Source organism: Epibacterium ulvae (assembly GCF_018678075.1).
Taxonomy (GTDB): domain Bacteria; phylum Pseudomonadota; class Alphaproteobacteria; order Rhodobacterales; family Rhodobacteraceae; genus Epibacterium; species Epibacterium ulvae_A.
The window spans coordinates 1-57,671 of sequence record NZ_JAHHIR010000028.1 but is presented as its reverse complement, the minus strand read 5'-3'; the positions used below and the strand labels follow the sequence as shown (position 1 = coordinate 57,671).

The 57,671-nt window shown below is 58.4% G+C and carries 44 protein-coding genes and 3 pseudogenes (1 of these 47 running past the window's edge); 23 read left to right on the top strand and 24 right to left on the bottom strand.

The window, feature by feature from the left end; genetic code table 11:
- From ftsZ to KMP13_RS07360, 5 genes are all read left to right on the top strand, one after another.
- On the top strand, positions 1 to 993 hold the 3' portion of the coding sequence (ftsZ, locus tag KMP13_RS07380; RefSeq protein WP_215265207.1) for a cell division protein FtsZ. Its footprint begins 672 nt before the window's first position; only the last 993 of its 1,665 coding nucleotides appear in the window; its start codon lies off the left edge, out of view; it ends in the stop codon at positions 991 to 993.
- A gap of 178 nt (positions 994 to 1,171) precedes the next feature.
- Complete coding sequence (gene lpxC, locus KMP13_RS07375; protein ID WP_215265206.1) at positions 1,172 to 2,137, top strand: UDP-3-O-acyl-N-acetylglucosamine deacetylase; 966 nt, start codon at positions 1,172 to 1,174, stop codon at positions 2,135 to 2,137.
- Positions 2,138 to 2,389: 252 nt separating this feature from the next.
- Positions 2,390 to 3,241 (top strand): outer membrane protein assembly factor BamD, encoded by an 852-nt coding sequence (locus KMP13_RS07370; RefSeq protein WP_215265205.1) that lies wholly within the window; start codon positions 2,390 to 2,392, stop codon positions 3,239 to 3,241.
- Between the two features lie 27 nt (positions 3,242 to 3,268).
- Positions 3,269 to 4,921: a DNA repair protein RecN gene (gene recN / locus KMP13_RS07365; protein ID WP_215265204.1), complete on the top strand. Its 1,653-nt coding sequence runs from the start codon at positions 3,269 to 3,271 to the stop codon at positions 4,919 to 4,921.
- A 168-nt stretch (positions 4,922 to 5,089) separates the two neighbouring features.
- On the top strand, positions 5,090 to 6,721 hold the full coding sequence (locus KMP13_RS07360; protein WP_435370345.1) for a chloride channel protein: 1,632 nt from the start codon (positions 5,090 to 5,092) through the stop codon (positions 6,719 to 6,721).
- A 537-nt stretch (positions 6,722 to 7,258) separates the two neighbouring features.
- On the opposite strand, the gene KMP13_RS07355 is transcribed toward KMP13_RS07360, so the two are convergent.
- From KMP13_RS07355 to KMP13_RS07325, 7 genes are all read right to left on the bottom strand, one after another.
- Positions 7,259 to 7,600 (bottom strand): DUF427 domain-containing protein, encoded by a 342-nt coding sequence (locus KMP13_RS07355; protein ID WP_215265202.1) that lies wholly within the window; start codon positions 7,598 to 7,600, stop codon positions 7,259 to 7,261.
- A 64-nt stretch (positions 7,601 to 7,664) separates the two neighbouring features.
- Positions 7,665 to 9,455, bottom strand: coding sequence for an aminopeptidase P family protein (locus tag KMP13_RS07350; RefSeq protein WP_215265201.1), 1,791 nt, complete (start codon positions 9,453 to 9,455; stop codon positions 7,665 to 7,667).
- Positions 9,456 to 9,801: 346 nt separating this feature from the next.
- A complete protein-coding gene (gene cobT, locus KMP13_RS07345) occupies positions 9,802 to 11,682 on the bottom strand; it encodes a cobaltochelatase subunit CobT (RefSeq protein ID WP_215265200.1) in 1,881 nt (626 codons plus the stop codon).
- Positions 11,679 to 12,380, bottom strand: a complete 702-nt coding sequence (locus KMP13_RS07340; protein ID WP_215265199.1) for an aspartate/glutamate racemase family protein — start codon at positions 12,378 to 12,380, stop codon at positions 11,679 to 11,681. Before KMP13_RS07340 ends, cobT begins: the two co-directional genes overlap by 4 nt.
- 19 nt (positions 12,381 to 12,399) lie before the next feature.
- On the bottom strand, positions 12,400 to 13,386 hold the full coding sequence (cobS, locus tag KMP13_RS07335; protein ID WP_215265198.1) for a cobaltochelatase subunit CobS: 987 nt from the start codon (positions 13,384 to 13,386) through the stop codon (positions 12,400 to 12,402).
- Positions 13,387 to 13,599: 213 nt separating this feature from the next.
- On the bottom strand, positions 13,600 to 14,211 hold the full coding sequence (locus tag KMP13_RS07330; RefSeq protein ID WP_215265197.1) for a methyltransferase family protein: 612 nt from the start codon (positions 14,209 to 14,211) through the stop codon (positions 13,600 to 13,602).
- A 276-nt stretch (positions 14,212 to 14,487) separates the two neighbouring features.
- Positions 14,488 to 15,114 carry a DnaJ domain-containing protein gene (locus KMP13_RS07325; RefSeq protein WP_215265196.1) on the bottom strand — a complete coding sequence of 209 codons (627 nt, stop codon included), beginning with the start codon at positions 15,112 to 15,114 and terminating at the stop codon, positions 14,488 to 14,490.
- 107 nt (positions 15,115 to 15,221) lie between these two features.
- On the opposite strand from KMP13_RS07325, the gene KMP13_RS07320 reads away from it, so the two are divergent.
- Positions 15,222 to 15,476 carry a BolA family protein gene (locus KMP13_RS07320; protein WP_215265195.1) on the top strand — a complete coding sequence of 85 codons (255 nt, stop codon included), beginning with the start codon at positions 15,222 to 15,224 and terminating at the stop codon, positions 15,474 to 15,476.
- Positions 15,477 to 15,516: 40 nt separating this feature from the next.
- Here the strand turns inward: KMP13_RS07320 and KMP13_RS07315 are convergent, their stop codons facing one another.
- Positions 15,517 to 16,047 (bottom strand): DUF4177 domain-containing protein, encoded by a 531-nt coding sequence (locus tag KMP13_RS07315; protein WP_215265193.1) that lies wholly within the window; start codon positions 16,045 to 16,047, stop codon positions 15,517 to 15,519.
- A gap of 391 nt (positions 16,048 to 16,438) precedes the next feature.
- Between KMP13_RS07315 and KMP13_RS07310 the strand changes: the two genes are divergently transcribed.
- Positions 16,439 to 18,775, top strand: a complete 2,337-nt coding sequence (locus KMP13_RS07310; protein WP_215265192.1) for a methyl-accepting chemotaxis protein — start codon at positions 16,439 to 16,441, stop codon at positions 18,773 to 18,775.
- Positions 18,776 to 18,903: 128 nt separating this feature from the next.
- Here the strand turns inward: KMP13_RS07310 and gatB are convergent, their stop codons facing one another.
- A complete protein-coding gene (gene gatB / locus KMP13_RS07305; RefSeq protein ID WP_215265190.1) occupies positions 18,904 to 20,418 on the bottom strand; it encodes an Asp-tRNA(Asn)/Glu-tRNA(Gln) amidotransferase subunit GatB in 1,515 nt (504 codons plus the stop codon).
- 228 nt (positions 20,419 to 20,646) lie between these two features.
- On the opposite strand from gatB, the gene KMP13_RS07300 reads away from it, so the two are divergent.
- Positions 20,647 to 23,001: a Tex family protein gene (locus tag KMP13_RS07300; RefSeq protein ID WP_215265188.1), complete on the top strand. Its 2,355-nt coding sequence runs from the start codon at positions 20,647 to 20,649 to the stop codon at positions 22,999 to 23,001.
- Positions 23,002 to 23,047: 46 nt separating this feature from the next.
- On the opposite strand, the gene KMP13_RS07295 is transcribed toward KMP13_RS07300, so the two are convergent.
- Complete coding sequence (locus KMP13_RS07295; protein WP_215265186.1) at positions 23,048 to 24,349, bottom strand: hypothetical protein; 1,302 nt, start codon at positions 24,347 to 24,349, stop codon at positions 23,048 to 23,050.
- Between the two features lie 197 nt (positions 24,350 to 24,546).
- On the bottom strand, positions 24,547 to 27,111 hold the full coding sequence (pepN, locus tag KMP13_RS07290; protein WP_215265184.1) for an aminopeptidase N: 2,565 nt from the start codon (positions 27,109 to 27,111) through the stop codon (positions 24,547 to 24,549).
- Positions 27,112 to 27,374: 263 nt separating this feature from the next.
- On the opposite strand from pepN, the gene KMP13_RS07285 reads away from it, so the two are divergent.
- The 5 genes from KMP13_RS07285 (at position 27,375) to KMP13_RS07260 (ending at position 34,984) form a co-directional block, all read left to right on the top strand.
- Entirely contained in the window at positions 27,375 to 29,477 is a 2,103-nt protein-coding gene (locus KMP13_RS07285) for a malate synthase G (RefSeq protein WP_215265182.1), read from the top strand.
- 70 nt (positions 29,478 to 29,547) lie between these two features.
- A complete protein-coding gene (locus KMP13_RS07280; RefSeq protein WP_215265180.1) occupies positions 29,548 to 29,973 on the top strand; it encodes a GlcG/HbpS family heme-binding protein in 426 nt (141 codons plus the stop codon).
- A gap of 229 nt (positions 29,974 to 30,202) precedes the next feature.
- The gene (locus tag KMP13_RS07275; protein WP_215265179.1) at positions 30,203 to 30,952 is read left to right on the top strand and encodes a gamma-glutamyl-gamma-aminobutyrate hydrolase family protein; all 750 of its coding nucleotides are present in this window, start codon (positions 30,203 to 30,205) and stop codon (positions 30,950 to 30,952) included.
- Between the two features lie 1,014 nt (positions 30,953 to 31,966).
- Positions 31,967 to 33,538, top strand: a complete 1,572-nt coding sequence (locus tag KMP13_RS07265; RefSeq protein WP_215265175.1) for a Re/Si-specific NAD(P)(+) transhydrogenase subunit alpha — start codon at positions 31,967 to 31,969, stop codon at positions 33,536 to 33,538.
- Between the two features lie 12 nt (positions 33,539 to 33,550).
- A complete protein-coding gene (locus tag KMP13_RS07260) occupies positions 33,551 to 34,984 on the top strand; it encodes an NAD(P)(+) transhydrogenase (Re/Si-specific) subunit beta (protein ID WP_215265173.1) in 1,434 nt (477 codons plus the stop codon).
- A 95-nt stretch (positions 34,985 to 35,079) separates the two neighbouring features.
- Here the strand turns inward: KMP13_RS07260 and KMP13_RS07255 are convergent, their stop codons facing one another.
- Complete coding sequence (locus tag KMP13_RS07255) at positions 35,080 to 35,460, bottom strand: winged helix-turn-helix transcriptional regulator (RefSeq protein WP_215265172.1); 381 nt, start codon at positions 35,458 to 35,460, stop codon at positions 35,080 to 35,082.
- A 101-nt stretch (positions 35,461 to 35,561) separates the two neighbouring features.
- On the opposite strand from KMP13_RS07255, the gene KMP13_RS07250 reads away from it, so the two are divergent.
- The 3 genes from KMP13_RS07250 (at position 35,562) to KMP13_RS07240 (ending at position 38,096) form a co-directional block, all read left to right on the top strand.
- Entirely contained in the window at positions 35,562 to 36,128 is a 567-nt protein-coding gene (locus KMP13_RS07250) for a flavodoxin family protein (RefSeq protein WP_215265170.1), read from the top strand.
- Positions 36,129 to 36,418: 290 nt separating this feature from the next.
- Positions 36,419 to 37,699 carry a DUF3422 family protein gene (locus tag KMP13_RS07245; RefSeq protein WP_215265168.1) on the top strand — a complete coding sequence of 427 codons (1,281 nt, stop codon included), beginning with the start codon at positions 36,419 to 36,421 and terminating at the stop codon, positions 37,697 to 37,699.
- Between the two features lie 85 nt (positions 37,700 to 37,784).
- Positions 37,785 to 38,096, top strand: a complete 312-nt coding sequence (locus tag KMP13_RS07240; RefSeq protein WP_215265166.1) for a helix-turn-helix transcriptional regulator — start codon at positions 37,785 to 37,787, stop codon at positions 38,094 to 38,096.
- Between the two features lie 26 nt (positions 38,097 to 38,122).
- Here the strand turns inward: KMP13_RS07240 and KMP13_RS07235 are convergent, their stop codons facing one another.
- From KMP13_RS07235 to KMP13_RS07225, 3 genes are all read right to left on the bottom strand, one after another.
- Positions 38,123 to 39,085, bottom strand: coding sequence for an ABC transporter permease (locus KMP13_RS07235; RefSeq protein ID WP_215265164.1), 963 nt, complete (start codon positions 39,083 to 39,085; stop codon positions 38,123 to 38,125).
- Complete coding sequence (locus KMP13_RS07230) at positions 39,078 to 40,085, bottom strand: ABC transporter permease (protein WP_215265163.1); 1,008 nt, start codon at positions 40,083 to 40,085, stop codon at positions 39,078 to 39,080. Before KMP13_RS07230 ends, KMP13_RS07235 begins: the two co-directional genes overlap by 8 nt.
- 125 nt (positions 40,086 to 40,210) lie before the next feature.
- Positions 40,211 to 41,908, bottom strand: coding sequence for a peptide ABC transporter substrate-binding protein (locus KMP13_RS07225; RefSeq protein WP_215265161.1), 1,698 nt, complete (start codon positions 41,906 to 41,908; stop codon positions 40,211 to 40,213).
- A 332-nt stretch (positions 41,909 to 42,240) separates the two neighbouring features.
- On the opposite strand from KMP13_RS07225, the gene KMP13_RS07220 reads away from it, so the two are divergent.
- On the top strand, positions 42,241 to 44,061 hold the full coding sequence (locus KMP13_RS07220; RefSeq protein WP_215265159.1) for an ABC transporter ATP-binding protein: 1,821 nt from the start codon (positions 42,241 to 42,243) through the stop codon (positions 44,059 to 44,061).
- A 258-nt stretch (positions 44,062 to 44,319) separates the two neighbouring features.
- Positions 44,320 to 45,483 (top strand): M20 aminoacylase family protein, encoded by a 1,164-nt coding sequence (locus tag KMP13_RS07215; protein ID WP_215265157.1) that lies wholly within the window; start codon positions 44,320 to 44,322, stop codon positions 45,481 to 45,483.
- A 114-nt stretch (positions 45,484 to 45,597) separates the two neighbouring features.
- Here the strand turns inward: KMP13_RS07215 and KMP13_RS07210 are convergent, their stop codons facing one another.
- The 3 genes from KMP13_RS07210 to moaA are packed head-to-tail and all read right to left on the bottom strand — an operon-like array spanning position 45,598 to position 48,988.
- Positions 45,598 to 46,656, bottom strand: coding sequence for a glycosyltransferase family 4 protein (locus tag KMP13_RS07210; RefSeq protein WP_215265155.1), 1,059 nt, complete (start codon positions 46,654 to 46,656; stop codon positions 45,598 to 45,600).
- Positions 46,657 to 46,671: 15 nt separating this feature from the next.
- A complete protein-coding gene (locus tag KMP13_RS07205; RefSeq protein ID WP_215265153.1) occupies positions 46,672 to 47,976 on the bottom strand; it encodes a 3-deoxy-D-manno-octulosonic acid transferase in 1,305 nt (434 codons plus the stop codon).
- Between the two features lie 4 nt (positions 47,977 to 47,980).
- Positions 47,981 to 48,988: a GTP 3',8-cyclase MoaA gene (moaA, locus tag KMP13_RS07200; RefSeq protein WP_215265151.1), complete on the bottom strand. Its 1,008-nt coding sequence runs from the start codon at positions 48,986 to 48,988 to the stop codon at positions 47,981 to 47,983.
- Positions 48,989 to 49,081: 93 nt separating this feature from the next.
- Here moaA and KMP13_RS07195 point away from each other — a divergent pair, with 93 nt between their 5' ends.
- Positions 49,082 to 49,558 (top strand): hypothetical protein, encoded by a 477-nt coding sequence (locus KMP13_RS07195; protein WP_215265149.1) that lies wholly within the window; start codon positions 49,082 to 49,084, stop codon positions 49,556 to 49,558.
- A 2-nt stretch (positions 49,559 to 49,560) separates the two neighbouring features.
- On the opposite strand, the gene KMP13_RS07190 is transcribed toward KMP13_RS07195, so the two are convergent.
- From KMP13_RS07190 to glmU, 4 genes are read right to left on the bottom strand one after another with little or no spacing between them, the layout of a single operon-like run.
- Complete coding sequence (locus KMP13_RS07190; RefSeq protein ID WP_215265147.1) at positions 49,561 to 50,238, bottom strand: DNA alkylation repair protein; 678 nt, start codon at positions 50,236 to 50,238, stop codon at positions 49,561 to 49,563.
- Entirely contained in the window at positions 50,235 to 50,780 is a 546-nt protein-coding gene (locus KMP13_RS07185; protein ID WP_215265145.1) for a pyridoxamine 5'-phosphate oxidase family protein, read from the bottom strand. The genes KMP13_RS07190 and KMP13_RS07185 overlap by 4 nt, the downstream gene beginning before the upstream one ends.
- Before the next feature lie 3 nt (positions 50,781 to 50,783).
- Positions 50,784 to 52,592 carry a glutamine--fructose-6-phosphate transaminase (isomerizing) gene (gene glmS, locus KMP13_RS07180; protein WP_215265143.1) on the bottom strand — a complete coding sequence of 603 codons (1,809 nt, stop codon included), beginning with the start codon at positions 52,590 to 52,592 and terminating at the stop codon, positions 50,784 to 50,786.
- An 18-nt stretch (positions 52,593 to 52,610) separates the two neighbouring features.
- Complete coding sequence (gene glmU, locus KMP13_RS07175) at positions 52,611 to 53,963, bottom strand: bifunctional UDP-N-acetylglucosamine diphosphorylase/glucosamine-1-phosphate N-acetyltransferase GlmU (RefSeq protein ID WP_215265142.1); 1,353 nt, start codon at positions 53,961 to 53,963, stop codon at positions 52,611 to 52,613.
- A gap of 130 nt (positions 53,964 to 54,093) precedes the next feature.
- On the opposite strand from glmU, the gene KMP13_RS07170 reads away from it, so the two are divergent.
- Both KMP13_RS07170 and KMP13_RS07165 read left to right on the top strand, forming a co-directional pair.
- The gene (locus tag KMP13_RS07170; protein WP_215265140.1) at positions 54,094 to 54,771 is read left to right on the top strand and encodes an HAD-IA family hydrolase; all 678 of its coding nucleotides are present in this window, start codon (positions 54,094 to 54,096) and stop codon (positions 54,769 to 54,771) included.
- A 17-nt stretch (positions 54,772 to 54,788) separates the two neighbouring features.
- Positions 54,789 to 55,985: a DegT/DnrJ/EryC1/StrS family aminotransferase gene (locus KMP13_RS07165; protein WP_215265138.1), complete on the top strand. Its 1,197-nt coding sequence runs from the start codon at positions 54,789 to 54,791 to the stop codon at positions 55,983 to 55,985.
- A gap of 386 nt (positions 55,986 to 56,371) precedes the next feature.
- Here the strand turns inward: KMP13_RS07165 and KMP13_RS20435 are convergent.
- Positions 56,372 to 56,500, bottom strand: a pseudogene (locus KMP13_RS20435) (IS30 family transposase); the annotation flags it as partial.
- Between the two features lie 55 nt (positions 56,501 to 56,555).
- A complete protein-coding gene (locus KMP13_RS07155) occupies positions 56,556 to 56,903 on the bottom strand; it encodes an IS66 family insertion sequence element accessory protein TnpB (protein ID WP_251363722.1) in 348 nt (115 codons plus the stop codon).
- A gap of 174 nt (positions 56,904 to 57,077) precedes the next feature.
- Between KMP13_RS07155 and KMP13_RS07150 the strand changes: the two are divergent.
- Both KMP13_RS07150 and KMP13_RS21070 read left to right on the top strand, forming a co-directional pair.
- A pseudogene (locus KMP13_RS07150) lies at positions 57,078 to 57,443 on the top strand (transposase); the annotation flags it as partial.
- A 62-nt stretch (positions 57,444 to 57,505) separates the two neighbouring features.
- Positions 57,506 to 57,671, top strand: a pseudogene (locus KMP13_RS21070) (IS30 family transposase); the annotation flags it as partial.

Sequence of the window (57,671 nt, the reverse complement as noted above, 5' to 3'; positions counted from 1 at the left end):
GGCAAAGCGATGATGGGCACCGGCGAGGGCGAAGGCGAAGATCGCGCGGTTCAGGCGGCCGAAAAGGCCATCGCGAACCCGCTGTTGGACGAGATTTCGCTGCGCGGTGCAAAAGGCGTTCTGATCAACATCACCGGCAGTCACGACCTTACCCTATTCGAACTGGACGAAGCCGCCAACCGCATCCGCGAGGAAGTGGACCCAGAGGCAAACATCATCGTCGGCTCTACTCTGGACACAGAGATGGACGGCAAGATGCGCGTCTCTGTCGTGGCAACCGGTATCGACGCCACGGATGTGAACACCGACATGCCGGTGCCGCGTCGCCCGATGTCAGCACCATTGACGCAAACCGTATCGGTCGAAGCCAAAGCTTCTGAAGCAGCGCCGCTTGAGCTGAACAACGTAGCAACCCGTGGCGAAGAGCCCGTCGCACAGCCGCAAGAGCCGTCCTTGTTTGAAGGCATGGAGCCCGCCGCAAGCGCAGAGCCCGAGCCGCAAGTGATCGAACATGCCGAACCCATGGGCGACGACGGCTTGCCGCCGCCTGCCTATCGTCCGGCTGTGTCCGACTTCCAGCCGCAGCCCGATACCATGCAAGAAACCACCCCTGGTTTTGTTGCGCCCAAGGCACCTGCGCCCGGCACCCCGTCGCCAGAAGCGTTGCAACGCCTTCAAGCCGCAGCAGCTGCCGCGCAGCCCCAACAGCGTATGACCCCGCAAGTGAAGCAGCCTGCTGCCGCGCCGCAGTCGGAGCCCGCGCCACAACAGGACGCCGCTGAACAGCGTCGTTTTGGGTTGAACTCGCTGATCCACCGGATGACCAACAATAGCCAGCCGGATCACGGTCAAAACGCCCCGATGCGCCAGCAACCGCCGGTGCAACAGGCAGCCGCACCGCAGGCCGCTCCGGCGCCGCAACCGCAGCGTCAAGGTGACCCGGATCAAGAACGCATCGAAATTCCAGCGTTTCTCCGCCGTCAGGCAAACTAAATATTTCAGATGTTACCGATTGAAAGGCCGCCGAAAGGCGGCTTTTCCGTTTTGAAACAAGTAATTAACTTAGCGTGAGCGGGGATCTGCCTATTTCTTTCACTCGTGTTTCAATCCGTTACAAAGATTGAATTGTGACTTTTCTGCGAAACTCTTAACTCTTTTGAACAGGCGATCTATGCGATCGTTGCAACGAACGAGGCACAGTGTGCAAAATACGCTTAAAGCATCGGTGACTTTCGACGGCGTTGGCCTTCATTCAGGTGAACCTGTTCGTATGAAACTCATCCCGGCACCTGCGGGGCATGGGATCGTTTTTAAACGCACTGATATCGCTTTGGGTAACACTGTTGTTCCGGCCATCTGGAACCTTGTTGAACGTTCGCCTCTGTGTACGCGCCTTGTCAATGCAGCACAGGTCTCCGTCTCCACCGTTGAACATATCATGGCCGCGCTTGCGGGCTGTGGGGTCCACAACGCTCTGATCGAGCTTGACGGTCCCGAAGTTCCGATCATGGACGGCTCGTCTGCGCATTTTGTACGCGGCATCATGCAACATGGTGTGGCACGTCAAACCCAGCCGATCACCGCCTATCGCGTGAAAAAAGAAGTCAGCGTCACCAACGCCGAAGGCGCGCGGGCCACGCTGAAACCTATGGATCGGTTGAAGATCGAATTCCATATCGATTTTGCAGATCGAGCCATCGGTCAACAAACCCGCAGCATGGACATGCGCAACGGGGCCTTTGCCCGTGAGCTTTGTGAATGTCGGACCTTCTGCCGTCGCTCTGACGTGGATGCGATGCAGGCCGCTGGTCTTGCTCTGGGTGGTGTGCCCGGTGAAAATGCCGTTGTCTTTGATGGCACGTCTGTCGAAAGCGGTGGTGGTCTGCGCCACTCTGATGAACCGGTGCGCCACAAGATGCTGGATGCCTTGGGCGATCTGGCGCTGGCGGGTGGTCCAATCTTTGGCCACTACATTGGCGATCGTGCGGGCCATTCGCTGACAAACACGCTTCTGCGAGCTCTGTTTGATACGCCCGGTGCAGTTGAGCAAGTTCTCTGCGATCCGATCATGATTGCACGCCTTCCGGGCCAAGGGCTGGTGTGGGACGAAATCCCGCAACAACGCCGCGTCGCCTGAAACGCGTGTCGTTCTAAGTACAATTGAAAAACCGATTGGCCCGCCACGCGGGCCTTTTTCTTGCGTCACATGTTTCGTATGACAAAAGGGGACAAAGGTCGCGTTCTCTTGACCAGCATACCCTTGACCAAACGGCATATTCCGGGCCAAGTGAACGGGATAGGGGCGAAAGGCATTTTGTCCCACAAATGATTGTGCTAGACCCTGCACGGTGGGGTGCGCCCCGGTTGGAATGACGACGAGGTTAGACATATGTTCGGCATCAGAGCGGCCACAAAATTCGCGGGTTCAGTTCTTCTGGTGGCGGTCCTAGCTGGCTGCGGCGGCGCAGACGGGGACGCGGCGGTACGTTCGGAAAACCTCGAAATCTTCACGCCTCAGCAGATCTTTGAGCGCGGTGAATTCGAGCTGGCGCGTAAGCGCAACAAGGATGCGGCTTACTTCTTTTCCGAGGTTGAGCGTCTCTATCCCTATTCCGATTGGGCCCGTCAGGCCCTGATTATGCAGGCCTTTACCTTTCACGGTGGGCAAGACTACGAAAGCAGCCGCGGTGCGGCGCAGCGGTTTATCGACTTCTATCCTGCCGATGACGACGCGGCCTATGCGCAATATTTGCTGGCGCTCAGCTATTATGACCAGATCGACGAGATCGGCCGCGACCAGGGTCTGACATTTCAGGCTTTGCAGGCATTGCGGACAGTGATCGAGGTTTATCCAGACAGCGAATACGCCAGCTCTGCGATTCTGAAATTCGACCTGGCCTTTGACCACCTCGCGGCCAAGGAAATGGAAATCGGACGCTACTATCTGCGCCAGGGGCACTTCACCTCGGCGATCAACCGCTTCCGCGTGGTTGTTGAAGATTTCCAAACCACATCCCACACCGCCGAAGCGCTGCACCGTCTGGTCGAGGCCTACCTTTCGCTCGGCCTGACTGATGAGGCGCAAACCGCCGGTGCGGTACTCGGTCATAACTACCAATCGACTGAGTGGTACGAGGACAGCTTCAAACTGCTCACCTCCAACGGGCTCAAGCTCAAAGACCGCGGTGGCAACTGGTTGAGCCAGATCTATCGCCAATCGGTCAAAGGGGAATGGTTGTAACCGCTGGTACAGGAATAGGGCGGGGCCATGCTTCGAGCACTTGAAATCCGAGACATGTTGATCATTGATCACCTGGAGCTGCAGTTTCAGCCCGGGCTCAATGTTTTGACCGGTGAAACGGGTGCAGGGAAGTCTATCCTTTTGGATTCGCTGGGTTTTGTTTTGGGCTGGCGCGGTCGGTCGGAACTGGTCCGGCAGGGTGCCAAACAGGGTGAAGTGCTCGCAGAATTTGATCTACCCGACAATCACCCAGCCCATGCGGTTCTGGAAGAAGCGGGCCTGCCGGTCAGTGACGAGCTGTTGCTGCGCCGCGTGAATACGGCCGATGGGCGCAAGACCGCTTGGGTCAATGATCGCCGCTGTTCTGGCGACGTTTTGCGCGCTTTGTCGGCGACACTTCTGGAACTTCATGGCCAACACGATGATCGGGGCCTGCTGAACCCGCGTGGCCACCGGGGTATGTTGGATGACTTTGCCAAGGCAGACACGCTGTTGGCCAAGACCCGCAAAACCTGGGCAGCGGCGTCATCCGCGCGCAAGGCCGTCGACGCCACACGCGCCACGCTGGAAGCCGCCCGCGCCGAAGAAGAATTTCTGCGCCATGCGGTCGCTGAGCTGGACAAACTGGCGCCAGAACCGGGGGAGGAAGAAACCCTCGATATCCGTCGTCGTCAGATGCAGAACGCTGAGAAAATTCGCGGCGACATTGCGCGCGCCCATGGCTTGCTGACTGACGGTGCGGAACAGACAATGTCCGAGGCCTATCGTTGGCTCGAAAGCGTCAGCGGCGAGGGGGCCGATGATCTGGCCGAACCGTTGGCATCCTTGGATCGCGCGATGGCTGAACTCGGCGATGCGGAATCCGCCGTAGGCCGTATTCTGAACAACCTTGATTTTGACCCAACCGAGCTGGAGAGCTGTGAAGAACGTCTTTTTGCCATCCGTGCCTTGGCGCGCAAACATGACGTGCTGCCGGATGAGCTTGCGACCTATGCTGATCGTTTGCGCGAAAAGCTGGCTGCGTTGGATGCCGGGGATCAGAACCTGGAAGAGCAGGAACAGGCGCTGAGGACGGCACAAGCGGCTTTTGACACGGCCGCAGAAAAGCTCAGCGCTGCTCGCTGCAAACATGCGGCCAAGCTGGATAGGGCGGTCATGGCAGAGCTTTCCCCGCTCAAGATGGAACGCGCGGTGTTCCAGACCGAAATCACGCCCGCAGAGCCGAGCGCTGAGGGTATCGATAGCGTCGCTTTTACCGTGGCCACCAACCCCGGCGCCCCATCCGGTCCGCTGAACAAAATCGCATCGGGCGGTGAACTCAGCCGGTTCCTGCTCGCGCTCAAAGTCTGTCTGCGCGGCGAAGACGCCAGCAAAACGCTGATCTTTGATGAGATCGACCGCGGTGTCGGTGGCGCAACCGCTGATGCGGTTGGACGTCGCCTGCGGGCGCTTGCCGATGGCAGTCAAGTTCTGGTGGTCACCCACTCACCGCAGGTTGCCGCCCAAGGGGCTCATCACTGGCGGGTGCAAAAACGGGTCACAAACGGCATTACCCTGTCGCAGGTGGTGCCGCTCCCCGATGATGCACGCGTGGATGAGATCGCACGCATGGTCGCTGGCGACACGATCACGGATGAGGCGCGCGGCGCGGCCAAAGCTCTGCTCCTGCAGGAGAGCTGAACGTGCCCCCCCTCTGTCACCTCGAAACTTCGGAAAAAAAAGCAGATTTTTACGATGTGTTAGAGGTGCTCTGGTTGACAGTGAAGGCCAATACACAACGCACTGTCTCATATGCTCCGTTCCATTAACGCGATCCTTCATACCCTCTATCGGGACTGGCGCTCGTCCATGCGCTCCTCATGGCGCGTTTTGCGTCAACGGGGGCCTAGCCAGTTCCAGTTCTGGTTGATCGCGCTGGTCATCGGGATTTCGGCGGGCGCTGCGGCCTTGTTCTTTCGCAAGGCAATCAACGGGCTGCAAGCCTGGGCTTATGGGGCCGAGGACGTGGATTTCATCCATTCCTTTGCCGATGGTCTGCCCTGGTACATGCTCTTGTTGATCCCGACTTGTGGCGGTCTGATCGTGGGGATCGTGCTGCATCATTTCACGCCCGACGCGCGGGTGCGGTCGGTGGCGGATGTGATCGAAGGGGCCGCATTGCACGACGGTCGGGTAGAGCGGCGGGCTGGCCTTGCCTCCGCTTTTGCGTCGCTTGTCACACTCAGCACCGGTGGGTCTTCGGGGCGAGAGGGGCCGGTGGTGCATCTGGCCGGTGTCATCTCCACCTGGGTTAGCAATTGGATCCGTGCGGATGCGATCACCGGGCGTGACCTTCTGGGCTGCGCTGTGGCGGGGGCTGTGTCGGCCAGCTTCAACGCGCCCATCGCTGGGGCGCTATTCGCGCTTGAGGTTGTGCTGCGCCATTTCGCGGTGCACGCTTTTGCCCCCATCGTCATCGCCTCGGTTGCGGGCACCGTGATCAACCGTCTGGAGTTCGGCAATGTTGCCGAATTCGACCTGGTCACACCGGGAGAGCTGCAGTTCTATGTGGAGCTGCCCGCGTTTCTATTGCTGGGCGCAGTGTGCGGCGTTGTGGCCGTGGTCCTGATGCGGTCGATTTTCTTTACCGAGCAGTTGGTCAATACCATTCAGGACGCATCCGGCCTGCCGCGTTGGCTACGTCCAGCGATCTGTGGGGCCTTGCTGGGCTTCATCGCGATCTGGTTCCCGCATATTATCGGCGTCGGCTATGAGACCACCGCGCTTGCCCTGATGGGGCAGTTGACGGTGCAGCAATGTATTCTGTTTGTGATCATCAAGACCGCAGCTGTCGCCATAACTATGGGCGGGCGCATGGGCGGCGGCGTCTTTTCACCTGCCTTGATGATTGGTGCACTCACGGGGTTGGCTTTTGGCTGGATTGCCACCAGTATATTGCCCGAGGTCTCCGGCGTTCATACGCTTTATGCCTTTGCCGGCATGGGGGCCGTTGCCGCCGCCGTTTTGGGCGCGCCGATTTCCACCACGTTGATCGTGTTTGAGCTGACCGGCGATTGGCAGATTGGCCTTGCGGTGATGGTTGCTATCTCGGTCTCCACCGCCTTTGCGTCGCAAGTCGTGGATCGCTCGTTCTTTCTCACCCAGTTGGAAAATCGCGGGATCCACTGCGCGGCGGGCCCACAGGACTATGTTCTGGCGCTCCAGAATTGCGGAGGCTTGATGCGCCCCATGGGTGATCCGCGCGGCCCGTCAGAGGCGCTGTGCCGCACCTTGATGGCGGATGGCGTGCTGCTGCCCGTCACCGCCACCCTGGACAGTGCCATGCCCTTGTTTGATCGGGACCAGGATCTGGAATACATCCCGATCATGGATGCAGGTGCGGATGGCACCCCCGAATTGTTGGGGGCACTGTTCCATATCGATGCGCTCAAAGCCTATAATTCCGCCCTCGCAGCTGCTGCCGCAGAAGAACACAGCTGATTTGCGCCGGTCTGGTGGGGTGCGATCAGCGGAAAAACACCCACATCACGCGCGATCACAATCTGTGATCTTTTTGCATCGCACACTGGTTAAATGTTTCTTTCATTTGATCTGGAGACGTTAACCAAGAAAAATAATTGTGAACGAGCAGTTAATCACAATTTTGCGGAAAACAGCGAAATGTGCCCACAAGACGTAAATCCCAAACGGGTTGAAATAAAAAGAGCAAACGCAGATAGTGACCATGCCCGTAGGGCTTTGGATTCACTCATAGATTTTGCAATTGAATGCGCGATGGAGTTTCATCAGCCATCGTCAGATGATCGTGTTTCGTCCGTTAAACGCGATTTATGTTGTAAGACTTATTGAAACAACCAGCTCACAAATTCGCGCGGATCATGCCTGAACCGCTCGCAGATTTGTTAAATTTCGTTAATGCACGGTCTGCGTTGAGTTGAAAACCTGCGTTGGTTGCATGAAAAAAGCGCAGCTCCCAAGGAGTGCGCTTTTGCTTGAACAGGTCATGTGGGCCGAGGTTCAGACCATTTCGACCTTCAGACTTTCGATCTTGGCAAAGGCAACATAGTCCTTTACGTCCGCCAAAGCCGGCGTTGGTGCCTTGAATGACCAGGCTGCGTCCCGCGTGGTGGAGGACAGGTTGACGATGTCGAAATAGGTCGCCGTGCCTTTGTCCGCGTCTTCCACGGTTTTGCCGTTCTCATCCAACATCGCCATAGCAATGTCATCGCGGGGGAAGAAATGTACAGGAGCAGACTCGCCTTCGGTCAGTTCCAGAACCCGTGTGCTCTCCCCCAGAACAGCGCCCCCGGAGCGTACAACCCAGGTGCCTTCGATCTTGCGAATGCGGATATCGCTCATGTTTTGATCCCTCAATCGTTCAGAGTGTTACAGGCTTGTGCCCGTTGATTGTAACAGGAAGGTTTCAAACTTCCTGCGTCGCTTCGGCCAGCCATGCTTTTGCATGCGGTGTCAGATACGGCGCAAGCTTTTCTGCGACCTCGGAATGGTAGGTGTTCAACCAGTCCTTTTCATCTGTGCTCAACATATCTGCGACAATCAATCGTCGGTCTATCGGAGCATAGGTCAGAGTGCGCCATGACAGAAAGTCGCGCTCTGCATCACCGCCTGGCAGGGCAGTGGCCTTCTCTACCACCACCAGGTTCTCAATGCGAATACCAAATGCGCCTTCGCGGTAATAACCCGGCTCATTCGACAGGATCATCCCCTCTTGTAACGCAACGTCACTGGTGCGGCTTAGGCGTTGCGGGCCCTCATGGACACTGAGATAGGCACCAACCCCGTGGCCGAGACCATGGTTGAAGTCCTGCTCGGCCAACCACAAGGGCATGCGCCCGACGCATTCGATGTCTCGCCCGGCCAGTCCTCGCGGCCAACGCAGGCGCGACATGGCGATCATGCCCTGAAGGACGCGGGTGAAACAGGCACCTTCCTCTGCGCCCGGGGTGCCAATGGCAATGGTGCGGGTGATATCGGTGGTGCCATCCAGATACTGACCGCCACTGTCCAACACCAGAAGTTGCCCGTCTTCCAGCGTGGCGTTGGTCTCTTCGGTCACGCGGTAGTGCATGATCGCGCCATTGGGCCCGGTGCCTGCAATGGTGTCAAAGCTGATTTCACGCAAGGCGGGATCGAGACGGCGCAACTCTTCGAGGTGTTTGACGATGTCGATTTCCGTGCAGCTGTCCGGCGCTTGTGTGTCGAGCCAAGCCAACAGTTCAACCACTGCAGCCCCATCGCGCAGATGCGCTGCAGCGCTGCCTTCGACCTCGGCCGTGTTCTTGATCGCTTTGGGCAGGGCACAGAGATCGACGCCGGCCTGCATCCGTGTCCCCAGGCGGTCGGCGACGATCTGAGGCACGGTAGCCTTGTCGACCAGAACCGATCCGTTCAAACCGCCGATGAAATCCAGAAACTCGGATGGCGCGTGTTGGGTGACATCGCGGCCCAGGTCCACGTCGGACTGCGCCAACTTGTCCGCTTCGATAAAAAGGTCCACGCGACCGGTGTCATGCAACACGGCAAAGCACAGCGCCACTGGATGATGGGCGACATCAGAGCCACGGATATTCAGCAGCCACATGATGCTGTCCGGCAGGGTCAAGACGGCTGCGGACTGGCCTGCGGATTTAAGGCTCGCGGACAGACGCTGCGTTTTCTGCGCAACGGTTTCGCCTGCTTGGCTGTCCGGATGTAAAGTCACGGGCTGCGAAGGTGCGGCGGGTTGATCGTCCCAGATCAGATCAACCAGGTTTTCGCTCTGTCGGAGGTGAATGTCGTGGTCGCTAAGTGCCTGTTCCAGCTGTGCGATCTGTCCGGCGGAATAATGCCAGGGATCAAACCCGATTGTGCCACCTTGGGGGAGTTGTTCTATCAGCCATTCAGCAAGCGACACTTCGGGCCAGGGGACCGGGGTGAAATCGAGCGCAACCTGTTGTTTGACTTGCGAGCGGTAGCGTCCATCGATGAAAACGCCGGCGCTGTTGCGGAGAGCGGCACAAAAGCCGGCTGATCCGGTGAAGCCCGTGACCCACGCCAAACGCTCGTCCCGTTCAGAGACATACTCTCCCTGATGGGCGTCAGCGCGCGGGATCAGGAACCCGTCGAGTTCCACGCGCTCCAATTCACGGCGCAGTTTTTGCAAGCGTGGTGGTCCCTGTTCGGGGCGGGCTGTCACGTCAAAGCTCTGATACATGCAATAGGCTCCTGTCCTGGAAAATCGGCCAAATCAGCGCCTCAAGTGAGGCAGGCATTCCTGGTCCAAAAGTTGTTCCATGTTGTCTAAAAAGGCGCAAGTCGCAGATAACGGTGAGCTGCAGAAAACAGAGGCTCCCGCCCGGTTTTGTACATCAAAGAGATGCCCAAAACCCGTTGGGCATAGCGCCGCGCTGATGCGCGGCGCGGGCTATGTGGCGAAGGTGGCGTAGACCAACATGCCGCGCGTCAGCGCGGCCCGGCCCAACACTTGGTTTTGCATCTGTGATGCAAGTATCCAAGGGGCGGGAGCGATTGTTTGTTTTGGGACAGAAAGCTTCTGCCGCTCAGCTTGCTTTGCGGATGCCCATCACACGTGCGCGGGCGCGGGGATCGCTGTCGAACAATGCCGCCAGCTGTTCGGTCATCGCACCGGCCAGTTGTTCCACATCCGTGATGGTCACGGCGCGGTCATAGTAGCGCGTCACGTCATGCCCGATCCCGATTGCAAGCAGCTCCACCTGACGGCGGCGTTCTACCATGGCGATCACATCCCGTAGGTGTTTTTCCAGGTAATTTGCAGGGTTCACCGATAGGGTTGAATCATCCACCGGTGCCCCGTCCGAGATCACCATCAGGATCTTACGCGCCTCAGGACGGCCCACCATGCGACGGTGCGCCCATTCCAGCGCCTCGCCGTCGATGTTTTCCTTCAGCAGGCCCTCTTTCATCATCAGGCCCAGATTGGCGCGCGTCCGTCGCATAGGGGCGTCCGCAGACTTATAGATGATGTGGCGCAGATCGTTCAAACGGCCAGGCTGCTGTGGGCGTCCATCGTTCAACCACGCCTCACGCGCTTGGCCACCTTTCCAGGCGCGGGTGGTAAAGCCGAGGACTTCGACCTTCACATTGCACCGTTCCAGTGTCCGCGCCAGAACATCGGCGCAGATCGCTGCGATCGAAATGGGACGGCCCCGCATCGAGCCGGAATTGTCCAGCAAAAGCGTCACCACAGTATCGCGGAACTCAGTGTCATGTTCGATCTTGAAGGACAGCGGCGTTGTGGGGTTGGCCACAACCCGTGCCAGGCGGCCTGCGTCCAGAATGCCTTCTTCCAGGTCAAACTCCCATGAACGGTTTTGCTGCGCTTGCAGGCGGCGTTGCAGTTTGTTGGCCAGGCGGCTCACCGCGCCCTTCAGTGGCTCCAGCTGTTGGTCCAGGTAGGCGCGCAGGCGTTCCAGTTCTTGTGGTTCGGCCAGATCCTCTGCTGCGATCTCTTCGTCATGGGTCTCAAGGAAGACTTTGTAGTCGGGATCAGCCTCGGACACCGGCGGAGGCGGCGGCGGGTCAAGCGGGGCTTCCCCTTCCGGCATCTCGGTCTCTTCCGTCATCTCCTCATCGGCGATGTCGTCCATATTGACTTGCGCCTGACTTTCGTCCTGCTGCTGTTCCTGCGCCTGTTCGGGAGAGGCGTCGGTGTCGTCCTGCTCCTCTTCGTCCTGACCGCTGGAATCGGGGTCTTCCTGATCGTCGGTGTCGTCGTCCTCGGCGTCGAGATCTTCGTCGTCGCTCAGCTCATCGGGATCATCGCCCAGCTGGTCGCCATAGCCCAGATCATCGATCATCCGGCGCGCAAATTTGGCAAAGGCGGATTGGTCGGCCAGAGTCTCGTCCAGGTTTTCCAATGTCTCACCGGCTTGGGATTCGATGAACCCGCGCCACAACTCCATGACGTTTTCAGCCGCTGCGGGCAGAGGGCGGCCGGTGGCCAGATGACGGATCAGATAACCGGCAGAGACCGCCAATGGCGCTTCAGCGGAGGTTTTTACCTGATCATAACCACGGCGCAGCGCTTCATGGGTGATTTTGACGTCGATGTTTGAGGCGGTGCCGGGCATGTCACGCGCACCCATCGCTTCGCAGCGGGCAGTTTCCATCGCCTCATAGAGTTCACGCGCCATCTCTCCCGGAGGGGCATATTTCGCGTGCAGCTCATCATTGTGGTAGCGGCGCTTCAACGCCAGCGCATCAGCCGTGCCGCGTGCCAGCAGGACCTCATCGCGGGTCATGCGGCGTGAGACTTGCGGCAGGCGCATGGTGTCGCCCGACAGACCCGCCGGGTCGACGGTGTAATTGACCGAAAGCTCCGCATCATCAGCCATGACTTTGGTGGCCTCAGCCAGAGCTTTTTTGAACGGATCGGCCGGATTGTCGTTTGGTTTGCTCATGTCTTCATAGCCACTTCATCTAGACTTTTGCTGCCACATGCGAGATCGGCCAGAACCGCCACATGCACATCAAGCGCATCTATTACTGTATACCCCGGATCCTGTCCGTCAAAGGCTAGGTTCAGATCGGTCCCCGCCAGAACAATCGCATCCGCGCCGTGGTCCTGGATCATGCGTTTTCCCGCATCCAGCAACAGGGCACGTTGCTGGGGGTCGCATTGTCCGGCAACGGCCATCTCCTGATAGGTTTGGCCGAGGGTCTCGATCTCGTCATCCAGCGCCACGGCTTTGGTCTTGCTCAGTTGACCATAAAGCCTGCTGCGCATCACAACCCGCGTCCCCAACAGCCCAACTGTGCCGATGCCCTGCGCTGCAAAAGATGCATCCAGTGGATCCACGCCCGAGACAATGGGAAGTGAGGATTGAGCCGCCAACTCGTCGACGCAGAAATGCGCTCCAAGCGAGGTCAGCGCGACACAATCACATCCGGCACCTTTCAGATTGTCGATCTGGCGGGCAAAGATTTCTGCCTGCGGGATCCGGTCATCCGCGAGGTTGTTGCGGATCAGGGTTCGGATATCGCCGTGGCTGATGGTGAGATCAAGTTGCGCGCCCATTTTGTCTACCGCAGCGGTGAGCCGCTGGTAATAGACAATGGTCGCCGCAACGCCAATCCCGCCAATCAGGCCAATATGCATATCCGCTATCCTTTGTGTCTTATCCCAAGCTCACGCTTGCAGCACTTTCAGGTAGTTCTTCGTCAAAACAACGCTGGTAGAATTCCGCCACGGTCTGGCGTTCCAGCTCATCACATTTGTTGAGGAAAGACAGGCGGAAGGCATAGCCCACGTCGCGGAAGATCTCGGCGTTTTGGGCCCAGTTGATCACGGTCCGTGGTGACATGACGGTCGACAGATCACCGTTCATAAACGCGGTCCGGGTCAGGTCGGCAACGGTGACCATCTGGCTGATCTTCTTGCGGCCTTCGGCGGTGTTGTAATGGGGCGCTTTGGACAGAACGATATTGGTTTCCGCGTCGATGCTTAGGTAGTTCAGCGTCGCCACCAAAGACCAACGGTCCATCTGCGCTTGGTTGATCTGCTGGGTGCCGTGATACAGACCGGTGGTGTCGCCCAGACCGACGGTGTTTGCGGTGGCAAACAGGCGGAAGTTGGCGTTTGGCGTGATGATTTCGTTCTGGTCCAGCAGGGTCAGTTTACCGTCTGTTTCCAGAACACGCTGGATCACAAACATCACGTCCGCGCGGCCCGCATCATATTCATCAAACACGATTGCAACCGGGTTGCGTAGCGCCCAGGGCAGGATGCCTTCGTGGAATTCGGTGACCTGTTTGCCATCGCGCAGTTTGATCGCGTCCTTACCGATCAGATCGATCCGGCTGATGTGGCTGTCGAGGTTCACACGCACCGACGGCCAGTTCAGGCGCGAGGCAACCTGTTCGATGTGGGTGGATTTACCCGTGCCGTGGTAACCTTGGATCATCACACGGCGGTTGTGGCTGAACCCTGCAAGGATCGCCAGCGTAGTGTCTGGGTCAAATTTATAAGTCGGGTCCAGTTCGGGAACACGGCTTGAGCGTTCGGCAAAGCCTTTTACGGTCATATCCGTATCGATGCCAAATACATCGCGTACCGAAATTGTTTCAGTCGGTTTTGCGTTGATGTCCAGAAATCCGTCGCTCATTGCCGTCGTCCTTATTCTCGTTCCCCCTCCTAGAGGGCAGATCATTTCTCGCCGATTGGTGCCCGATCTGGACGCCAAGGGCAAGAGGATCGAACGTCCCAGTACAATTCAATTGGGATTTCTTGAGCGTGACGTATCTTACGCGGCATTCAGGGCCGTGCGTCAGGCGGGAAACGAACGGCGCACGGGTATAATTGCTCAGTATTTATACGTCTAAAGCGCCGCTTTGATCTGTTGATGCACACGCTCCAGGCTGCGTTCGTCAACGAACCGTGGGGTGGATTTCATATAGTCGACAAAGGCGCGATCGTAACCGAGCAGCAGCCAGCGTTCCTCGTTCAGAACAAACAGGAAGTAGAGCGCAAAGAGTGCAGTCGCAAAGCCCAGGGTAATCAGCGAGCCAGAGGTGATCCCCAAACCAACCGTCGCCAGAACCGAGGTCACATATTGCGGATTGCGGGAATAGGCATACATGCCGCCGGTCACCAGACCATCGCTTTCGCAATAGGTGTTGTCGAGGCCGAGGAATTTATATCCGCGCAGCGTAATGCCAAAAGCCACGATCATCACCGGCAGGCCAACCGCATAGCGGGCCCAATGGCCAAACCCGTTCACAAAGACTTCACAGACCGCAAAGACCACCGTCGCACCGCAAAAGACGCGAAAGATGCCAAAGGCCAGATGATGCCGCCAGCCTTCTGCCGCAGGCCACAGGCCCAGATCAGGACGTCGCAGGCTCAGCGTTAGATGCGCAGCAAGGGCCGCAGCCGCAACAATCGCGGTCCAAAGCGAGATGTGATGAAGGCTGTTAAAAAGATCGGTCATCGGTCCTGTCCACAGTCCCACCGGGGGCAGCCCAGTGTTTTGTTACGTCAACGGAGGCGGCGCAATCTGCACCTATCCCTCGCTGGTACCAATGGAGTGTAACAAAAAATCGGATGTTTTGAGACAGCAATGCTGCAGTTTACCCAAGGCACGTCGGGTTCAACAGTTTTGGGTCGTGCCGCATGCGCCGCGCCAAACCGGCACATGCATCAAAAACAACAAAGCCCCGATCCCAGGATCGGAGCTTGTCTGTGTGCCGTGAACGGGCCGCGTCGGTTACTTGAAAGAGCGGCTGTCTTTGACCTGATCCCAGGCCCACATGACCTCTTGAAGCTGTTCTTCCTGGCTGCGGTCGCCGCCGTTCATGTCGGGGTGCAGCACTTTGATCAGCTTCTTGTAGGCTTTGCGGATGTCAGCCTTGGTCCAATCATCCTTGGCCTCCAGCACCTCCAGCGCGCGCCGCTCGGTCGGGGGCAGGCGGCGTCCAACTGCGCCGCCGCTGCGGCCGGGGTTCTGCGTGGCATTGCCGCCCAGAACCTGATGCGGGTCCTCGATGCCCAGGCGGGCCCAGGCGCGCGCTTCCGGGTCACCCAGCGGCTTGGTCTCACGTTCCCAGACCTTGTCTTTGGAACGCTGCGCATTCAGCTCGGCCTCAGTGGTGCCTTCAAAGAAGTTCCACTTTTGATTGTACTCGCGGATGTGGTCCTGACAGAACCAGTAGAAATCATCCAACACATCGGGCGCCTTGGGCGCGCGGAACTTTCCTGCCAGCTCGCAGCTCGGATGATCGCATTGACGAACCGAGGTTTCCGAGGCACCAGACGCGCTGCGACGGCCCCGCGGGTTCTTCTTCTTGGAAGTGCTGACGGACATATCAAAACCGAAAGGATCTGACTTGCTCATGGGGGGTCACCTTCTGGACGCATCTATTCGACTCGGGATTGGCATTCTAATCTACGGTGCAGGAGATAGAAGGGGGGTAGAGGAATTTTTATGGAGATAAGCGGAAAATGAGCATGCGAGACGAAATCGAAAACCGGCTGCGCGCGGCCTTTGCCCCAAGCGAGCTTGAGGTGGTGGACGACAGTGACAGCCATCGTGGTCATGCAGGGCACGACGGACGCGGTGAAAGCCACTTTAACGTGCGTATTCGCGCCGAAAGCTTTGCCGCGCAAAACCGGGTGGCCCAACACCGCGCCATTCATAAAGCTCTCCGAGATGTGATGCCCAAAATCCACGCATTGGCGTTGGATGTGGGCGTCTAAAGCGCTGTCTAACCCATTGATCGCATGTGCGACTGGCGGGTCAGCTGTCGTCGTCGGTCCGCTGAGTCGCGCGCCGTTTCAACGCAGTGGTGAGGCCGGACACCGGGCTCACTTCTTCCACGCCATCGTCCTTGAGCATGCGCACAGCCCCCGGTCCCGGCACGGATGGCGCGGTCGGGGAAGCCTCAGGATCTCCGGCAAAAGCGATCTCATCTTCGTCAACCGACAACGGCGGCTCGGCAGGCAAATCCGGCTGGGTTTCTGCCCGCGGCGTTTCAACAACAGGCGCGGCAGGCGCTGGAACTGCCTCAGATGCCATCGCATTTTGGACGAGTTGCTCAATTGCGCGGCGAAACACCAACACATTGCGCCAGTTGGTGGTGGAGCTTGTCAGCCCCGACCGTTCCTCTGACGGCAACAATTCAGCCCGCAGATATTCCCACCCCTCGGCGGCCATTTCATTCAGGGTGATCTCCACCGAATTGGCAAAACGCGCCTCTGGCGTCTTTACCCCCCTGGCCTTGGTGCCTTTGGCGGGCGCGGGAACGACCTTGTATTCAAATGCGGACATCAAATTTCTCCTGGATCTTACCTTTGAGGTTTAGCGATTGCGCCGAGTGCGTCAACTCTCCTCTCATCCAGACGTAATTCACGTAGCTCCCCGTCGCGCATCAGTTGTGCACGACACCGGCATAGGTTTTGGTAAAATGCGCCCGTTTCGCCTGTTCCGCCGTTTGCAGGGCCTGACGGAGCAGTCCCTCAGCCTTTTGCACGAAGCATCGCGTGGAAACGGTGCCGTTACGGGGGAATACTTACCGTTTTGCGAAGATTTTCACCTTGCGAGGCGTGAATTGTTGATGAATTTGCGGTACAGCTCTTGGGGTGAGTTAGATTTAAACGAAACAACCCTAACGATATACTGAATTGAGTTGTTGTCAGTATGGTGTTCGGAAGGTTGCAGGATGTTCAAGTTACCCGATTGGAAACTCGCTTGGAAGTTACCACTCACAATAGCGATGCCATCGTTGTGTTTGGTCACCGCGCTTAGCGTTACACAGCTGCGACAAGCGTCGCATGCTATCGAAGAAGACCACCGCTCCGCTTATACCAGTTACGTACATGAAAAGGGCGCGGCGCTCGAACGCTGGCTCGACGATGCGCGGCGCGACGTGACCGCCCTTGCGGACAGTGTGGCGGTAACCTCGGCGGTTACGGATTTTTCCAACGGTTGGAGGATTCATGGAAATGATGCCTCCGCCGATCTGCGTCGTATGTATATCACCGACAATTCCAAACCGGCCGGCCAAAAGGATGAGCTGACAACAGCTCAGGACGGCTCCCTCTGGACACAGGCGCATGAACGCCACCATGTCGGGCTACGATCGTTTCAGCGCGCGCGTGGCTATAACGATGTGTTCCTTTTTGATACCGCCGGAAACCTTGTCTATTCGGTTGCCAAAGCAGATGACTTTGCCCTGAATTTCAACAACGGAAAATACGCCGACAGCGGTCTGGGCGAAGTGTTCAAATCCGGAAACCGGCTTGAGGCGGGGCAGATGCATGCGTCCGAGATCGTCGCCTATGAGGCAAGCGCGGGCGAACCGGTTATGTTCTTGTCCGCCCCCGTGTTTGTAAATGGACGCCGGGCTGGCGTTGTCGCGGTGCAATTGCCGCTTGAAACGATGCAGATCATCTTGTCCGAGTCCGAATTGCTGGGCGAAAGTGGTGAGATCTATTTGGTCAGCAGCAGTGGCAAGGCTCTGTCGAATTCGCGTCACGAAGGCGCCTATAAGGCCCTGGACAAGCTGCCGGATCTTGAGCAGATCAAATACGCATTGTCTGGTGAGGAAGTCTACACACCGTCGTCCGTTGGTGCGCACGGATCCATCGTGATTTCTGAGACCTATCACGTCGACTCTCTCTATGGCGAAAGCTGGGGGCTGGTGTTTGAGATTGACCGTGCAGAAGCGATGAAGTTCGTCGACCGCGCGACAATTTCCGGTATCATTGAAATGGCAGTGACCGGCTTTTTGCTCTGCTTCCTGGTCTGGTACTCCGTGCGACGGGTGATCAAACGGATCGGGCAACTTGCCTACGAGCTGGAACAGATCGCAGCACAAAACTACGACCAGGACATTGTGGGGCAGCATCGCACCGATGAAGTTGGTTTCATCTCCAAAACCATCGCCAATTTGCAGGTCCTCTTGAAAGAAGGTGCCGAGGCCCAGGCGCGCGAGGATATTGTTCAAAAAGACAACCGTCGCGTGGTCGAATTGCTGAGCGCGGCCCTGATGAGCCTGTCAGAAGGTGATTTCCGCAACAAAGTGTTGGAGTTCTTCCCGGTTGAGCACAAAAAGCTCCGCTACAGCATCAACGACGCTTTGATCGGCCTCAACGATGTTATCGTAACCGTGCGCGAAACGGCTCTGAACATCGACAAAGGCGCGACAGAGGTTGCAGGCGCGGCGGACACCTTGTCAGAACGCACGGAATCGCAAGCGGCCACGCTGGAACAAACGGTTGCGGCCTTGGAAGAAGTGACCACCAGCGTTCGTTTGGCGACTGAACATGTTGAGACGGTAGAAATAACCGTTGAAACCGCACGCAGCAAAGCCGAAGAAAGCGGCGGTGTTGTTTCTGAAACCATTGAAGCCATGACCGAGATTGAGGCGTCGTCGTCACAGATCGCACAGATCATCGGCGTGATCGACGACATCGCCTTCCAGACCAACCTGTTGGCGCTGAACGCCGGTGTGGAAGCCGCGCGTGCAGGTGAAGCAGGACGCGGGTTTGCCGTGGTTGCCTCGGAAGTGCGTGGTTTGGCGCAACGGTCCGCAGATGCGGCGCGGGAAATCAAAACCCTCATCGAATCCAGCGGTCAGCAGGTGAGCCGAGGGGTTGAAATGGTTGGCCGCACCGGCGAGGCACTGTCAGTGATTGTTGGCCAGGTTAAGGATATCTCTGGTCTGGTGCAGCAGATCGCACAGACGTCGCGTGAACAATCAACCGCCCTGTCCGAAATCAACACCGGTATCTCGCAGTTGGATCAGTTCACCCAACGCAACGCCGCCATGGTCGAGGAAAGCACTGCCGCGTCACACTTGCTGCGTGCAGATGTGAATAAACTCATTGGTCATGTCGACAAATTCAAAACCGCTGAACACTCGTCTGGTGCGCAGGCCGTGATCACGCAAGCGCCTCAGCCACCGGCCCTTGCGGCGCCCGCTGTGGATTTTGTGGAAGAAGACGACCACGTGGTTGCGATGGCTGCAAATGATGACAAATGGACCTCGTTCTGACCCGTCAATTGCGTAGCCAAGCGCGCTGATGTCAGGGGTGCACCTGTTGAACGAAAGCGTAGTGACCAGTCCTTAGAAACAAAATAAGCCCCCAATAAGGGGGCTTATCTGCGTTCAATGAGGGGGCCTTAGCCTTTCAGCTTTTGCGCCACCAATTGGTTGACCGCTTTGGGGTTTGCCTTGCCGCCAGTGGCTTTCATCACCTGACCGACAAACCAGCCTGCAAGCTTAGGGTTCACCTTGGCCTTTTCGACCTGGGCCGGGTTGGCTGCGATGATGTCATCCAGCGCGGCTTCGATTGCATCAGTGTCCGTCACCTGCTTCATGCCGCGGGCTTCGACGATCGCAGCCGGATCACCGCCTTCGGTATAGACGATTTCAAACAGGTCCTTGGCGATCTTGCCAGAAATCGCATCTGACGCGATCAGGTCGATGATGCCACCTAGCTGCTCCGGAGAGACGGGGCTTTCGGTGATCGCCTTGTCCTCGTCCTTTTTCAGGCGACCAAAAAGCTCGTTGATGACCCAGTTGGCGGCCAGCTTGCCGGAGCGCCCTTTGGCCACGGCTTCAAAATACTGGGCGGCTGCAACTTCGGCCGTCAAAACAGATGCGTCGTAATCGGTCAGGCTGAAATCCGCGATAAACCGCGCTTTTTTCTCATCGGGAAGTTCGGGCAGGTTGGCGGCGATATCATCGACCCAGGCCTGTTCGATTTCCAGAGGCAGCAAGTCGGGATCCGGGAAATACCGATAATCATGCGCTTCTTCTTTGGAGCGCATGGAACGGGTCTCACCTTTGTCGGGATCATACAGGCGGGTTTCCTGCTCGATCTCACCGCCGGCTTCGACGATTTGGATCTGACGACGGGCTTCGACATCAATCGCCTGCTGGATGAACCGCATCGAGTTCATGTTCTTGATCTCGCACCGCGTGCCAAGATGCGAGAAATCGCCAGTTTCCTGGAATTTCTCATATTGGCCCGGTAGACAGATGGAGACGTTCACATCCGCTCGCAGGTTGCCGTTTTGCATATTGCCATCGCAGGTGCCCAGATATTGCAGGATCTGGCGCAGCTTGGCTATGTAGGCCGCGGCCTCTTCGGGGCCACGAATGTCGGGGCGCGAGACGATTTCCATCAGGCAGACGCCGGTCCGGTTCAGGTCAACAAAGGACATGTTCGGATCCATGTCATGGACCGATTTTCCCGCATCCTGTTCCATGTGGATGCGTTCCACCCGCACATTGCGCGCAGTGCCGTCGCCCAGTTCCACCAGCACTTCGCCTTCGCCGACGATGGGGTGGTAGAGCTGCGAAATCTGGTAGCCTTGCGGCAGGTCCGGGTAGAAATAGTTCTTGCGGTCAAAGGCGGACCACAGGTTGATCTCAGCCTTGAGACCCAGACCGGTGCGCACGGTTTGTTCGACGCAATAGTCATTGATCACGGGCAACATGCCGGGCATGGCGGCGTCAACAAAAGCCACGTTGGAATTCGGCTCGGCGCCAAATTTGGTGGACGCACCCGAGAAGAGCTTGGCGTTTGAGCTCACCTGAGCGTGCACCTCCATCCCGATGACCAGTTCCCAGTCATGCTTGGCGCCCGCGATTACTTTGGGCTTGGGGAGTTCATATGTCAGGTCGAGCATGGTTTCGCCGTCTCCAATATCATCTGTTGCCTTGCGTTCTAGGCCCGCGCGCGCGCAGGGGCAAGGGGGAAGCGCCCGCTTCGGCAGTTGAGACTGGGGCAGGTGTTGCTCAGCGGGCGTTCGCTGGTGTCAGGGATGGGTAACGCGCCAGTGATATTCTCTCTTGGCCCGGACCAAAGCTGGGCGTAAGAGTTATGCCCCACTGCCCCAAAATAGGAGAGGTCGCCCGTGGACACCCAAACCCGAATTGCCCAGATCATCGCAACTGAAATTGGGGCTGCGGCCAAGCAGGTAACAGCGGCGGTGGAGCTGTTGGATGGCGGCGCGACCGTGCCTTTTGTGGCGCGCTACCGCAAGGAGGTCACGGGTGGTTTGGACGACACGCAGTTGCGCAAATTGGATGAACGTCTGGCCTATCTGCGCGAATTGGGAGCGCGGCGCACGACGATCCTCGATTCGATCAAATCGCAAGACAAGCTGACCTCAGACCTGGCGAAATCCATTGCCGGGGCCGAAACCAAGGCGCAGCTCGAAGATATATACCTGCCCTATAAACCCAAGCGTCGCACCAAGGCGATGATTGCGCGCGAAAACGGTTTGGAACCGCTGGTTGAAGTGATTTTGGCCGACCGCAATGCAGATCCCGAGAGCCTGGCGGCGGGTTACCTGACTGAGGCGGTGGCCACGACCAAAGATGCGCTGAACGGCGCGCGCGATATTCTGACCGAGCGGATGACCGAAAACGCGCACCTGATTGGCCGCCTGCGCGCGTTTATGCAGCGCGAAGCGGTTCTGACGGCGCGGGTGGTCGAAGGTGCGGAGCAGAAGGGTGCCAAATTCGCGGACTATTTTGATCATACGGAAACCTGGTCGAAAGTGCCCTCACACCGGGCCTTGGCGATGTTGCGGGGTGCAAACGAAGGTGTTTTGTCGGTGGATGTGACGCCCGGCGGTGACGACGGCGTGGCGCGTGCAGAAGCGATGGTTGGTGCGGAACTTGGCGCGCGGGGGCAGGGCAAAGGCGACGTCTGGCTGCGCAAAGTGGCGGGTTGGACGTGGCGGGTGAAGCTGTCTTTGTCGTTAATGTTAGAGCTGGTGGGTGATCTGCGCGCCCGCGCTCAGGACGAGGCGATCGAGGTGTTTGCCCGCAACCTCAAAGACCTGCTTTTTGCCGCGCCAGCCGGTGCGCGACCGACCCTCGGGTTGGACCCGGGCATTCGCACCGGCGTCAAAGCGGCGGTGGTTGATGCAACCGGGAAATTGGTGGCCACCGCGACGCTGTACCCATTTCAGCCCAAGAACGACCTGCGCGCTGCACAGGTGCAAATCCTGAAACTGATCGCGGAACACGGGGTCGAGCTGGTGGCGATTGGCAACGGCACTGCCAGTCGCGAAACCGAACGGATGGTGGCTGAGGTGTTGGAAAACCTTCCAGCTAAGGTCAAAGCACCGACCAAAGTGGTGGTGTCCGAGGCCGGCGCCTCGGTCTATTCGGCGTCCGAACTGGCAGCGCGGGAATTCCCGGATCTGGACGTCAGTCTGCGCGGTGCGGTTTCGATTGCGCGTCGCCTGCAGGACCCGCTGGCGGAACTGGTTAAGATCGAGCCGAAATCCATTGGCGTGGGCCAATACCAGCACGATGTCGACCAGCACAAATTGTCCCGATCGCTCGACGCGGTGATTGAGGATGTGGTGAACGGTGTTGGGGTGGACCTGAACATGGCGTCCGCTCCGCTGTTGGCGCGTGTCTCTGGCCTGGGGCCGGGGCTTGCCGAAGCGGTGGTGGCGCATCGTGATCTGAACGGGGCCTTTCAATCCCGACGGGAGCTGTTGAAAGTCTCGCGTCTGGGCCCCAAAGCGTTTGAACAATGTGCGGGCTTCCTGCGGATCCGCGACGGTAAAGAGCCGCTGGATGCCTCGGGCGTGCACCCCGAAGCTTATGCGGTGGCGCGCAAGATCGTGTCCGCCTGTGGTCGCGATATTCGCAGTCTCATGGGCGACAGCGCGGCGCTTTCAAACGTGCGGGCAGAAGAGTTTGTGGATGCGAGCTTTGGCCTGCCGACCGTGCGCGATATCCTGTCCGAACTGGATAAGCCGGGCCGTGACCCGCGCCCCTCGTTCAAAACCGCGACCTTTACCGATGGGGTGGAGGCAATTACTGACCTCAAACCTGGTATGGTTTTGGAAGGCACCGTGACCAATGTTGCGGCCTTTGGCGCTTTTGTGGATATCGGCGTGCATCAGGATGGGCTGGTGCATGTCAGCCAGCTGGCGTACCGGTTTGTCAAAGATCCCCACGAGGTGGTGAAAACCGGGCAGGTGGTCAAAGTCACCGTGACCGAGGTGGATGTCGCGCGCAAACGCATCGGTCTGACCATGCGCAAAGATGGTGGAGCATCGGCCAAACAGGATCGTGATGCGCGCAGCGAAACTAGCGGGCGCGCCAAGGCCGGAGCCAAACGCAAGGACAACATGTCCGCAGGCCCGCGAAAAACGGGCCAAAACAAAGACACGTCGCAAAGCGGAAAACAGGACACCGGCGCGCTGGGCGCGGCGTTGATGGATGCGTTCAAGAAACGCTAAACCTGTCTAAGGGCGCGGCGCACACAGACATGCGCCGCGTGCGCGATCAATTGGGCAGAACTTCCAGACCCGACCGGGTGAATTGCACCTGATGGCCTTTCGCCAATTCCTCGCGGAAACACTGCTGCAAAAAGCGATGGGCATTGGCCCGCCCACGCGCGGCAAACCGCTGCGGAGATGGGATCTGCGCGTTATTGGCAAACCCGACCGAGGCATGGGCCCAATGGAGCGGGTGAATTTCCTGCAGGTGGTCGCGCACCAACCAGTCCGAGGCCCGCGCAATTGTCTCGCGCACAATGTCGACCTCGGGAGCGGCGTCCTCGCGCAGGTCAAGACCTACGGCGCAGAAGGCGATCAACAGATTGACGGTTTCCTGCGAGGGGCGGTTTTCCACGATGTCGCGCAACCCTTCCATAAAGAACGGCACATCCAGCGACAGGCAGGCCTGATCCTCGGTCGTGAGCGCGTCGAAATAGGTCCAGGTATATCCACCCGCCCCCCAGATTTCCTGGGTGCGCACGGCTGTGCGTCGGGCCTCCAGCTCCAACGCCTCGCACGATCCGGTGCGCGACGGAGCCATGGCTGCGCCAAGGGCACGCATGTTGCGAAAATTCAGCGGGTCCAGTTCGATCAACTGGGCAAAGGCATCGGCCAGCCTCACCGGCGGCTGTTTTTGGGTCGCCATCGCGGTGCAATAGGCCGACAGCAGGAAGGGGCTGTCGGTGGCCGCGTCGTGAAGCGGCTGCATCAACGTCCAGGCCCGTTTGAAATGCGCCTGCGCGCGGTTTTCGAAAGTTTGCGCCGCCAGGTTCATCGCCGCATCGCTGCGCCAGGCCCAGCCCAGATCCACATGGGCCAGAGCAACAACCGCGTTCATGATCGGGTTGCTTCCCATCGACAGGCGCGCTTCTTCTAGCGCCATAATCCCGGCCAACAATGGCGCGTCATCCGGGGTGGGGCAGTTTTCCAACGCCTGTTCGGTGCCATGCATCACATCCGAGCGCGCGCCAAAGGCCAGGATATCGGCGATCGGCAGCCCGGCTCCTGTTGCGGAACGGGTGCGGTCGGCCTGGGTGATGGCGGTGACGATATCGTCCCACCGTTCCTGGCGCGCAAGAAACAGCCCCTTGTCACGGGCGTCCTGGCTTTGCTGTTCGTCTTCGCTCCGAGTTTGAACCGGGATCACCACGCGTTCAGACAGTTCTTCTTCTGGCTCGTCCTTATCTGTCGAAAAAAACGGCGGTGAAGCCAACCTGGGCAGGTAGGACCGGACCGGGCAGACCGCCTTTTTCAAAGGGGCAAGGGAGCGCAGCAGAATTTGGGCCGCAGGGTGGGGAGCTTTGAGCATTTAGTTTTTCCGCAGATTGGCAGCATCTTGGGTGTGCTCAGGATCTTTGGAATTTGGGGCGCAAAAATGGCCTTTGTGGGGATTTCCAGAAGCGGAACTGAAAAAGTTAACGCTTTGTTACGCCTATCCGGTGGGATCCTCACGGATTGTTCACAGATGCGAAACCGTGGCAAAGATTTCCGCCACGGTTCAATGCATTAGGCGTCCAGAATACGAGACACCATTTCCGCGGTGTCGCGGCTCAGCCCATCGCGGGCCATGATCTGACGCAGAGCGTCCCCCATCATCTGCTGGCGGGGGGCGTCATAGCGTTTCCAGGTCTGGAACGCAGCACACATGCGGGCCGTGGTTTGCGGATTAAGAGAATCCAAAGCCATCAAGTTCTCCGCCAGCAAGGCATAGCCCGCACCATCGATATGGTGGAACCCCGCGTGGTGTCCGGCCAAGGCCCCCATCACCGCACGGAAGCGATTTGGGTTCTTGATCGTAAACAGCGGATGGTCGCACAGGTCCCGCGCCACTCGGGCGGTGGTGTCGGGCTTGGTGGTGGCGACTTGCAGGGCAAACCACTTGTCCATCACCAAACGATCCCCTTGCCACTGATCAAAGAAGGCCTGCGACTGCGCGTCACCCTTTTCAACCCGCAACAGGCAGGCGAGTGCCGCATATTGCAGGGTCATATTGTCTGCGGCCTCATATTGCTTGGCCGCTGCTGCGCCGCCGTCCAGGCGGGTGAGCAAGGACAGTACCGCACCATTCAGCGACCGTTTGCCGGAGCCTTCGGCATCGGGTACGTAGGCGCCGTCCACGGTGGTGTCGGCATAAAGGCGGGGCAGGCTGTCTGACAAGGCTTGGGCAAGGCTCTGGGTGAAGGTCTCTGCCGCGTCATAGATCTTGGCCGGGTCCGGCGTGTGGCCCTGTTCAAACAGCACCTGGGCGATCTGAGCCTGGCTTGGCGGTTGCAGAACCAATGCGCGAAACGCCGGATCCTGGCTGTCATCGCGCACCAGTTTGGTCAGCGCATCCAGATAGTCCGCATCTGGGGCAGCCCCCTCTAACACCATCCGCAAGCGCGTGTCGGTGGACAGCGCATTGCCCGCTTCCCAGCGGTTATACGGGTCGGTGTCATGCGCCAGTAGGAAGGCGCGTTCCGCGTTTGTGGTCTCACGCTCCAGCGTCACCGGTGCGGAGAATTCGCGCAGGATCGACGGCACCGGTTTGGAGGTCAGCCCGTCAAAGGTAAAGCTCTGCTTGGCCTCGGTCAGCTCCAACACACGGGTGGGCTGGATCTCGTCGCCATTGTCGCCCAGCAGACCCACTGCAATTGGGATCACGCGCGGTGCCTTGTCCGGCTGGCCCGGCGTTGGCGCGGTCTGTTGTTCAAAACTCAGGGTCAACTTGCCATCGGCGTAGCTTTCGGAAACCTTCACCCGCGGCGTGCCCGCCTGGCTGTACCACAGTTTGAACTTGGTCATATCGCGGCCGGTGGCATCCTCAAAGACGGTCAGCCAGTCCTCGATCGTGCAGGCCTGCCCGTCATGGCGATCAAAATAGAGATCCAGCGCCTTGTAATAGGGCGCGTCCCCGACCAGACGTTTCAACATGCCGATGACCTCGGCGCCTTTTTCATAGACGGTCGCGGTGTAAAAGTTGTTGATCTCCTGAAACTCTTCTGGGCGGGGCGGATGTGCCAGCGGGCCGCCGTCCTCGGGAAATTGGCGGGCGCGGAGCGCAATAACATCATCAATCCGCTTCACCGGGGCCGAACGCATGTCAGAGGTGAACTGCGCATCGCGATAGACGGTCAACCCTTCCTTGAGGCACAGCTGGAACCAATCGCGGCAGGTGATCCGGTTGCCGGTCCAATTGTGGAAATACTCATGGGCGATGATCGCCTCGATCCGCTCAAAATTCGCATCGGTCGAGGTCTCGGGAGAGGCCAAAACGCAAGATGAGTTGAAAATGTTCAACCCTTTGTTCTCCATCGCCCCCATGTTGAAGTCATCGACCGCGACAATGTTGAAAATGTCCAAGTCGTATTCACGCCCATAGACCTCTTCATCCCAGGTCATAGACTTTTTCAACGCGTCCATGCCAAAGGCGCATTTGCCTTCGTCCCCCGGACGGACCCAGATGTTCAGCTCGACATCCTTACCGGATTTGGTGGTGAAACGGTCCGGGTGGTTGACCAGCTCACCAGCCACCAGCGCAAAGAGATAGGCGGGTTTGGGCCAGGGATCGTGCCATTCGGCAAAGCCTTCTCCGGATGCACAGGGATTGCCGTTGGACAACAGCACGGGTTCGTCGCCTTCGATCCGCACGGTGAAGGTCGACATCACATCGGGCCGGTCCGGATAAAAGGTGATCTTGCGGAACCCCTCGGCCTCACACTGGGTGCAATACATGCCGTTGGACATATAGAGCCCTTCGAGCGCGGTATTGCCTTTGGGGTTGATCTCAACCTCCGCTTCCCAGGTGAAGGGCTGCGCGGGCACTTCACAGTCCAGACCGCCATCGACCATATTGGGCGCGACTTCCGCGCCGTCGATCTTGGCCCATATCAGTTTCAACTCTTCACCGTGCAGAAAGAACCGTGGATCTGCTGCATCCGCTTTGGGCGTGAACCGGATCTTGCTGATCACCCGTGTCGCTTCGGGGGCGAGTTTGAAGGTCAGCGCGACCTCTTCAGCGTCAAAGCCGAAGGGCGTGTAATCTTTAAGGTAAAAGGTCTGCGGGGGGCTGGCCGGAGAGGCATCTTTCATCGCGTCTGATCCTGTTGTCTGGGCGTCGCTGCGCGGCAATTGCCGGTTTCTTTATCAGTAGGAGCCTTGGGCCAGCGCAGCAAGGGCAGGGTCTGTATTTGACGGGCTGTTTTCATTGCGCTGTTGGTGGGTGCGGCACATACATAGGTAATTTTTGAAGATCCTATTTTTAAACTGGTAAAATTACCTTACCGGTTTAGGTGCAAGATGCGGGCGCTTTCCTGTAGGGTGGCGCAAATAGCGACGACGAAGGGGAACGGGAAATGCGCGCGATCAATGGTTTGCAGGTGGCAGAGGAACTGGCCACATTTATCGAAACCCAGGCTTTGCCCGGAACAGATGTCACGGCCGAGGCATTCTGGAGCGGTCTGGATGCTTTGGTGAACGGCATGGGCGATGAAAACCGCGCGCTCCTTGCCAAACGGGCCGAGCTGCAGGGCAAGATCGATGGCTGGCACGCCGCCCGCCGCGCCCAGCCCCACGACCCCGCCGCCTATGAGGCCTTCCTGCGGGAGATCGGATATCTGCTGCCTGAGGGCGAAGATTTTGCCATCGACACCACAAATGTCGACCCTGAGATCGCCCAGATGTCCGGCCCGCAGCTGGTGGTGCCGATCACCAATGCGCGCTTTGCTCTCAATGCCGCCAATGCGCGCTGGGGCAATCTGTATGATGCGTTTTATGGCACCGATGCTTTGGGTGATTTGCCAACAGGCAAAACCTATGATCTGGAGCGCGGCACCAAGGTGATCGCCGCAGCCAAAGCGTTTCTGGACGAGGCGCTGCCCCTGACAGATACAACCTGGGCCGAGGTTACCGATGTCGCCACCGCTCCTTTGCAGGACGCATCCCAATATCTGGGTCATATGGAGCAGGGTGACTGGCGCGGCTTCCTGTTCGAAAACAACGGTTTGAAGATCGAAATTCTGGTGAATGCCGACAATGAGATTGGCAAGTCTGACCCCGCCCATATCGCAGCCGTGAACCTGGAATCCGCCCTGTCCACCATCATGGACTGCGAAGATTCCGTGGCCTGTGTGGATGCCGCCGACAAGGTTGTTGCCTATTCCAACTGGCTGGGCCTGATGAAGCGCGACCTGGTGGAGACCTTTGAAAAGGGCGGCAAAACCGTCACCCGCAAACTGCATGAGGACGCAACCTATACCGCGCCAGACGGATCTGCGGTGCCGGTCAAATGCCGCTCGCTGTTGCTGGTGCGCAATGTGGGCCACCTGATGACCACGCCGGCCGTTCTGGACGCAAAGGGGCGCGAAGCAGGCGAGGGCCTGTTGGACGCTATGGTCACCGTGATGATCGCCATCCACGACCTCAAAGCGGCGGGCGGCAATTCGGAACATGGCTCGGTCTATGTGGTCAAGCCCAAGATGCACGGCCCCGAAGAGGTCGCGTTTGCGGCCAAGATCTTTGACCACGTCGAGGACGCGCTGGGCCTGCCACGCAACACGGTCAAAATCGGCATTATGGATGAGGAACGCCGCACCTCGGTGAACCTAAAGGAATGTATCCGCGCCGCCAAATCGCGCGTGGCCTTTGTCAACACGGGTTTCCTGGATCGCACTGGCGACGAAATCCATACTTCGATGGAAGCAGGCCCCATGCGCCCCAAGGGTGACATGAAATCCACGCCGTGGATCACCTCATATGAGGATCGCAATGTGGACATCGGTCTGGCGTGCGGACTGCAGGGGCGCGCGCAGATCGGCAAAGGCATGTGGGCCATGCCGGATCTGATGGCGGACATGCTGACGGCCAAAATCGGCCACCCGAAATCCGGCGCGACTTGTGCCTGGGTGCCATCGCCCACCGCCGCGACCTTGCATGCGATGCATTATCACGCGGTCGATGTCACCGCCGTGCAAGATGCGATCAAAGCGGGCGGCCCACGTGGTACGCTTGCGGATCTGCTGACCATTCCGGTGATGCAGGGCGAAAACCTCAGCAGTGATCAGATCACCAAAGAGATTGAAAACAACGCCCAAGGGATCCTTGGCTATGTGGTGCGTTGGGTGGATCAGGGTGTGGGTTGCTCCAAAGTGCCGGACATCAACAATGTGGGCCTGATGGAAGACCGCGCCACCTGCCGGATCTCATCACAGGCGCTGGCCAACTGGCTGCACCACGGCATCGTCAGCAAGGAACAGGTAATGGCGGCGATGCAGAAAATGGCCGCTGTTGTGGACGGCCAAAACGCAAGTGATCCAAGCTATATCCCGATGGCACCTGGCTTTGAGGGCGTCGCCTTTCAGGCGGCTTGCGATCTGGTGTTCAAGGGCCGCGTCCAGCCCTCAGGCTACACCGAGCCGGTTCTGCACAGCCGACGCCTGCAGTTGAAGGCCGAGATCTAAGCGATACAGAACACAGTCAAAGGGCAGGGCGAACCTGCCTTTTTTGCATTCTACAAAGGGGAAGAGGGATATGGGACTTTCACTGGAACAGGCCAAGACAATCATCGACGTCACCCGTGCCAAAGGGCGCGAGATGGCGCTGAAACCCTTGTCGATTGTGGTGCTCGATGCAGGTGGGCATGTACTGGCCTTTGAACGCGAAGACGGCGCCGCACCGGGGCGATTTGGCATCGCACAGGGCAAAGCATATGGCGCGGTTATGCTGGGCATGGCGGGCACCGCCCAGATGGCGCGCGCGGAGCAGCAGGCCTATTTCATGGCGGCCGTGAATGGCGTCTATGGCGGGCAGGTTGTGCCGGTACCCGGCGGTATTCTGGTGCGCGATGCGGATGGCGCAGTGCTGGGTGCCGTTGGGGTCACCGGCGACACGTCGGACAATGACGCAGCCGCCGGTCAAAGTGGGATCGAAGCCGCAGGTTTGATAGCCGAGATCTGATCGCAAGCGACCCAAGGGTCACTTCAGGCCGCATTAACAGAGATGTGCTACAGTGACGGACGTTCGGATGCTGATTTTTTGCGCATCTCACCGTCTGCGCGTTTGTGCATCTCTCAACATTCGCCTGCGCTGACCTGCGGAGTTGTCACATCACGCACCGAACTTGTAGGAATGCTATCATGCGTGCGAAACTGCACTGCATGGAACTCGCCAAAGCAATAGGTGTCATATGTCGCGTCCACGCGTCGGGATTATCGGAAACTCATATCTGCTGGATGACAGCTATCCGGTGCATGCAAATGGCACCATGAATTCCGAGGCGATTGCCGATGTCTCAGGCTGCTTGCCATTGATGATCCCAGCGGATCCGCGGTTTGTCTCGGTGGAAGAGCTGTTGGAGGCTTTTGATGGCTTCCTGCTGACCGGTGGCCGTCCGAATGTGCACCCCAATGAATATGGCGAACCCGCAACCGAGGCGCATGGCGCCTTTGACCGGGCCCGCGATGCGATCACCTTGCCACTGGTGCGCGCCTGTGTGGAGCGCGGGCAGCCATTTTTTGGCATTTGTCGCGGGTTTCAAGAGGTCAATGTCGCAATGGGCGGCACGCTTTATCCCGAGATCCGCGATTTGCCGGGGCGTATGAACCACCGGATGCCGCCCAATGGCACCTTGGAAGAGAAATTTGCCCTGCGCCACCATGTGAACTTCATTCCCGACGGGCCGTTTGCCCGTCTGTTTGGCAGTGAACAGGTGATGACCAACACCCTGCACGGACAGGGGATCAATCAGCCTGGGCAGCGGGTGGTGATTGACGGCCAAGCCGAAGACGACACGCCCGAGGCAATTTATGTCAAGGATGCGCCGGGTTTCACCATGGCGGTTCAATGGCACCCGGAATACCGCGCCCCCACGGACCCAATCTCGCGCCCCCTGTTTGAGGCTTTTGGCGAGGCGGTCCACAATTGGACGCAAGCGTAACCGAGGACGCTGCTCTCTTTCGACGAAACTTCTGGTTCGAGGTGATCCACGCGCACACATGTTTTACGTGTGTGGGATATGCCGCGCCCAGAAAATTGGCAACACTTCCGGGTGGGTGACGCGTGGATCGTGAAAACTCTGCGAATTTGCAAATCTGGTCGCAAAGGGCTTGGTTTGCTCGCAAAACTCAGGGTACGAAAGCATGCAGCGCATTTCGAAAAGTGAAAGATGCGCTAATATTTGACTGAAGTAGAACATCAGTCGCCAATATTACTACATTGCGGAAATCGTCTTCGATTGCTGCAATTTGTATATTTTTATTCCTTAATCTCTCTCCTGTGACAGCTTGTCGCAAGACGTATTGGAATTTGTCCGCGAAACTATGTTGCGCGGCGAATGGGGGGGGGACCAGTTGTGAATAGTAATGCGTTAAAGCGGTGGCTGGACATTCCACCGTTCTGGCTCCTGTTTGCAATGGGATCCGTCTGGGTGCAAGGTCGCATGTTTCCTGTGGAATGGCGGTCCGGGACTGGGTTTCTCCGGTCTTTGGTTGGGTATTTTACGCTATTGCCGGGGGGGGGGGGCACTGGCCGCAGTGATCCAAATGCGTCGTTTCCAAACCGCAGTGCATCCGATTGATAATGCTATCTTTATTGTGGCTTCAGGGGTGTTCATTTTCTTTCGAAGTCCGATATATCTGTCTGATGTATTGGTGCCGGTGGCGGTGGTCGTCTGGGAGGGTGCCTTGGCGTCTGAAGCCATTGTGGTGGTTTTCATTTGGGTGTTGCAACACAGGTATATTCGCCAGGAAGAACAAAGGTTAAAGACCCTGTTCCCGAGCGAATGGACCGAGTATAGAAACATGACGCGACGATGGATCTAACGGCCTTTCAGCTTGGTGCAAATTTGTATCGGCACATAGCGAGCATCCAGTGATGAGGTTCGCGATCTGAATTTCGAATTTGCGATCCAAGCCCGGCAGGGCGCGGGCGTAACAAACGAGGGGGAACATACGTGAAATTAGGTACGCCAAAAGAAACTTTTGCCGGGGAGGCGCGGGTCGCAATGACCCCGGACTCGGCACGCCAGCTGCAAAAGCTGGGGTACGACTGTGCAATCGAAAGCGGAGCAGGCGCGGCGGCCGGCTTTAGCGACGCACTTTACGCAGACGCAGGCGTCGAGGTGATCGATGGCGCGGCTGACTTGTGGAAAGCCGTCGACATTGTGGCCAAAGTGCGCGAGCCCGATGAGGCCGAGCTGACCTATCTGGAAGCGGGCAAGACGCTGATCTCCTTCTTCAACCCGGCGGGGAATGAAGCAGGCATGGAAGCGGCGAAAACCGCCGGCGCCAATGTGATCGCCATGGAAATGGTGCCGCGTATCTCACGCGCGCAGAAAATGGACGCCCTGTCGTCCATGGCCAATATCGCAGGCTACCGCGCTGTGATCGAAGCCGGTAACAACTTTGGCCGCTTCTTTACCGGTCAGGTGACCGCCGCGGGTAAAGTGCCCCCGGCCAAGGTTCTGGTTGTTGGTGCCGGTGTTGCGGGTCTTGCTGCAATCGGGACCTCCACCTCGCTTGGGGCTATCACCTATGCGTTTGACGTGCGCCCTGAAGTGGCAGAGCAGGTCGAATCCATGGGCGCCGAATTCGTTTATCTGGATTTCGACGAGGAACAGCAGGATGGCGCGGCCACTGGCGGTTATGCGTCGGTTCAGTCCGAAGAATTCCGCAACGCGCAGCTCGCCAAATTCCGCGAGATCGCACCCGAAATTGACATCGTTATCACCACCGCGCTGATCCCGAACCGTCCCGCGCCCAAACTGTGGCTCGAAGATATGGTTCAGGCGATGAAGCCGGGCTCGGTTATCATTGACCTTGCTGCCGAACGTGGCGGCAACGCCGAAGGCACCGTCAAGGACGAGAAAATCGTCACCGACAATGGCGTGACCATTGTGGGCTACACCGATTTCCCAAGTCGGATGGCAACGCAATCTTCTAACCTTTATGCGACTAACATCCGTCACATGATGACCGACCTGACCCCTGAAAAGGACGGCACGGTCAATCACAACATGGAAGACGATGTGATCCGGGGGGCAACTGTAACCCACGAAGGCGAGATCACCTTCCCACCGCCGCCGCCAAAAGTTGCGGCGATCGCGGCCAAGCCCAAGGAAGTTGTGCCCGAACTGACGCCCGAAGAAAAACGTGCGCAAGAAGTGGCCGAGTTCAAAGCCCAGACCAAACAGCAGGTGACCCTGTTGGCGGTTGGTGCCGCACTTCTGCTGGGGGTTGGCCTGATTGCGCCGGCCAGCTTTATGCAGCACTTCATCGTCTTTGTTCTGTCTATCTTCATCGGCTTCCAGGTGATCTGGAACGTGTCGCACTCCCTGCACACGCCGCTGATGGCGGTGACCAATGCGATCTCCTCGATCATTATTCTGGGGGCGCTGATGCAAATCGGCTCTGGCTCTTGGTTGGTGATCCTTCTGGGCGCGCTGTCGGTCTTTATGGCCGGGATCAACATCTTTGGCGGCTTCCTCGTGACACGGCGCATGCTCGCCATGTTCCAAAAATCGTAAAGGACCGGGACAATGGAATACGGATTTACGACCGCGGCCTATGTTGTCGCAGCAGTTCTCTTCATCCTGTCCCTGGGTGGTCTCTCAGGTCAGGAAAGCGCCAAGCGCGCTGTTTGGTATGGCATGGTCGGCATGGCGCTGGCGGTGTTCGCAACGCTCATCGGGCCGGGCTCTGGCCTGTGGGTCCTGTCGGTCTTGCTGATCGCAGGCGGTGGTTTGATCGGCTATATGCTGGCGTCCAAGGTCGAAATGACCCAGATGCCGGAACTGGTCGCAGGCATGCATGCGCTTGTTGGTCTGGCGGCGGTCTTTGTGGGCCTGAACGCCCATATCGAACTGGGCCGTGTACTGCTGATGGACGACAGCGCCAAGAAAACCCTCGAAGGGTTTGCAGCGCTTCTGGCCAAGAAAGATGGCGTGGAAATTGGCATCCTGCGGGTTGAACTGTTCCTCGGTGTCTTTATCGGTGCGGTGACCTTTACCGGGTCAGTTGTGGCTTATGGTAAACTGTCGGGTAAAATCACCTCGGCGGCGACCAAACTGCCGGGTGGCCACCTGCTGAACATCGCAGCTGCGGTGATATCAATTGTGACACTGTTCTGGTACATGGGCTCTGGCGGGTTCTTCCCGCTGTTCATCATGACACTGGCGGCACTGTTCATCGGCTACCACCTGATCATGGGCATCGGCGGCGCGGATATGCCGGTTGTTGTCTCCATGCTGAACTCCTACTCGGGCTGGGCTGCGGCAGCGATCGGCTTCAGCCTCGGCAACGACTTGTTGATCGTTGTAGGTGCGCTGGTGGGCTCCTCTGGTGCGATCCTGTCCTACATCATGTGTAAGGCGATGAACCGGTCCTTTGTGTCGGTGATCTTGGGCGGCTTTGGTGGCGCGTCGGGTCCTGCAATGGAAGTCGAAGGCGAGCAGATCGCAATTGACGCTGACGGTGTTGCTGCAGCCTTGGAAGAGGCCGACAGCGTTGTCATCATTCCAGGCTACGGTATGGCGGTTGCACAGGCACAGCAGAATGTGGCGGAACTGACCCGTCGTCTGCGCGCCAAGGGCAAGAACGTCCGCTTTGCGATCCACCCGGTTGCGGGGCGTCTGCCAGGCCACATGAACGTGCTGCTGGCTGAGGCCAAAGTGCCCTATGACATCGTGCTTGAGATGGAAGAGATCAACGACGACTTCCCTGAAACCGACGTTGCGATTGTGATTGGCTCTAATGACATCGTGAACCCGGCCGCTCAGGAAGATCCGAACTCTCCGATCGCGGGCATGCCGGTTCTGGAATGCTGGAAGGCCAAACAGGTGTTTGTCTCCAAACGGGGGCAGGGCACCGGTTATTCCGGTATCGAGAACCCGCTGTTTTACAAAGAGAACACGCGCATGTTTTACGGCGACGCAAAAGCCTCGCTCGACAGCCTGCTGACCATGATCAGCTAAGCGTTTGCTTGGATCTGAAAAACAGGAAACCCCGCCCATAGGGCGGGGTTTTCGTTTGTCCCAGCGGTGTGTCTAGCCGATGCGGACCGCGCCCCTTATTCCGCCGCGCGCGCAACCTGATCTTCGGGAAAGCCCTGGCCCGGCACCCAACCCTCGGCATTCCATTTCAGCGCTACTTCATGCAGCGAGCGCAGCGCCTGATGCAGGTCTTGCCCGTGGGTGGTCAGTTCGTAACTGACCTCTGGCGGGATCGTCGATTTCTGCGTCCGCAGGACAATGCCGTTCTGCTCCAACATCCGCAGCCGGTCGGTCAGCACCTTGGCCGAGATCGCAGGCATCAACCCCATCAGCTCACCAAAGCGCAGCGGGCTCTCAGTCGAGAGGTTCCACAGAATGGTGGTCGTCCAGCGTCCGGTCACCGCTTTCAAGACGGGATCCATCGGACAGCCGAGACAGGATGATCCTACAGTGGCCATGGTCTCACTTTCTTTTTGGTAACTGGTTACTAAATGGTAATTACTTACTTTTTGAAAGTAGGCCTGCCATCTCTGCTTTGCAATCACAAAGGAGAGTGCAGATGGCACGGATCGAAATTATCTATTTCTCAGGCTACGGCCACACCGCACGCCAAGCGCAGGCGGTTCTAGAAGGCGCACAAACCAAGGGGGAGGCGCGTTTGTGGGCCATCCCCGAAGATGGTGTGGTCTCGGACGAGCTGTGGGCGGCGGCGGATGCTGCGGATGCGCTGATCTTTGGCGCGCCGACCTATATGGGCAATGCTCCCTGGCAGTTCAAACGCTTTGCCGATGACAGTTCCAAACGCTGGTTCGAACGCGCCTGGGCGGATAAATTTGCCGGCGGTTTCACCAACTCGGGCAGCAACCTCGGCGACAAGGGGGAGACGCTGAACTACTTCCGCGTTCTGGCCGGGCAGCACGGTATGTTGTGGGTGCCGCTCAACCAGATGCCGTCCAACTTGCTCGCCAGCACCGCGGATGATCGAAACTGGGGCGGCGGCACGGCTGGCGCGGTGGCCACATCACCGGCAGATTCTTCGCCCGAACAGGGACCGCGTCCAGGTGATCTGATATCCGCGCATGACTACGGCGTGCGGATCGCAGAAATCGCCGCGGTGCGGGGCTAAAAAGTTTCACGCTAACATCGGCGCAGCCAACTCAGCTGACCCGGGGCGTTTGGATCCGTCTGAACGCCCCTTTTTACAGATTATCAACAGGCTACCCGACCACACGCAGCCCTAAAAATGTTTCGCGTGCGAAACATTGGGTCAAACGGGGTGACCTAGATAAAACACGGGTTCTTACGCGTAATTTTACGATGGTATACTTTGGTATCCCTTTAAGTTATTGAAACAGAAGAGTTATTTACAAAACTTTTGCGCTCCACTAGGGTCCGGTCAAGATCAAGGAGCCGCCCATGTCGACCGCCCAAGACCATCCGCTGCGTTACCAATTGGTGAACGAGCTGCATGCACGTCCGTTCCCAACCATGACCGCGCCCAGCACGGTGATCTATTTCGCAGTGAAACAGCCCCAGGAAGCGGTGTCGCGGGATCGGGCAAAGGACGTGGAACATTTGGTCGCCCTGTTGGATCGCCACGGCGAGCCGCACCCAACGCCGGGTGCCACCCATCACTCAGCGACGCTCGGGCGGTATCACCTCAAATGGGAGCAGCACACCGAATTTGTGAGCTATATGCTCTATTGTGACGGCGTGGGGGATCGTGCGTTTGATCCGTTGGATTTCAATGCCTTCCCGGCGGAATGGCGGGCGCAGATACCGGGGCAGGTGATCGCCTCGGTCATGATCCGCGTGATGCCGCGCCCGGAAGAAAACGCTATCCGCAAATCGGTCGAGGACTGGATGGTGCCCGAAAGCCTGACGGTGTCGCGGGTTCTGGACGACAGCGCGGTGCTGGCGGGGGATTTCCGTATTGATGCGGCGGGCCATATGCGGTTTGCGGTCTTTGTCAGTGAAAGCACCGGCCCCAAACGCATCGGCCGCGTGGTGCAGCGCCTGTGCGAGGTTGAGACCTATCGCGCCATGTCGATGCTGGGCTTTTCCCGCGCGCGCGGACTTGCGCCGACCATTGGCGCCTTAGACACTCATTTGAGCGAGATGATGCAGGAGATGACCGGACAATCCGTGGATGCGGCGGCGACATTGAACCAGCTGCTGACGGTGGCGTCCGAACTGGAATCCCTTGGCGCGCGGTCGGCGTTTCGTTTTGGGGCCACGGGTGCCTATGAGGCCCTGGTGGACCAACGTGTCAGCCTGCTGCGCGAAGAGCGGTTTCAGGGCTATCAGACCTTTACCGAATTTATGATCCGCCGCTATGAACCTGCCATGCGGACGGTGAAATCCACCGAAGGGCGGCTGGCGACGCTGGCGGATCGGGCGCGGCGCGCAGGCGAATTGCTGCGGACCCGCGTGGACGTGGAACGCAGCGCCCAGAACCAGGCCCTGTTGGAGAGTATGGACCGGCGCGCGGATCTGGCGTTGCGCCTGCAACACACGGTCGAGGGGCTCTCGGTTGTTGCAATTAGCTATTATGCGGTCTCTCTTGCCTCATATGCGCTCTACCCGTTGACAAAAGCGCTGGATATTTCCAAAGGAACGTTGACAGCGATTGTCACCTTACCAGTGATTTTCCTAGTCTGGTGGTTAGTGCAGCGGATCAAAAAGAACTTACATTGATCCACTAGGGTGTGAACTGTATCACATTCTTATCGAGTGCTTTGGTTGATAGTAATACAACGTAGACAGCACATGGACGATGACCATGAATCTCAAACAAGTGGAAGGTCGCCACGCAGGTATTGCGAACCGGCTGCGGTTGATCCGTGATTATTATCAGCTTTCTAGCAAAGATTTTGCCCAGCAAGCTGATGTTTCTATCAAGTCTTATTCGCAATGGGAGTCTGGTGATTTCCGGATCTCAATCGACGGGGCGCTTTCGATCTGCGCCCGTTACGGCATCGCATTGGATTATATCTACCTAGGGCGGATTGATACACTCCCCCTTGCTCTGGGGCTCAGTCTGAAAGATGCCGAAGCAATAGCAACAAAAAAGGCCCCCATTCCTGCTGAATGAGGGCCATTTTTTGTCTGTCGCAGGGCTTAGCGGCCGCGAATACGTGGGTCCAAAGCGTCCCGCAGACCATCGCCCAGATAGTTCACGCTCAATACGGTGAGTGAGATCAAAAGCCCGGGAAAGATCACGCGTTCCGGATACAGGATCATCCGGTCCACAGAATCGTTCAGCAGACGGCCCCAGGTCGGGAAATCCGGCGGGAAGCCAAAGCCAAGGAACGACAATGAGCTTTCGGCGATGATCGCCGTGGCGATGCCCAATGTGGCCGACACCATGATCGGTGACAGCACGTTGGGCAGGATGTGGCGGATCACCATCTTGGTGTTGGTAGTGCCCACGGAACGTGCGGCCAAAACGAACTCACGCTCTTTGATCGCCAACACATCGCCGCGTACGATCCGTGCGGTGGGCATCCAGCTGGTGATCCCGATCAGGCAGACGATCAGCACAAAGACACCGCCTTCGGGGCCGATGGCCTGGGCGAGGGATTCGCGAAACAGAACCGCCGCCACCAGAATCATCGGCAGCAAGGGCAGGGCGAGGAACAGATCCGTCAGACGCATCAGCAACCCGTCGAGCTTTTTGAAATAGCCCGCGGTGACGCCGACCAAGGTGCCCAGCACCAGCGCCAGAACCATCGCCGTCATGCCAACCGCGATGGAGACGCGACCGCCAAACATCAGGCGTGCCAGCGTGTCGCGGCCCAGGTTGTCGGTGCCCAAGGGGTAGGCCCAGTCCATTTTGGCGCCGCTGTCCCACAGGATGGTATAGATCGGCCTCATGTCGCGCAGGCGCAGGAAGTCCCGTCCGGTTGGCACGAATTTCGCATCGTTCCAATAGACAAATGGTCCAACCAGAACGAGCGCCAGGATCGACACAAACAGGATGCCGCCCATCAAAGCGCCACGGTGGGATTTGAACTGGTCCCAAACATCCAGCCATTGGCTGCGCGGGGCGACAACAGGGGCGGGGGGGCTCAACTCAGTCATAGCGGATCCTCGGGTCGAGAATGCCATAGAGCACATCGGCGATCAGATTGAACAGCACGATGAGAACGGCAAAGATAAAGGTCAGGGTTTGCACCATCGGCAGGTCATTGGCCTGGATTGCACCAATCAGCAACTGGCCGATACCGTTCACCTTGAACACCTGTTCGGTGATGATGGCTCCACCAAAGATCGACGGGATCCCCAGCGCGATTACGGTGACCACAGGGATCATCGAATTGCGCAGCACATGGACCATCACGACGACATATTCTCCCAGACCTTTGGCGCGCGCGGTGCGTACATAGTCCTGGTTGAGGTTGTCGAGCATGGAGGCCCGCATGAACCGTGACAGCTGTGCAGTGATCTGCAGCGCAAGGACCATGACGGGCATGATCATCTGTTTTAGTTGATAGAGGAAGCTCTCCCAGTCGGTGACCTTGTGGGTGGTGTCATAGATCGAGGGGAACCATCCCAGCTGGACCGAGAAGATCACAATCACCAACACGCCCGAGAAAAACGGCGGCACGGAAAAACCAACCATCGACACAAAGGTGCCGAGCTGGTCGAACCAGCTGTATTGTTTGTACGCGGAATAGATACCAATCGGGATCGCAATCAGGATGGCCACGATATAGGCGGTGCCCACAACCGACAGGGTTTGCGGCAGGCGCTGCGCCACGATGTCCATCACGGGTGAACGGGTCTGCCAGGAAATAACCCGCAGCTTGCCTTCGGTGAGGGACGTGCCGAACATATAGTCGATCAACACTTGTGGTTCGATCCAGAAGAACTGAACCAGCCATTTCCAAAAGCGGATGTGCATCGGTTCGCCAAGGCCTAGAGCCAGGCGCATTTTTTCTTTGACTTCGGCGGGAACGGTGAGGGGAACTTGGGCCATTGGATCGCCGGGGGCGAACTCCAACAACAGGAAAATTGCGAGGCTGATAAACAGCAGTGTGGGCACTGCCAAAATGAGCCGCCGTATGGTGAAGGTCAGCATCTGAGGGGGACGCCTTTATTTCTGAATGGTGTGCGGTCGGTGATGGGCGACACTGGGTCTAGGAGTGAAACGTCCAAACGGCAAGCGGCCCCGGCAAGACCGGGGCCGTTGTTACCAGTCGCGCGTTACTTGATGCGGTACCAATCCGCAACGTTCCACAGCTCACTGTCCCAAACGTTCAGATCAACACCACCCAGAGTGTTGGAAACGCCGGACAGACGACCACGGTGAACTAGCGGAATCATGCCGCCTTTTTCGAAGACCATCGTGTTCAGCTGTTGACCAATTTCGACACGCTTTTCGAACTCGATTGTTTTGGTCAGCTCGAGATGCAATGCATCAAACTCTTCGTCACAGAAGCGCGAGATGTTTTCACCCTGCCACTGGTTTGCAGGCGACGGCGCCTGTTCACACACACCTTTGCCGAAATAGGCCTGAGGGTCAGTGCCCGCGAAGGTATTGGCGTACATTTCTACGTCCGCATAGAACTTTTGGAAGGTGTCGGGGGAACCGGGGTCGCCACCAAAGAAGACAGAGCCATTGACGTTGCGCAGTTCGGTCTCAATGCCGATTTCGCTCCACCACTGTTTGATCAGCGCTTGGAAATCCTGACGCACAGCGTTGGTCGAGGTTTGGTATAGCATGGACAAAGGCACGCCGTCTTTTTCGCGAATGCCGTCGCCGTCGGTGTCTACGATGCCAGCATCATCCAGCAGTTTGTTCGCACCGGCGATGTCTTGAACGTCGCAGCCTTCTGGGCTGATCGCATATACCTCAGGCGCGGGCACCCAGGAGCAGGAGACCTTACCCGCTTTGCCATAGCCGATCTCTACCAATAGGGGGCGGTCGATAGCCATGGACATGGCTTTGTAAACCGCTGGATCCGACAGGAACGGGTGGGGGCGCACAACGGAACGTTCATCTGGGCCAAGTGCCGGATCGGGATTGGTGTTGTTCAGCATGATACGTTCCAGCAGTGGGCCAAAGCCCGCAACCGCCGCACCTTTGCCGCCTTGTTCCATCTGGGCAATCACGTCGGGTGCCAGCTGCAGGTTCCAAGCATAGTCAAACTCGCCGGTTTCCATAACCGCACGACCCGCTGCTGCCGCGTCACCGCCACCTTTGAACAGAACACGTCCAAAGGCCGGTTTCGCCGGATCGCGGTAATAGTCGTTGGCGACATAAGTAATCACGTCGTTTGGCTTGAACTCTTCAACCACAAACGGACCGGTGCCGATGGGGCCAAAGTTTGCATCAGTACATTCAGGTGCCTTTGCGCCCATGCAGGATTCAAACTGGGCCTTCTGCAGGATCGGGCTTTCGACGCCTACAAATGGACCGTACGGGGAGGGGGTCGGGCCGTTAAATGTGACCACAACGGTTAGATCATCAGGGGTGTCGACCGAAGCTACGCCATCAAAACGGCTCAGCTGCGCACAGCCGCCTTCGGGGTGGGTGCAATAGTCATAGGTGAATTTGACGTCGACAGATGTCACTTCGCTGCCATCAGACCATTTGAGGCCGGGGGCCAGTTTCCATGTGATGGTGGTGAGGTCTTCGCTCACGCCGCCGTTTGCTACGGTGGGAACTTCGCTTGCTAGCCACGGAACCAATTCGCCGCTGCTGTTGTAGCGTGCCAGAGGCTCAAGAATCAGAGACGCCGCTTCGGTGTCCTTGGTGCCGCCCGTCAGAAACGGGTTCAGGATCGAGGGGGCTTGCCAGTAAATGATGCTGACTTCCCCATCACTGCCGCGCTCGGCAAAGGCGGCGGGGGCCAAGGCTGCGGTGGCAATTGCACCCAGCAGAAGGCTTTTAATTTTCATTACACTCTCCTTGTCGGACGTTGTTTTCCTGCATGTTTCAGCAGAGGTTCCGCCCTGTTTGTTCACGGCTTAACCACGTATCCCCGAATGTTTCGAGGGTGATGACCATTCAATCGACCCAGCGATAGCGTTCTACCAAAAGGCGTATCCGAGTTGCTTAATTGGCGACCACTTGTGATGCCGTGAAGCCATCGAAACATAAGTTAAGGAAAAAGCAACCCATACGCCGCGGAAAATTGACCATTTGGTTTGAAATTGCCAATCAGATTGGCATAGTTGATCCAAAGCGCTTCGAAAAAACAAACCAGAAGCACAGCGCAGGGGAAATATACGTGTTGGATCAACCAATTGCCCGGATCAAAGGGCTGCGAGTCGAATTTCAAACAAAGGATGGCCCGGTGTTGGGCGTCAAGGATGTGTCCTTTGATGTGCAGCCAGGAGAGACGGTTTGTGTGGTTGGCGAATCTGGGTCGGGCAAATCGGTGTCATCGCTGTCACTGATGCGTCTGGTTGAATTCGGAGGTGGTGATATCATCGGCGGCAGCCTCGAATTTGATCGCAAAGACCAAGGGGTAAGCGATCTGGCCAAGGCCGAGCAGTCGATGATGAAACAGATCCGCGGCAATGAAATCGGCATGATTTTCCAGGAGCCGATGACTGCTTTGAACCCGGTGTTCACGGTGGGGCGTCAGCTAACCGAAGGGCTGCGCATCCACAAGGGAATGACCAAGAAGCAGGCAGAGGCCCGCGCGCTGGAACTCTTGACCCAAGTGCGCATCCCCGAGCCTGAGCGGCGCTTGAAACAATATCCGCACGAGCTGTCTGGCGGTATGCGACAGCGGGTGGTGATTGCCATGGCGATGGCCTGTGAGCCGCGTCTGTTGATCGCGGATGAGCCGACAACGGCACTGGATGTAACCATCCAGGCCGAAATTCTGGCGCTGATGGACCGGTTGAAACGCGAAACAGGCACCGCCGTTTTGTTCATCACCCATGACATGGCTGTTGTGGCGCAGATGGCCGACCGTGTGGTTGTCATGTTCCGAGGCAATAAGGTCGAAGAAGGTCCGGTCCAGCAGATCTTTGACGCGCCGAGCCATGATTACACCAAGTCCCTGTTGGCGGCGGTCCCCAAATTGGGGGAGATGGCGGGCACCCAATATCCCGAACCCATGCGTCTGATGGGCGAAGAACAGGTGGAGCTGGAGCCGATCAAAGGCACCGACAAAGTGCTGCTGAACGTGGAAAATCTGGTCACGCGCTTCCCGGTCAAAGGCGGGCTGCTGCGGCGCACCGTCTCCAACGTGCATGCGGTCGAAGATGTCTCCTTCAAAGTGTTCGAAGGGCAGACCCTGTCTTTGGTTGGGGAATCAGGCTGTGGGAAATCCACCGTTGGCCGGTCCTTGCTGCGACTGGTTGATCCGATGTCGGGCAAGGTCGAATTTCAGGGCAAGAATGTGCTGGATTATTCCCCCGGCCAGATGCGCAAGGCGCGTCAAGAATTGCAGATGATTTTTCAGGATCCGTTTGCCTCGCTCAATCCGCAAATGCAGCTGCTGGATCAGGTGGCCGAGCCTTTGCTGAACTACGGGCTGGCCAGCGGATCTGAACTGCAGGACCGGGTGGCCAATCTGTTTGATCGGGTGCATCTGCCGCGCAGCTTTATGCGCCGCTACCCGCATGAAATGTCAGGCGGACAACGCCAGCGGATCGCGATCGCCCGTGCCTTGGCCTTGAATCCGAAACTGATTGTCGCCGATGAAGCGGTCTCGGCGTTGGATGTGTCGGTGCAGGCGCAAGTGTTGAACCTGATGATGGAATTGCAGGCCGAGCTGGGGCTGTCGTTCCTGTTCATCAGCCACGACATGGCAGTGGTCGAACGGGTCAGTCATCAGGTCGGCGTGATGTACTTGGGTCGTCTGGTGGAAATCGGCCCGCGCGAACGCGTCTTTGCCAACCCTCTACACGCCTATACCCAGGCGTTGATGCGTGCGGTGCCGATTGCGGATCCCTCCCGGCGCAAGTCCGAGCGTGAGCTGAATTTCAAACCGATCCCCTCGCCCATCCACGAAATCGGCTTTGCGCCCGAAAAATCGGAATATCTGGAGTTGGAACCGGGTCATTTCGTGCTGACAACGGACTGCGGCTATTGATCAAAATCTGCACTCTGCCCGCTGTTCCCATAGGGAATTGCCGCGCAGGGCTTGCAACGTGTGTTTAGCGAGTTACTTAATCTGATAACTAATTACCCGTACCATACTGTAACCTTGTCGATGGTCTGTGTCACGTTGACCGTATGACCGACAGCAAATAATCGATACAGGTGCCCTATGACCGGGGCCATGCTATTCTAGGATCCATTTTGCCCGCACTGGCGATGGATCTGACCGAACAAACAAAAGGAGGCGACCATGCCCGTCAAGAACCGCTTTGCCGAGCTGCAAGAAGAAATCACCACGTGGCGACGGGATATTCATGAGAACCCCGAGATCCTGTTTGACACCCATCGCACCAGCGCGCTGGTGGCCGACAAGCTAAAAGAGTTCGGCTGTGATGAGATCGTAACCGGCATTGGCCGCACCGGCGTTGTCGGCGTGATCAAAGGCAAAACCGACACCACGGGCAAGGTCATCGGCCTGCGCGCCGATATGGATGCGCTGCCGATTCTGGAGGCGACCGGGCTGGACTACGCCTCGAAAACCCCAGGCGCGATGCATGCCTGTGGCCATGATGGTCACACCGCCATGTTGCTGGGGGCCGCCAAATATTTGGCTGAGACCCGCAATTTCGATGGCACCGCTGTGGTGATTTTCCAACCCGCCGAAGAAGGCGGTGGCGGCGGTAAAGAGATGTGCGACGACGGGATGATGGACCGTTGGAACATCCAGGAAGTTTACGGTATGCACAATTGGCCCGGTGGGCCGGTGGGGGCCTTCTCGATCCGGCCGGGCGCGTTTTTTGCCGCCACAGATCAGTTCGACATCACCTTTGAAGGGCGCGGCGGCCATGCGGCGAAACCGCATGAGACCATCGACACCACAGTGATGGCCGCGCAGGCGGTGATCGCGCTGCAGACGGTTGCGTCGCGCAGTGCGGATCCGGTGGAACAGATCGTCGTCTCGGTCACCTCGTTTGAGACCTCGTCCAAAGCGTTCAATGTGATCCCGCAATCGGTGCAGATCAAAGGCACCGTACGCACCATGGATGCAGGCGTGCGTGATCTGGCGGAAAAACGGATCCAGGAGATCTGCGCCGGCGTTGCCGCGACCTTTGGCGGCACGGCGGATGTGGCTTACATGCGGGGCTATCCGGTGATGGTGAACTCGGACGAGCAGACCGAATTTGCCGCCAAAGTGGCTGCGGATGTATCCGGTAAATGCGAAGATGCACCGCTGGTGATGGGCGGTGAGGATTTTGCCTATATGCTGGAGGAACGTCCGGGCGCCTATATCCTGGTGGGCAATGGCAACACCGCACCGGTGCACCATCCGGAATATAACTTTAGTGACGATGCAATCCCGGCCGGCTGCAGCTGGTGGGCGGAGATTGTTGAGCAGCGCATGCCAGCCGCGTGATCTGATCGGGGCAGGCGGGGCGCTCCCGCCTGTTTACCATCCCGCGCCATGCGCGGGCGGACACAGTTGGGCGTGGCAGGCCCCCATGAATGGGGCCCTGCGGGCGCTCGGGGCTTAGCGGTTCAAAAGATCGCGGTAGATGGCGATAATGGCCGCCGCTTCGCCTTCGAGCCGGAAGTTTTTCACCACATGGGCGCGGCTGTTTTTCGACATTTGCGCCAGACGGTTTGCATCGGACAGACACTCCGCAATGTCTGCGGTGATCTTGTCGATATCTTCAATCTCACACAGGGTGCCGGTCTCACCAGGCACTACCAGTTCCTCAAACGCGCCGACCTTGGTGGCGACGGCGGGTGCGCCGCAGGCCATGGCCTCGAGCGGGGTGAGGCCAAAGCCTTCCCAGCGTTGCGGTGCCACATAGAGATCGAGCGCCTGGAAATGGCGCGGCACGTCTTCGACGGCGACCTCATCGCGAAACAGGATCTGATCTTCAAGCCCTGCGGCAGTGACCTTGTCCTTGAGGTCCTGCAGGAACTCGGCGTTATCTGCCGTGGCGCGACCCATCATCAGGGCGCGCACATCGGGGCGGGTTTTGCAGACCTCGATCATCGCCTGAATAAATAGATCGTTGCCCTTTTGGTGGCGGATGCGACCGAAACAACCCACCAAGAGCCCGTCGGTGGGCAGGTCGAGTGCGGCGCGCAGGGCGGGTTTATCCGCCACCGGCTGGAACAGATCACAGTCCACACCGTGACGGATCACCGTAGCCTCGCGTTCCAGGTAGCTGGCGGATTTGCCTGAGGTGGCAATCACATGGTCCATCCGGCGGATCAGCCAGCGGGTAAAGCCGGTGTGGCGACGTTGCGCGGCCGAGGTGAACAGCAGCCGCAACCGTTTGCCCAGAATATATTTGAGCGCAAGCCCGGCCACCATTTCCACATTGCGCCGCGCATGCCAGACGCGTGCGCCCGAGGGGCCAGAGCGGGACATTGTCACCAGCGATTTTGGAGGCACATTCGGCACATCATCGGGCAACAAAGGCGAGGTGGCGGTGATCGCGATATCGCGGGCTTGAATGGGCACCAGCCGGATCACGGTCGAGGTCACGCCCGAATAGCGTTTCTTGAAACTGGGGGCGATGACGTCAATGTCACGGAAATCAGTGGGGGCCATGCGCGCCTCAACAACCTAAGAATTCAATTGGGATAGCAAAAGATCTGCTGTTTGATCCAATAGGTCAGACTGGTGGGAAATGAAAGTGCGCGCGGCGGTGCGGGCTGCGGAAAGCGTCGCGCCGTCGCGTAGCCATGTGTTGATCTGCGCGGCCAGGGTGGGGGCGTCTGTGATCTCAACCGCCGCACCATTGGCAATCATATCCGCGTAGGTCTCAGAAAAGTTAAAGGTGCCGGGGCCGGTGGCCACCGCGCAGCCGTGATGGGCCGGTTCAAACGGGTTATGGCCGCCGATCTCCCGCAAAGAGCCGCCAAGAAACACCAGCGGGCTGAGCGCGTACCAAGTGCCGGTCTCGCCAATCGTGTCTGCCAGATAGACCTGTGTTTTCTCCGTAGCGCGCGCGTCGCGCGATCGGCGCGCGGAGGTGAGATTGGCGTCTTGCAGCATCTGTTCCACCCTGTCGCCACGTTCCGGGTGGCGCGGGATCAGCAGCAGGCAAAGGTCGGGATATGTGGCCAACAGGCGTTTGTGGGCGGCAATCACGTGCTCTTCTTCGCCGTCATGCGTGGACGAGGCGATCCAGATCGGACGCGTGCCAATGTCGGATTGAACCTGTGCCAACAGATCTGTGTCGACCTGCGGCGGGGCTGCCAACGCTTTGAGGTTGCTGCCGGGGCGAATGCGATCTGCGGGCGCGCCGATGCTGCGCAGATTGTCGGCTGTCTTTTGGTTCTGGGTGATGAACTGAGAAAACTGTGCCAGCAAAAACGCGGCGGTGTCGCGGCGTTTCTGCCAGTTGGCGACAGATTTCGCCGACAGACGCGCGTTCAACAGCACCAATGGACAGCCGGAGGCGCGGGCTTTGACAATCAGGTTTGGCCACAGCTCGCTTTCGACCAGAACTGCAAGATCAGGTTTCCAGTGGTGCAGAAAACGGCGGACATAGGTGGGGTGATCCAGCGGTGGGAACTGGTGGCGACAGCGCGGCGGCATGCGTTTTTCGATCAACTCAGCCGAGGTGGGCGTGCCCGAGGTGATCAGGAATTCCAGCGTTGCATCCATCTCTCCCAATCGGTTGATCAAGGTCAGGATCGACAGGCTTTCCCCGACCGAGGCCGCATGGAACCAGATCAGTCGCCCATTGGGGCGCGGTTGCGAGGCCTGGCCTTTGCGCTCGCCCACGCGTGTTTCGGGCAGGCCATAGGCGCGCAGTTTGGCAGCGACTTTGCGAAAGGCCACCGGAGCCAGAACGCGGGTCGCAAGCCCATAGGCCGCAAAAAGCGGTGTCGCCTTGGGGGCGGGTCGTTGTGTGGGGGACATGGGGCTAGCCGCCGGTGTGGCTCATATGGCGTGTCATTTGACCGTCCACCTTTTGGCGGGAATAGTCAAAATCATGGCCTTTGGGTTTGAGGTTGATCGCGGCGCGAATGGCTGCTTCGAGCGGCGCGGTGCTGGTCTCATCCGCACGCAGTGCTGCACGCAGATCGGCCATATCTTCCTGGCCGAGGCACATATACAGCTGCCCGGTGCAGGTCAGACGCACCCGGTTGCAGCTTTCGCAGAAGTTATGCGACAGCGGCGTAATAAAGCCGATTTTCTGGCCGGTCTCTTCGAGCCGCACATACCGGGCAGGCCCGCCGGTGCGTTCCGCCAGATCGGTGACAGTGTAGTGGTCGTCATAGGCGCGGCGCACCTCTTTGAGGGACCAATATTGGCCAATCCGGTCGTAATCCCCCATGTCGCCCATGGGCATCACTTCGATCCAGGTCAGATCCATACCGCGCTTGCCGCACCATTCGGTGATGGTGGCCAGCTCGGGCTCGTTGAACCCTTTGAGGGCGACGGCGTTGATCTTAACCTTCAGACCCACATCAAGGGCGGCGTCGATCCCTTCGAGCACCTGTTGCAGGCGCCCCCAGCGGGTGACGGCTTTGAACTTGTCCTCATCCAGAGTATCGAGCGAGACATTGACCCGGCGCACGCCCGCGTCCCACAGATCCTGAGCATACTTCGCCAGCTGCGATCCATTGGTGGTCAGCGTCAATTCCTTGAGCGCGCCGCTGTCGAGGTGACGTCCCATATTGCGGAAGAACTGGATGATGTCGCGGCGCACCAAAGGCTCGCCACCGGTGATGCGCAGCTTCTCAACCCCCATGCCGATGAAGGTGGTGCACATGCGGTCCAGCTCCTCCAACGTCAACAGATCCCGCTTGGGCAGGAAGGTCATGTTCTCGGACATGCAATAGACGCAGCGAAAATCGCAGCGGTCTGTGACGGAGACGCGCAAATAAGTGATGGCGCGCGCGAAAGGGTCAATTAACGGAGCTGTCATAGGGAAACAGGTAAAGCGCATTCCCCCTTCCGACAAGGGCAGCGATACGGTTAATGTTGGAAAAATAGTCACACCATAATTTGAGGTACGGGTATGAGAGTTCTGATTTTGGCCACCGCGATGGCTGCATTGTGTTCGGGATGTAATGGGGTGGCGTGGAATTCTGACATTCTGAACGGGGTCACAGGCGGGCGTATTTTCGACCGCCCATCAGACCCTGCGCCGCAAGTCGATGCCTCCGGCGCGCCGCTGGATGCCACAGGCGGTGTGGTGGTCCAGGAGGAGCCAGCCGCGCAGACACCATCGGTGCCACAGCAAGGGGCCGTGGGTGTTGGGGGCAGCACCGTGGCCAGCCTTGGCGACCCCGGCGTGCCAGGTCTGTGGTTGGAGACACCTTTGGTCAGCCAGGCCGGATCGGGCCGGGTGCGCACCGCCAATGGGTCATCGCTGGTGCTTACATTAAAACCGTTGGATGGCGCAGGCGGCAGCCTCCTGTCCATTGACGCGATGCGCGCCCTTGGAGTGCCCTTGACCGAGCTGGTGGAACTGTCGGTTCAGCCCTTGGGCTAGGCTTATTTCAGGTATTTCGCCGCTTCTTTCTGGGCGAACGGCTTCATGGCGGGCCCGTGTTCCGCCAGAAAGGCACGGGTCATATCCGGCGCATGTTTGCTAAGATCGCGCAGCCACCAGGCGATGGCTTTCTGGATGAACCATGCGCGATCCGGCACATACGTTGCGGCCCAGCCCAGGATGCGCAGGCGAATGTCATCATCGGCGGGTTTGGGATTGGGCAGTTTGCTCCAAGGCAGGGTGGCCACCAGCGCGGCGCGGCGGGTCCACAGATGGTCTGACGTGGTCCAGCACTCCACCTCATCCAGCCGGATCGGCGCGGCGGTCAACCGTTTGCCAAGGGCACCGCAGGCGTGATCGGCAATCGCCCAACTGTCAAAATCCGGCACCCACGAGACCAGTAAATCCCAAACGTCGGCGTCGTCCTTGATCCGGGATTGGGTCAGGAGTTTGCCTGCGGCGATGCGCGCCTCAAAGATATCGCTTTGCCACAGAGCATCCGCCAGCGCGACGCGTTCTGGTACCGTGAGCGACTGACGCCAGCCCTTGGTCAGATCATTGATCGCGCCGTTGGGCACGCCCAGAATCACGCGGCTCTGTTTGTGATAGGCGGCTTTTTGCGCGGCGCGGCCGGGTTCGATCTGAGAGTTTAACGCGGCCAGCGCGTCGTCGAGGGTCATTCTTCGACAATCCCGGTCTCAAATCCATCGATGGTAGTGCGGTTGCGGGTGTCCCAGTATTCGGCGATACCATCAGCACCTTTGTTCGTGGCCCAATCGCGCAGCACCGGACGCTCTTCTTGGTATTCCATAAACGGTACCGCATAGCCGCAAGACGATTGTACCATATCGACCTGCATATCGTAAATCTGGCGCGCGCCGGGCAGATCGGGCAGCTGGGACGCGAGCGTCTGCCAATCCGTGTCGCGGGTATGCACAGTGCGAGCGGTGCCATAGGCGCGCAGGATCTCCGGGCGGGTGGTGAAGGAACACCACATGATGGTCATCCGATCCGATTGTTTAAGATGACCTGCTGTTTCATTGCCCGACCCTGTAACATTCAGCCAGATCAGCCGGTTCGCCCCCAGAATGCGCAAGGAGTCCATCCCTTTGGGCGACAGGTTCACCCGCCCCTCAGGCGCAGCCGTCGCAACAAAGAAAACCTGCTGCTCGGCCACCATCTTGCGGTGGCTGTCCTCAAAGGCGTCGAATTGCTTGGCCATGGGTCATTCCACCGTTACAGATTTGGCGAGGTTGCGGGGCTGGTCCACATCGGTGCCTTTGGCAACTGCGGTGAAATAGGCGATCTGCTGGGCGGGGATGGCGTAAAGCACCGGTGCCAGCACATCCGGCAGCGCGGGCATGATGATCGTCTCGCTTACGCCGTCGCTGGCCACACGCGCGCCTTCGGCGTCGGTGACAAGAATGACCTTGCCGCCGCGCGCCATGACTTCCTGCATGTTCGATACGGTCTTTTCAAACAGCGCATCGCGCGGGGCTAGAACCACCACCGGCACGGTTTCGTCGATCAAGGCGATGGGCCCGTGTTTCAGCTCTCCGCTGGCGTAGCCTTCGGCATGGATATAGCTGAGCTCTTTCAGCTTCAGCGCGCCTTCCAGCGCAATCGGGTACAGCGCGCCGCGCCCCAAAAAGATCACGTCGCGGGCGCTGGCCAGATCCCGCGCCACGGCCTGGATGTTGTTTTCCGCAGCAATCGCCTGATGCACCAGACCGGGCAGGGCGCGGATATCGTCCAGCACATTGTCCGGCAGGCTCTGACCGCGTACCTCGGCCGCTTTGAGCGCCATCAGCAACAACACCGTCAGCTGGCAGGTAAAGGCTTTGGTTGACGCAACGCTGATCTCAGGCCCGGCCTTGATCGGCAGCACCACATCGCTTTCGCGCGCGATGGAGCTTTCGGGGACATTGACCAGCCCGACGATCTGTTTTGCTTTTCCGTCGGTATAGCGCAGCGCGGCAAGGGTATCTGCGGTCTCACCGGATTGGCTGACAAACAGCGCCAGCGTGTCGGGGCTGATGGGCGGTTCGCGGTAGCGGAACTCGGACGCGACATCGACCTCAACCGGCATGCGGGCGATCTGTTCGAACCAGTATTTCGCTACCAGACAGGAATAATAACCGGTACCACAGGCGACCAGCGTCAGCCGTTCGACCTGGGTAAAGTCGAGGTTTTCGGGCAGGGTGATCGTATTGTCCTGTCCCAGATATTCCACCAATGCGCGGTCTATGGCGGTGGGCTGTTCGGCGATTTCCTTGGCCATGAAATGCTTGTGGCCGTCTTTTTCGATCCGGGCCATATCCAGCTGGATCTGACGCTTTTCGCGATTGGCGAGCGTGCCATTGCGATCCTGGATCTCAATCGAGTTACGGGTGAGGACGGCAAAATCGCCCTCTTCCAGATAGGTCACCTGATCGGTGAAAGGCGCCAGCGCGATGGCGTCAGAGCCGACAAACATCTCACCCACGCCATGCCCGATGGCCAGGGGCGAACCTTGGCGGGCGGCAATCATCAGATCCTGTTCGCCGTCAAACAGAAAGGCCAGCGCAAAAGCACCGTGCAGACGTTTGATCGTCTCAGCCGCAGCGGCAACAGGTGTTAGCCCGTCGCGCAGATAGCTTTCGGTCAAAAGTGCGACGGTTTCGGTGTCGGTCTCGGTGGTGAAGGCAAGGCCCTTGGCGGTCAGCTCTGCGCGCAGCTCTTTGTAGTTTTCGATGATGCCGTTGTGGACCACGGCGACACTGCCGGCGCGGTGGGGGTGGGCATTGTCCACCGTCGGTGCACCATGGGTAGCCCAACGGGTGTGGCCGATGCCGGATTTACCCGCCAGCGGGTCATGCACCAAAACATCCGACAGGTTGACCAGCTTGCCCACCGCGCGGCGACGTCCCAGCGTGCCACCATTCACAGTGGCGATACCTGCGCTGTCGTAACCCCGGTATTCCAGGCGTTTCAGCCCTTCGACCAGGATCGGAGCGGCTTCGTGATTGCCCAATACGCCAATAATTCCGCACATGGTTCTGCTCCCTTTGGGTTAGCTTTTGCTGGTCAGGCGGGCCTTTTTGGCGCGCAGCATGTCCATCAGTTTACGGGCGCGACCGGCTTTGTTGGTCTGGGCCGCGCGTGCAATGGCCAGATCGCCATCCCCGACATCTTTGGTCACGACGGCACCGGTGGCGGTCATCGCTTCATTGCCGATTTTGACCGGGGCCACCAGCATGGTGTTCGATCCGATAAAGGCACCGGCGCCAATTTCGGTGCGATGTTTCATGAAGCCATCATAGTTGCAGGTGATGGTGCCCGCGCCGATGTTGGTTTTCTTGCCCACCGAGGCATCGCCAATATAGCTGAGGTGGTTGACCTTGGCACCTTCGGCGATCTCAGCGTTCTTGATCTCAACAAAGTTGCCGACATGAGTGTCCTCGGCCAATTCGGCACCGGGGCGCAGGCGGGCATAAGGCCCCACTTTGGCACCACGGCTGACATGGCAGCCTTCAAGATGGGAAAAGGCCCGGATCAACGCGCCGCTTTCAACGGTTACACCGGGGCCAAAGACCACATTGGGTTCAATCACCGTGTCACGACCAACGTAAGTACCGAGCGACAGATAGACGGTTTCGGGGGCCATCAGGGTGACGCCCAGATCCATCAGCTCGGCACGTGCCTTGGCCTGAAATACCGCATCGGCCTGGGCCAGATCCGCGCGGGAGTTGATGCCCAGCGTTTCAGCCTCGTCACAGGATACGGCGGTGACGGTCAGGTCAGCGTCGCGCGCAATTTCCACCAGATCGGTCAGGTAGTATTCCCCGGCGGCATTCTGGTTGCTGACCTTATCCAGCAGGGCAAACATCTGCGCCGCATTGCAGGCCATAAGGCCCGAGTTACAGAATGTTATCGCGCGTTCCTCATCAGAGGCGTCTTTGAATTCGACGATTTTTTCCAGACTGTCACCGTCCATCACCAAACGGCCATAGCGCGCAGGGTCTGCGGCCTCAAACCCCAGGATCACCAAATCAGCGCGGCTGCGGGCCTCTACCATGCGTTCGATGGTCTCTGCAGACACAAATGGCGTGTCGCCATAAAGAACCACCGCATCGCCGTCAAAACCCTCCAGCGCGGCGCGCGCCTGTTGTACCGCGTGGCCGGTGCCCAGCTGCTCTTCTTGCAGAACAACTTGTGCGACCTCGTCAATCTCGGCCACCGCACTGCGCACCAGGTCTGCGCCGTGCCCTGCGACCACAATTGTGCGTTCGGGCGCGAGGGCTTGACCGGCGGCCATCGCATGTTCCAGCATGGGCGCCTGGGCAATCGGATGCAGCACTTTTGGCAGGTCTGAGTTCATCCGGGTGCCTTTGCCTGCGGCAAGGATGATAAGGGCGGTGCTCATACGCGATTTCTCTTTGTGTTTTGGTTTCGACCGTTTTATCCGCTGGAGGACAGGGTGCAAGCGTTTGCGCCATCAAACAAAGTTGCGTCCTGCAACATCCAATGGCGGGAATACGCCGAAAGGGGCAGAAATGCGAACAGTGATTTTTGATCTGGACGGCACGCTGGCGGATACGTCGGGGGATCTGCTGGCGGCAGCGAACCAGTGTTTTCGCCAGATGGGCCACGGTGATGTGCTGACCCACCCCGAGGATGCAGGCGTGGCCCTGCGTGGCGGACGGCGGATGCTGACCGTTGGGCTTGAACGTGTCGGGGCTTTTTCTCCGACGGTGGTGGATGAGTTTTATCCGGTGCTGCTGGAGGCCTATCGCGGTGCAATTGCCACCCATACGGTGCTTTATCCCGGTGTCTTGGGCGCGATCGAAGAGTTGAAGATGCGCGGTTATGGCATTGGGATCTGTACCAATAAACCGGAAGCTCTGGCGGAACAGTTGCTGGAGGCGCTGGGCGTGCGTGGTGTGTTTGGCTCGCTTGTGGGGGCGGACACATTGCCGGTGCGCAAACCCGATCCCGCACCGTTGATCGAGGCGGTGCACCGAGTCGACGGCGACCCTACCCAATGTGTGTTGATTGGCGATAGCGACACAGACCGTAATACTGCGGCCAATGCGGGCGTGCCTTCGATCCTGGTTGAATTTGGCCCATCGGGGGCCGATATGGCAGCTTTGAAGCCGGAAGGATTGATCGCCCATTTTGACGAGCTGCCGGCGCGGGTGGATCAAGTCATGGCCGCCCATCTGGACGCGTGAAACAAAGGAAAGACGTGATGAGCGAAAAGTTCACCGGCAATTTCACCCAGCAAGAACCTATCCCCGAAGAGGCGATCGAGGCGGCTGTGGCTGTGATGCGCAGCGGGCGTCTGCACCGCTATAACGTGGCTGAAGGTGAGCTGGGAGAGGCCGCGCTGCTGGAGCAAGAGTTCGCAGCGCAGATGGGGTCGAAATACGCGCTGGCGGTGGCTTCTGGCGGATATGCGCTGGCAACTGCCCTGCGCGCGGTTGGCGTGAAACCCGGCGATCGCGTGCTGACCAATGCTTTCACCCTGGCGCCTGTACCGGGTGCCATTGCTTCGGTCGGGGGGACGCCTGTTTTTGTCGATGTGAACGAAGCGCTGACCATCGATCTGGAGGATCTGGCGGCCAAGCTTGATCAAGCCAAAGTGCTGATGTTGTCACATATGCGTGGGCATCTTTGTGACATGGATCGCTTGATGGAGATGTGCGATGCGGCGGGCGTCACGGTGATCGAGGACTGCGCCCACACGATGGCTGCGCGCTGGAACGGAGTTCTGTCCGGGCGGCAGGGGGCCATCGGGTGCTACAGCTGCCAGACCTATAAACATGTGAACTCCGGCGAAGGCGGCTTGATTGTCACCGATGATGAAGACCTCGCCGCGCGGATGGTGATGCTGTCTGGGTCTTATATGCTTTATGAACGTCACCTGGCAGCGCCTGCGCCCGAGGTGTTTGAACGGGTGAAATATGTGACGCCCAATATCTCTGGCCGGATGGACAATCTCCGCGCTGCCGTTTTGCGCCCGCAGTTGCGTGATCTGGAACAGCAGGTGGTGCGTTGGAACGCACGCTATCAGTCGCTGGAAGACGGCTTGCGCGATATTCCCGGACTGACGGTGGTGGAACGGCCTGAGGCAGAGACCTATGTGGGCTCCTCTATCCAGTTCCTGCTGCTGGATTGGAGCGAGGCTCGGGTGCAAGAGGTGCTGGCGCGTTGTGCGGACCGGGGGGTTGAGCTGAAATGGTTCGGCGTGCCAGAGCCCACGGCCTTTACCTCGCGCTATGACAGCTGGCGCTATGCGGATGTGCCGCAATTGCCAAAAAGCGATCGGATCCTGCGTGGGATTATTGATATGCGGGTGCCGCTGACCTTTGATCTGGAGGATTGCGCGCAGATCGCACGGATCATCCGTGCCGAAGTTGGCGTGGTGTACCAATCCGCACTCTGATCCAAACATCGGTCTGATCTGACCTAAATGGTGCGGGACATGCGTCCCGCGCAAGTTTTGCGCTGCGCTTTCGCGCATCGCGGTAGGCAGGCCGCGCCAAAGGCGCGGCCCGCCTGGCCCAAGGGGAGGGCGTTGCATTTTAATGCAGCCCCGACGCGCGGGAGTGCTCCGATTTGTTTGAGTGTCTCTCCACTATTCGCCCGTGACGATTGACCAGTGACACCTGGTGTTATGGGACACTTAGCATTGCAGTAACCGGAAGACCCGGGGTGAAGCGGAGAGATCTCGGATGGGCTATATAAATAAGGCCTCAGAGGCGCAGTAAATGCGCCCAGGTTATTTCACGTGGTTGTCCTTTAGTGTGAGCGATACTTGAACTGCGACTCCTATTCCTTTCGAGGGTAGAGGGATCGTCCCATCTCTTCCATCATCTTTTCGCGGAAGACCTCTGCTGGTGTCTTCCATCCGAGGCATTTTCGGGGCGTGTTGTCGGGCCGGTCGCAGATCTGCTTCAGCGTCTGTTCCGCCTGGGCTGCCAGCGTCGTGACCCCGCGCCGCATGTCGGTCACACTAGCCGCAAGCCAGACCCGCGTGTTCGCCGGAACAGGGATCATGTAGACAGACCTCGGATGAGCTGGCCAATGCTTTTGGATCATAGCTGCCGACAATCCTCAGCTGGTGACCGCCTGCGGTATCGATCTCAATCGCGTTTTGGCCGAATGCGGCATTGACCGCTAGAATGGCGGTCGGTTCTTCGGTCACAGGCCGGTCAACGATCTCTACTGGAAGGAAGCTAGGCTCAGGGGCAATCTGTTCTTCAACGGTCTTCAGATAGGGCGCAAATTTTGGATCACGCAACCACTTGTGGATCAGATTGGTGTTCATCCCATACCGACGTGCAACTTGCGCGATTGACACTCCGACGCGCATGTCTGTAAGCAGATCGAAACCTTTTCCTCATCCGATCAAAACCGCTTCTTCTGACGCTTCTTGCCCGCCATATCCGTCCTCAAGATATCCACTATCAATGGTGGACACTTATCAACACACTCAATAGCGCGTCAGTGCAGCAAGGCCGGACGCTTACACCGGGATGCAGAGAATGATCAATACATCTGTCCCGAGGGTCACGCGCTCAAACAGTTCCGGCGGAATTATTCGGATCCGAACCGGGGTCCGACGTGCAAGGGCCGCGCGAAGTATCGTGCTCTGAAGCTGATCTGCCAGGTTTGCCCATCCCAGCCAAACTGCTGCCCCAATGCCAACGCCAAGTCTATCACCCGTGAAGAACACGAAGATGTCCGCCAAGTTGCCGGGGATTTGGCCAAAACCGAAGAATACCAGATCGCGATGAAACTCCGAAAGAAGGTTGAAATGCTCTTCGCCCATCTGAAGCACATTCTTGACCTTGGCCGGCTGCGATTACGTGGCCCATGCGGTGCAAATGACGAATTTATCCGGGGTGGCCTCAACTGGTCGACGCAACACTTTGCTCCTTAGGAAGAGATGGAGTGTTTTGAATGAAGTATCGTACCAGGATTTACTATTCGGCTGAACAGCGGGCTGAGATATGGGACAGGTGGCAGCGTGGGGAGTCGATGAGGTCGATTGGGCGTGTCTTTGATCGTCAGTCGTCTTCGGTATTTTCCGTGATCTCCCCTACTGGCGGGATACGTCCACCGGACC

Coding starts and splice junctions, on each gene's coding strand:
- KMP13_RS07350 (WP_215265201.1), bottom strand. CDS start 9,455: ATGTATCAGAGCTTTGACGTGACAGCCCGCCCCGAACAGGGACCACCA.
- KMP13_RS07315 (WP_215265193.1), bottom strand. CDS start 16,047: ATGTCCGCATTTGAATACAAGGTCGTTCCCGCGCCCGCCAAAGGCACC.
- cobT (WP_215265200.1), bottom strand. CDS start 11,682: ATGAGCAAACCAAACGACAATCCGGCCGATCCGTTCAAAAAAGCTCTG.
- KMP13_RS07255 (WP_215265172.1), bottom strand. CDS start 35,460: ATGGCCACTGTAGGATCATCCTGTCTCGGCTGTCCGATGGATCCCGTC.
- KMP13_RS07165 (WP_215265138.1), top strand. CDS start 54,789: ATGAGCGAAAAGTTCACCGGCAATTTCACCCAGCAAGAACCTATCCCC.
- glmU (WP_215265142.1), bottom strand. CDS start 53,963: ATGAGCACCGCCCTTATCATCCTTGCCGCAGGCAAAGGCACCCGGATG.
- KMP13_RS07225 (WP_215265161.1), bottom strand. CDS start 41,908: ATGAAAATTAAAAGCCTTCTGCTGGGTGCAATTGCCACCGCAGCCTTG.
- KMP13_RS07240 (WP_215265166.1), top strand. CDS start 37,785: ATGAATCTCAAACAAGTGGAAGGTCGCCACGCAGGTATTGCGAACCGG.
- KMP13_RS07320 (WP_215265195.1), top strand. CDS start 15,222: ATGAGCATGCGAGACGAAATCGAAAACCGGCTGCGCGCGGCCTTTGCC.
- KMP13_RS07185 (WP_215265145.1), bottom strand. CDS start 50,780: ATGGCCAAGCAATTCGACGCCTTTGAGGACAGCCACCGCAAGATGGTG.
- KMP13_RS07310 (WP_215265192.1), top strand. CDS start 16,439: ATGTTCAAGTTACCCGATTGGAAACTCGCTTGGAAGTTACCACTCACA.
- KMP13_RS07295 (WP_215265186.1), bottom strand. CDS start 24,349: ATGCTCAAAGCTCCCCACCCTGCGGCCCAAATTCTGCTGCGCTCCCTT.
- moaA (WP_215265151.1), bottom strand. CDS start 48,988: ATGACAGCTCCGTTAATTGACCCTTTCGCGCGCGCCATCACTTATTTG.
- KMP13_RS07205 (WP_215265153.1), bottom strand. CDS start 47,976: ATGTCCCCCACACAACGACCCGCCCCCAAGGCGACACCGCTTTTTGCG.
- gatB (WP_215265190.1), bottom strand. CDS start 20,418: ATGCTCGACCTGACATATGAACTCCCCAAGCCCAAAGTAATCGCGGGC.
- cobS (WP_215265198.1), bottom strand. CDS start 13,386: ATGAGCGACGGATTTCTGGACATCAACGCAAAACCGACTGAAACAATT.
- KMP13_RS07190 (WP_215265147.1), bottom strand. CDS start 50,238: ATGACCCTCGACGACGCGCTGGCCGCGTTAAACTCTCAGATCGAACCC.
- glmS (WP_215265143.1), bottom strand. CDS start 52,592: ATGTGCGGAATTATTGGCGTATTGGGCAATCACGAAGCCGCTCCGATC.
- KMP13_RS07250 (WP_215265170.1), top strand. CDS start 35,562: ATGGCACGGATCGAAATTATCTATTTCTCAGGCTACGGCCACACCGCA.
- KMP13_RS07245 (WP_215265168.1), top strand. CDS start 36,419: ATGTCGACCGCCCAAGACCATCCGCTGCGTTACCAATTGGTGAACGAG.
- KMP13_RS07330 (WP_215265197.1), bottom strand. CDS start 14,211: ATGACCGATCTTTTTAACAGCCTTCATCACATCTCGCTTTGGACCGCG.
- recN (WP_215265204.1), top strand. CDS start 3,269: ATGCTTCGAGCACTTGAAATCCGAGACATGTTGATCATTGATCACCTG.
- KMP13_RS07325 (WP_215265196.1), bottom strand. CDS start 15,114: ATGAGCAAGTCAGATCCTTTCGGTTTTGATATGTCCGTCAGCACTTCC.
- KMP13_RS07340 (WP_215265199.1), bottom strand. CDS start 12,380: ATGCATATTGGCCTGATTGGCGGGATTGGCGTTGCGGCGACCATTGTC.
- KMP13_RS07235 (WP_215265164.1), bottom strand. CDS start 39,085: ATGACTGAGTTGAGCCCCCCCGCCCCTGTTGTCGCCCCGCGCAGCCAA.
- KMP13_RS07260 (WP_215265173.1), top strand. CDS start 33,551: ATGGAATACGGATTTACGACCGCGGCCTATGTTGTCGCAGCAGTTCTC.
- KMP13_RS07370 (WP_215265205.1), top strand. CDS start 2,390: ATGTTCGGCATCAGAGCGGCCACAAAATTCGCGGGTTCAGTTCTTCTG.
- pepN (WP_215265184.1), bottom strand. CDS start 27,111: ATGAAAGATGCCTCTCCGGCCAGCCCCCCGCAGACCTTTTACCTTAAA.
- KMP13_RS07360 (WP_435370345.1), top strand. CDS start 5,090: ATGCGCTCCTCATGGCGCGTTTTGCGTCAACGGGGGCCTAGCCAGTTC.
- KMP13_RS07215 (WP_215265157.1), top strand. CDS start 44,320: ATGCCCGTCAAGAACCGCTTTGCCGAGCTGCAAGAAGAAATCACCACG.
- KMP13_RS07355 (WP_215265202.1), bottom strand. CDS start 7,600: ATGAGCGATATCCGCATTCGCAAGATCGAAGGCACCTGGGTTGTACGC.
- KMP13_RS07230 (WP_215265163.1), bottom strand. CDS start 40,085: ATGCTGACCTTCACCATACGGCGGCTCATTTTGGCAGTGCCCACACTG.
- KMP13_RS07170 (WP_215265140.1), top strand. CDS start 54,094: ATGCGAACAGTGATTTTTGATCTGGACGGCACGCTGGCGGATACGTCG.
- KMP13_RS07275 (WP_215265179.1), top strand. CDS start 30,203: ATGTCGCGTCCACGCGTCGGGATTATCGGAAACTCATATCTGCTGGAT.
- KMP13_RS07285 (WP_215265182.1), top strand. CDS start 27,375: ATGCGCGCGATCAATGGTTTGCAGGTGGCAGAGGAACTGGCCACATTT.
- lpxC (WP_215265206.1), top strand. CDS start 1,172: ATGCGATCGTTGCAACGAACGAGGCACAGTGTGCAAAATACGCTTAAA.
- KMP13_RS07195 (WP_215265149.1), top strand. CDS start 49,082: ATGAGAGTTCTGATTTTGGCCACCGCGATGGCTGCATTGTGTTCGGGA.
- KMP13_RS07210 (WP_215265155.1), bottom strand. CDS start 46,656: ATGGCCCCCACTGATTTCCGTGACATTGACGTCATCGCCCCCAGTTTC.
- KMP13_RS07280 (WP_215265180.1), top strand. CDS start 29,548: ATGGGACTTTCACTGGAACAGGCCAAGACAATCATCGACGTCACCCGT.